The organism is Streptomyces sp. NPDC002817 (assembly GCF_053592055.1).
Genome location: NZ_JBSFUY010000007.1, coordinates 340,722 through 398,392 on the forward strand (window position 1 = coordinate 340,722; position 57,671 = coordinate 398,392).

Annotated in this window: 45 protein-coding genes and 1 pseudogene (2 of these 46 cut by a window edge); 26 read left to right on the forward strand and 20 right to left on the reverse strand. The window is 71.0% G+C overall.

What is annotated here, in order from left to right; translation table 11 throughout:
- The 4 genes from narH to ACWD3I_RS16950 form a co-directional block, all read right to left on the reverse strand.
- Positions 1-919, reverse strand: partial view of a nitrate reductase subunit beta gene (narH, locus tag ACWD3I_RS16935; RefSeq protein WP_365405029.1) — the 5' portion only. It extends 686 nt beyond the left edge of the window; the window shows 919 of its 1,605 coding nt (coding positions 1-919); its start codon is at positions 917-919; its stop codon lies beyond the left edge, outside the window.
- Positions 919-4,614, reverse strand: a complete 3,696-nt coding sequence (locus ACWD3I_RS16940) for a nitrate reductase subunit alpha (RefSeq protein WP_365405032.1) — start codon at positions 4,612-4,614, stop codon at positions 919-921. The genes narH and ACWD3I_RS16940 overlap by 1 nt, the downstream gene beginning before the upstream one ends.
- A gap of 84 nt (positions 4,615-4,698) precedes the next feature.
- Positions 4,699-5,520 carry an SAM-dependent methyltransferase gene (locus ACWD3I_RS16945; RefSeq protein WP_365405035.1) on the reverse strand — a complete coding sequence of 274 codons (822 nt, stop codon included), beginning with the start codon at positions 5,518-5,520 and terminating at the stop codon, positions 4,699-4,701.
- A gap of 101 nt (positions 5,521-5,621) precedes the next feature.
- Positions 5,622-6,485 carry a helix-turn-helix domain-containing protein gene (locus tag ACWD3I_RS16950; RefSeq protein ID WP_365405036.1) on the reverse strand — a complete coding sequence of 288 codons (864 nt, stop codon included), beginning with the start codon at positions 6,483-6,485 and terminating at the stop codon, positions 5,622-5,624.
- Positions 6,486-6,724: 239 nt separating this feature from the next.
- Between ACWD3I_RS16950 and ACWD3I_RS16955 the strand changes: the two genes are divergently transcribed.
- On the forward strand, positions 6,725-7,150 hold the full coding sequence (locus ACWD3I_RS16955; RefSeq protein WP_365405039.1) for a hypothetical protein: 426 nt from the start codon (positions 6,725-6,727) through the stop codon (positions 7,148-7,150).
- Here ACWD3I_RS16955 and ACWD3I_RS16960 read toward each other — a convergent pair.
- Positions 7,132-7,929, reverse strand: a complete 798-nt coding sequence (locus ACWD3I_RS16960; protein ID WP_365405042.1) for a helix-turn-helix domain-containing protein — start codon at positions 7,927-7,929, stop codon at positions 7,132-7,134. The genes ACWD3I_RS16955 and ACWD3I_RS16960 overlap by 19 nt on opposite strands.
- Before the next feature lie 118 nt (positions 7,930-8,047).
- On the opposite strand from ACWD3I_RS16960, the gene ACWD3I_RS16965 reads away from it, so the two are divergent.
- Positions 8,048-8,353, forward strand: a complete 306-nt coding sequence (locus tag ACWD3I_RS16965) for a 4a-hydroxytetrahydrobiopterin dehydratase (RefSeq protein ID WP_365405044.1) — start codon at positions 8,048-8,050, stop codon at positions 8,351-8,353.
- 1 nt (position 8,354) lies between these two features.
- The gene (locus ACWD3I_RS16970; RefSeq protein WP_365405047.1) at positions 8,355-9,098 is read left to right on the forward strand and encodes a class I SAM-dependent methyltransferase; all 744 of its coding nucleotides are present in this window, start codon (positions 8,355-8,357) and stop codon (positions 9,096-9,098) included.
- On the opposite strand, the gene ACWD3I_RS16975 is transcribed toward ACWD3I_RS16970, so the two are convergent.
- Positions 9,082-9,543: a hypothetical protein gene (locus tag ACWD3I_RS16975; protein ID WP_365405050.1), complete on the reverse strand. Its 462-nt coding sequence runs from the start codon at positions 9,541-9,543 to the stop codon at positions 9,082-9,084. The two genes, ACWD3I_RS16970 and ACWD3I_RS16975, sit on opposite strands and share 17 nt — an antisense overlap.
- The gene (locus ACWD3I_RS16980) at positions 9,540-10,019 is read right to left on the reverse strand and encodes a hypothetical protein (RefSeq protein WP_266820731.1); all 480 of its coding nucleotides are present in this window, start codon (positions 10,017-10,019) and stop codon (positions 9,540-9,542) included. Before ACWD3I_RS16980 ends, ACWD3I_RS16975 begins: the two co-directional genes overlap by 4 nt.
- A gap of 62 nt (positions 10,020-10,081) precedes the next feature.
- Here ACWD3I_RS16980 and ACWD3I_RS16985 point away from each other — a divergent pair, with 62 nt between their 5' ends.
- On the forward strand, positions 10,082-11,032 hold the full coding sequence (locus ACWD3I_RS16985) for a helix-turn-helix transcriptional regulator (RefSeq protein WP_365405054.1): 951 nt from the start codon (positions 10,082-10,084) through the stop codon (positions 11,030-11,032).
- Between the two features lie 58 nt (positions 11,033-11,090).
- On the forward strand, positions 11,091-12,974 hold the full coding sequence (locus ACWD3I_RS16990; protein WP_365405057.1) for a rhamnogalacturonan lyase: 1,884 nt from the start codon (positions 11,091-11,093) through the stop codon (positions 12,972-12,974).
- A 58-nt stretch (positions 12,975-13,032) separates the two neighbouring features.
- Here the strand turns inward: ACWD3I_RS16990 and ACWD3I_RS16995 are convergent, their stop codons facing one another.
- Positions 13,033-15,687: a cellulose binding domain-containing protein gene (locus ACWD3I_RS16995; protein ID WP_365405060.1), complete on the reverse strand. Its 2,655-nt coding sequence runs from the start codon at positions 15,685-15,687 to the stop codon at positions 13,033-13,035.
- 287 nt (positions 15,688-15,974) lie between these two features.
- Positions 15,975-18,890, reverse strand: coding sequence for a glycoside hydrolase family 48 protein (locus tag ACWD3I_RS17000; RefSeq protein ID WP_365405063.1), 2,916 nt, complete (start codon positions 18,888-18,890; stop codon positions 15,975-15,977).
- A 251-nt stretch (positions 18,891-19,141) separates the two neighbouring features.
- Between ACWD3I_RS17000 and ACWD3I_RS17005 the strand changes: the two are divergent.
- The 3 genes and pseudogenes from ACWD3I_RS17005 to ACWD3I_RS17015 all read left to right on the forward strand — a co-directional run.
- Positions 19,142-20,192 (forward strand): annotated as a pseudogene (locus ACWD3I_RS17005) (cellulose binding domain-containing protein); the annotation flags it as partial.
- A gap of 60 nt (positions 20,193-20,252) precedes the next feature.
- Positions 20,253-21,968 (forward strand): glycoside hydrolase family 6 protein, encoded by a 1,716-nt coding sequence (locus tag ACWD3I_RS17010; protein ID WP_365405066.1) that lies wholly within the window; start codon positions 20,253-20,255, stop codon positions 21,966-21,968.
- 621 nt (positions 21,969-22,589) lie between these two features.
- Positions 22,590-23,501 (forward strand): class I SAM-dependent methyltransferase, encoded by a 912-nt coding sequence (locus ACWD3I_RS17015; RefSeq protein WP_365406297.1) that lies wholly within the window; start codon positions 22,590-22,592, stop codon positions 23,499-23,501.
- A gap of 3 nt (positions 23,502-23,504) precedes the next feature.
- Here ACWD3I_RS17015 and ACWD3I_RS17020 read toward each other — a convergent pair whose 3' ends face one another.
- Positions 23,505-24,932, reverse strand: coding sequence for a glycosyltransferase family 39 protein (locus tag ACWD3I_RS17020; RefSeq protein ID WP_365406300.1), 1,428 nt, complete (start codon positions 24,930-24,932; stop codon positions 23,505-23,507).
- Positions 24,933-25,132: 200 nt separating this feature from the next.
- Here ACWD3I_RS17020 and ACWD3I_RS17025 point away from each other — a divergent pair, with 200 nt between their 5' ends.
- Together ACWD3I_RS17025 and ACWD3I_RS17030 are read left to right on the forward strand one after the other, a co-directional pair.
- Positions 25,133-28,687: an nSTAND1 domain-containing NTPase gene (locus tag ACWD3I_RS17025; protein ID WP_365406303.1), complete on the forward strand. Its 3,555-nt coding sequence runs from the start codon at positions 25,133-25,135 to the stop codon at positions 28,685-28,687.
- A gap of 61 nt (positions 28,688-28,748) precedes the next feature.
- Positions 28,749-29,450 (forward strand): SDR family oxidoreductase, encoded by a 702-nt coding sequence (locus ACWD3I_RS17030; protein ID WP_365406306.1) that lies wholly within the window; start codon positions 28,749-28,751, stop codon positions 29,448-29,450.
- Positions 29,451-29,497: 47 nt separating this feature from the next.
- On the opposite strand, the gene ACWD3I_RS17035 is transcribed toward ACWD3I_RS17030, so the two are convergent.
- Complete coding sequence (locus tag ACWD3I_RS17035; protein ID WP_365406309.1) at positions 29,498-30,202, reverse strand: calcium-binding protein; 705 nt, start codon at positions 30,200-30,202, stop codon at positions 29,498-29,500.
- Between the two features lie 143 nt (positions 30,203-30,345).
- On the opposite strand from ACWD3I_RS17035, the gene ACWD3I_RS17040 reads away from it, so the two are divergent.
- Positions 30,346-31,092: a helix-turn-helix transcriptional regulator gene (locus ACWD3I_RS17040; protein WP_365406312.1), complete on the forward strand. Its 747-nt coding sequence runs from the start codon at positions 30,346-30,348 to the stop codon at positions 31,090-31,092.
- Positions 31,093-31,141: 49 nt separating this feature from the next.
- On the opposite strand, the gene ACWD3I_RS17045 is transcribed toward ACWD3I_RS17040, so the two are convergent.
- From ACWD3I_RS17045 to ACWD3I_RS17055, 3 genes are all read right to left on the reverse strand, one after another.
- The gene (locus ACWD3I_RS17045; protein WP_323185120.1) at positions 31,142-31,978 is read right to left on the reverse strand and encodes an aldo/keto reductase; all 837 of its coding nucleotides are present in this window, start codon (positions 31,976-31,978) and stop codon (positions 31,142-31,144) included.
- 109 nt (positions 31,979-32,087) lie between these two features.
- Positions 32,088-33,914 carry an AMP-dependent synthetase/ligase gene (locus tag ACWD3I_RS17050; RefSeq protein WP_365406315.1) on the reverse strand — a complete coding sequence of 609 codons (1,827 nt, stop codon included), beginning with the start codon at positions 33,912-33,914 and terminating at the stop codon, positions 32,088-32,090.
- A 253-nt stretch (positions 33,915-34,167) separates the two neighbouring features.
- Entirely contained in the window at positions 34,168-35,667 is a 1,500-nt protein-coding gene (locus ACWD3I_RS17055) for an MFS transporter (protein ID WP_365406318.1), read from the reverse strand.
- A 109-nt stretch (positions 35,668-35,776) separates the two neighbouring features.
- Between ACWD3I_RS17055 and ACWD3I_RS17060 the strand changes: the two genes are divergently transcribed.
- Positions 35,777-36,760, forward strand: a complete 984-nt coding sequence (locus ACWD3I_RS17060) for an Lrp/AsnC family transcriptional regulator (protein WP_365406321.1) — start codon at positions 35,777-35,779, stop codon at positions 36,758-36,760.
- 28 nt (positions 36,761-36,788) lie between these two features.
- On the opposite strand, the gene ACWD3I_RS17065 is transcribed toward ACWD3I_RS17060, so the two are convergent.
- A complete protein-coding gene (locus ACWD3I_RS17065; RefSeq protein WP_266885964.1) occupies positions 36,789-37,652 on the reverse strand; it encodes a LysR substrate-binding domain-containing protein in 864 nt (287 codons plus the stop codon).
- Positions 37,653-37,814: 162 nt separating this feature from the next.
- Here ACWD3I_RS17065 and ACWD3I_RS17070 point away from each other — a divergent pair, with 162 nt between their 5' ends.
- Positions 37,815-38,858: a bile acid:sodium symporter family protein gene (locus tag ACWD3I_RS17070; RefSeq protein WP_365406404.1), complete on the forward strand. Its 1,044-nt coding sequence runs from the start codon at positions 37,815-37,817 to the stop codon at positions 38,856-38,858.
- Here ACWD3I_RS17070 and ACWD3I_RS17075 read toward each other — a convergent pair.
- On the reverse strand, positions 38,794-40,026 hold the full coding sequence (locus ACWD3I_RS17075; protein WP_365406324.1) for a DUF4185 domain-containing protein: 1,233 nt from the start codon (positions 40,024-40,026) through the stop codon (positions 38,794-38,796). The two genes, ACWD3I_RS17070 and ACWD3I_RS17075, sit on opposite strands and share 65 nt — an antisense overlap.
- A 211-nt stretch (positions 40,027-40,237) precedes the next feature.
- Here ACWD3I_RS17075 and ACWD3I_RS17080 point away from each other — a divergent pair, with 211 nt between their 5' ends.
- On the forward strand, positions 40,238-40,363 hold the full coding sequence (locus ACWD3I_RS17080) for a hypothetical protein (protein WP_451084112.1): 126 nt from the start codon (positions 40,238-40,240) through the stop codon (positions 40,361-40,363).
- A 19-nt stretch (positions 40,364-40,382) separates the two neighbouring features.
- Positions 40,383-40,910 carry an isochorismatase family protein gene (locus ACWD3I_RS17085; RefSeq protein ID WP_365406327.1) on the forward strand — a complete coding sequence of 176 codons (528 nt, stop codon included), beginning with the start codon at positions 40,383-40,385 and terminating at the stop codon, positions 40,908-40,910.
- 49 nt (positions 40,911-40,959) lie between these two features.
- On the opposite strand, the gene fdhD is transcribed toward ACWD3I_RS17085, so the two are convergent.
- Genes fdhD through ACWD3I_RS17105 form a run of 4 tightly spaced genes read right to left on the reverse strand, consistent with a single transcriptional unit; the run spans position 40,960 to position 46,421 of the window.
- Positions 40,960-41,808: a formate dehydrogenase accessory sulfurtransferase FdhD gene (gene fdhD, locus ACWD3I_RS17090; protein ID WP_365406330.1), complete on the reverse strand. Its 849-nt coding sequence runs from the start codon at positions 41,806-41,808 to the stop codon at positions 40,960-40,962.
- 7 nt (positions 41,809-41,815) lie between these two features.
- Positions 41,816-42,676 (reverse strand): 2Fe-2S iron-sulfur cluster-binding protein, encoded by an 861-nt coding sequence (locus ACWD3I_RS17095; RefSeq protein WP_365406333.1) that lies wholly within the window; start codon positions 42,674-42,676, stop codon positions 41,816-41,818.
- The gene (locus ACWD3I_RS17100; RefSeq protein WP_365406407.1) at positions 42,673-44,496 is read right to left on the reverse strand and encodes an NADH-ubiquinone oxidoreductase-F iron-sulfur binding region domain-containing protein; all 1,824 of its coding nucleotides are present in this window, start codon (positions 44,494-44,496) and stop codon (positions 42,673-42,675) included. Before ACWD3I_RS17100 ends, ACWD3I_RS17095 begins: the two co-directional genes overlap by 4 nt.
- Positions 44,497-44,501: 5 nt before the next feature.
- Complete coding sequence (locus tag ACWD3I_RS17105) at positions 44,502-46,421, reverse strand: molybdopterin oxidoreductase family protein (RefSeq protein ID WP_365406336.1); 1,920 nt, start codon at positions 46,419-46,421, stop codon at positions 44,502-44,504.
- A 297-nt stretch (positions 46,422-46,718) separates the two neighbouring features.
- Between ACWD3I_RS17105 and ACWD3I_RS17110 the strand changes: the two genes are divergently transcribed.
- From ACWD3I_RS17110 to ACWD3I_RS17160, 11 genes are all read left to right on the forward strand, one after another.
- A complete protein-coding gene (locus tag ACWD3I_RS17110) occupies positions 46,719-48,056 on the forward strand; it encodes an OFA family MFS transporter (protein WP_365406339.1) in 1,338 nt (445 codons plus the stop codon).
- The gene (locus tag ACWD3I_RS17115; protein ID WP_199924543.1) at positions 48,022-48,159 is read left to right on the forward strand and encodes an MFS transporter small subunit; all 138 of its coding nucleotides are present in this window, start codon (positions 48,022-48,024) and stop codon (positions 48,157-48,159) included. Before ACWD3I_RS17110 ends, ACWD3I_RS17115 begins: the two co-directional genes overlap by 35 nt.
- Before the next feature lie 149 nt (positions 48,160-48,308).
- A complete protein-coding gene (locus ACWD3I_RS17120) occupies positions 48,309-49,256 on the forward strand; it encodes a beta-ketoacyl-ACP synthase III (RefSeq protein WP_365406359.1) in 948 nt (315 codons plus the stop codon).
- A gap of 139 nt (positions 49,257-49,395) precedes the next feature.
- Positions 49,396-50,076 (forward strand): GntR family transcriptional regulator, encoded by a 681-nt coding sequence (locus tag ACWD3I_RS17125; RefSeq protein ID WP_365406362.1) that lies wholly within the window; start codon positions 49,396-49,398, stop codon positions 50,074-50,076.
- 213 nt (positions 50,077-50,289) lie between these two features.
- A complete protein-coding gene (locus ACWD3I_RS17130) occupies positions 50,290-51,471 on the forward strand; it encodes an ROK family protein (protein WP_451084113.1) in 1,182 nt (393 codons plus the stop codon).
- Between the two features lie 137 nt (positions 51,472-51,608).
- Positions 51,609-53,126: a sugar ABC transporter ATP-binding protein gene (locus ACWD3I_RS17135; protein ID WP_365410619.1), complete on the forward strand. Its 1,518-nt coding sequence runs from the start codon at positions 51,609-51,611 to the stop codon at positions 53,124-53,126.
- A complete protein-coding gene (locus ACWD3I_RS17140) occupies positions 53,123-54,142 on the forward strand; it encodes an ABC transporter permease (protein WP_365410622.1) in 1,020 nt (339 codons plus the stop codon). The genes ACWD3I_RS17135 and ACWD3I_RS17140 overlap by 4 nt, the downstream gene beginning before the upstream one ends.
- Positions 54,143-54,159: 17 nt before the next feature.
- Positions 54,160-55,197: a substrate-binding domain-containing protein gene (locus ACWD3I_RS17145; protein WP_266820687.1), complete on the forward strand. Its 1,038-nt coding sequence runs from the start codon at positions 54,160-54,162 to the stop codon at positions 55,195-55,197.
- A gap of 82 nt (positions 55,198-55,279) precedes the next feature.
- On the forward strand, positions 55,280-56,482 hold the full coding sequence (locus ACWD3I_RS17150) for a Gfo/Idh/MocA family protein (RefSeq protein WP_365410625.1): 1,203 nt from the start codon (positions 55,280-55,282) through the stop codon (positions 56,480-56,482).
- Positions 56,483-56,497: 15 nt separating this feature from the next.
- Positions 56,498-57,496: a sugar phosphate isomerase/epimerase family protein gene (locus tag ACWD3I_RS17155; protein WP_365410628.1), complete on the forward strand. Its 999-nt coding sequence runs from the start codon at positions 56,498-56,500 to the stop codon at positions 57,494-57,496.
- Between the two features lie 82 nt (positions 57,497-57,578).
- On the forward strand, positions 57,579-57,671 hold the 5' portion of the coding sequence (locus tag ACWD3I_RS17160; RefSeq protein ID WP_365410631.1) for a PQQ-dependent sugar dehydrogenase. It continues 2,421 nt past the right edge of the window; 93 of the gene's 2,514 nt are visible here — the first part of the coding sequence; the start codon lies at positions 57,579-57,581; the stop codon falls past the right edge of the window.

Here is a 57,671-nt window from a genome sequence, read left to right on the forward strand (position 1 = left end):
CGTCGGGGTCGAGGAACACGTCCAACTGGGCCTCGTACAGGCCCTTCTCGTCGGGAGTGGAGGCGGCGGCGGTCACCTTGTCGGCGTCGTAGAGGATCACGCCGAGGTAGCGGAGGCGGCCCACGCACGTCTCCGAGCAGACCGTCGGCAGACCGACCTCGACGCGCGGATAGCACATCGTGCACTTCTCGGCCTTGCCGGTGCGGTGGTTGAAGTAGACCTTCTTGTACGGGCATCCGGTCACACACATCCGCCAGCCCCGGCACTGGTCCTGGTCGACCAGGACGATGCCGTCCTCGGCCCGCTTGTACATCGCGCCCGAGGGGCACGAGGCGACGCAGGACGGGTTGAGGCAGTGCTCGCAGATGCGCGGCAGATAGAACATGAAGGTCTGCTCGAACTCGAACTTCACCTTGTCCGCGGCCTGTTGGCGGGTGCGTTCGACCATCGGGTCGAGGTCGCCGTAGGCGGGGGCGCCGGCGAGGTTGTCGTCCCAGTTCGAGGACCACTCGATCTTCATCGGCTTGCCGTCGATCTGCGACACCGGCCGGGCCACCGGGTAGTCGTCGCCGAGCGGGGCGTCCGTGAGGTTCTTGTAGTCGTACGTCCAGGGCTCGTAGTAGTCCTTGATCTCCGGCAGTTTCGGGTTGGAGAAGATGCCGAGGAGCTTGTGGAAGCGGCCGCCCGCCTTGAGCCTGAGCGCGCCGCGCTTGTTCAGCTCCCAGCCGCCGCGCCACTTCTCCTGGTCCTCGTAGCGGCGCGGATAGCCCTGGCCGGGCCGGGTCTCGACGTTGTTGAACCAGACGTACTCCATGCCCTGCCGGTTGGTCCACGCCTGCTTGCAGGTGACCGAGCAGGTGTGGCAGCCGATGCACTTGTCGAGGTTCATGACCATCGCCACTTGGGCCATTACGCGCATCAGTACTCGACCTCCTGGCTGCGGCGGCGGATGACCGTCACCTCGTCGCGCTGGTTGCCCGTCGGGCCCAGGTAGTTGAACGCCCAGCTCAACTGGGCGTAGCCGCCTACGAGATGGGACGGTTTGAGGATCAGACGGGTGAGCGAGTTGTGGATGCCGCCGCGCTTTCCGGTCGCCTCCGTCTTGGGGACGTTGACGGTGCGTTCCTGTGCGTGGTGCATGTAGACCGTGCCGGCCGGCATCCGGTGCGAGACGATCGCCCGGGCGACGACCACGCCGTTGCGGTTGACCGCCTCGATCCAGTCGTCGTCCTGCGCGCCGATGGCGTCCGCGTCCTGCGGGGACATCCAGATGGACTGTCCGCCGCGGGAGAGGGCGAGCATGAACAGGTTGTCCTGGTACTCGGAGTGGATGGACCACTTGTTGTGCGGGGTGAGGTAGCGGACCGTCACCTCCCGTTGGCCGTCCGGGCCGAGCTCGGGTTCGTTGAACAGCTTGTTCATGTCGAGCGGCGGCCGGTAGATCGGAAGCGCCTCGCCGAGCTCGTGGATCCAGTCGTGGTCGAGGAAGAAGTGCTGGCGCCCGGTGAGGGTGTGCCACGGCTTGAGGTGCTCGGTGTTCAGCGTGAAGGCTGTGTACCGTCGACCGCCGGCCTCGCTGCCGGACCACTCCGGCGAGGTGATCACCGGGACGGGCGCCGCCTGGGTGTCGGCGTACGTGATCCGCTTGCCCTCGTGCTCGGCGGCCAGGTGCGCCATCTCCTGGCCGGTGCGCTCCTCCAGGGTGTGGAAGCCCTGGGTGGCGAGACGTCCGTTGGTGGTGCCGGACAGGGTCAGGATCGTGTTGGCGGCCTTCACGGCCGTGTCCAGGGACGGGCGACCCGCGGCGGGGCCCTCGCGGACCACCCCGTTGAGCTCCCGGAGGTGGTCGACCTCCTCGTCCGGTCTGAGGGCGATGCCTTTGCAGGGCAGGCCCAGTTCCTCCACCAGCGGGCCGAGCGCCCGGAACTTCGCGCCGATCGCCGTGTAGTCCCGCTCGACGACCGTGAGGTTCGGCAGCGTCCTGCCGGGCACCGGATCGCACTCGCCGCGCTTCCAGTCCAGGACGACGCCGCCGGGCTGGGCCGTCTCGCCCGGGGTGTCGTGCTGCATCGGGGTGGCCACCAGGTCCTTGCGGACGCCGAGGTGCAGGACGGCCATCTCGCTCAGCCGGTCGGCCAGCACCTTGAAGGTGTCGAAGTCGGTGCGGGCCTGCCAGGGCGGGTCCACGGCCGGGGTGAAGGAGTGCACGTAGGGGTGCATGTCCGTGCTGGACAGATCGTGCTTCTCGTACCAGGTCGCGGCCGGCAGGACGACGTCCGAGAGCAGCGTGGAGGAGGTCTGCCGGAAGTCCAGCGACAGCAGCAGGTCGAGCTTGCCCTCGGGGGCCTCGTCCCGCCAGGTCACGTCCCGGGGCCGCTCGTCGGGTTCGGCCTCCTGGGCGCTGAGCGACGAGTGCGTGCCCAGCAGGTGCCTGGTGAAGTACTCGGCGCCCTTCGCCGACGAGCCGAGCAGGTTGGCCCGCCACAGTGTCAGCACGCGCGGCCAGTTCTCGGGGGCGTCCGGGTCCTCGCAGGCGAAGTTCAGTGTTCCCGCCCGGAGTTCGGCCACCGCCTTCGCCACCGGGTCGCCGAAGGCCTCGCCCAGGTCCAGCGGGTTGCGGTCGAAGGTCGGATACGACGGCATCCATCCCGAACGCGCCGACAGGGCCAGGCAGTCGGCGCCCGTCATGCCCTTGAACCGGCCCTCACCGAGCGGCGAGGCGAGCACGTCGGCGCTGAAGTGGTCGTAGCGCCACTGGTCGGTGTTGAGGAACCAGTAGGCCGTGCCGATCATCTGCCGCGGCGGCCGCGACCAGTCGGAGGCGGCGGCCAGCGTCGCCCAGCCGGTGACCGGGCGGCACTTCTCCTGGCCGACGTAGTGCGCCCAGCCGCCGCCGTTGCGGCCCTGGCAGCCGGTGAGCTGGAGCAGGGCGAGGAAGGAGCGGTAGATCGTCTCGGAGTGGAACCAGTGGTTGGTGCCGGCGCCCATCAGGATCATGCAGCGGCCCTTGGAGCGCTCGGCGGTCCGCGCGAACTCCCGGGCGATCTTGACGCACTTGGCGGCCGGGACGGAGGTGTGCACCTCCTGCCAGGCGGGGGTGCCGGGGGCCTCGGCGTCCTCGTAGGAGGCGGGCCAGGTACCGGGGAGGCCGGGACGCTGCACACCGTATTGCGCCAGCAGCAGATCGTAGACAGTCGTCACCAGGGGGCCGCTCGGCCCGCCCAGTCGCGTAGCCGGCACACCGCGCCGTACGACGTCACCGCGGCCCTGGCCGTGCTCGCCGCCCTCGGTGTCGAAGCGGGGGAGCAGCACCTCGACGCCCCGGGAGATCTTCTGCCCGTGCAGGGTCAACGTCGGTTCGATCGGGCCGAGTTCGAGGTTCCAGCGGCCCTTGCCGGACTCGGTCCAGCGGAAGCCCAGGGAGCCGTTGGGGACGACCGCGCGGCCGCTCGCCGCGTCCAGCACGACCGTCTTCCACTCCGCGCCCTCGCCCTCCTGACCGAGGTCGGTGGCGCGCAGGAACTTGGACGGGACGTAGCCGCCGTCCTTCTCGGTGAGCGTCACCAGGAAGGGCAGGTCGGTGAACTTCCGTACGTAGTCCGCGAAGAACGGTGTCTCGCGGTCGACGAAGAACTCCTTGAGGATCACGTGCCCCATGGCGAGGGCCAGCGCGCCGTCCGTGCCGGGGTGCGGGTGCAGCCACTCGTCGGCGAACTTGGCGTTGTCGGCGTAGTCCGGCGCGACCACGACCACCTTCTGGCCCCGGTAACGGGCCTCCGCCATCCAGTGCGCGTCGGGGGTGCGGGTCACCGGGACGTTCGAGCCCCACATCATCAGATACGCGGCGTCCCACCAGTCGCCCGACTCCGGGACGTCGGTCTGGTCGCCGAAGACCTGCGGGGAGGCCACGGGCAGGTCGGCGTACCAGTCGTAGAACGACAGCATCGGGGCGCCGATCAGGGAGTGGAACCGGGCGCCCGCCGCGTGCGACACCATCGACATCGCCGGGATGGGGGAGAAGCCGGCGATGCGGTCGGGGCCGTACGTCTTGATCGTGTGGACCTGTGCGGCCGCGACGATCTCCACCGCCTCGTCCCAGGTGGCGCGCACCAGGCCGCCCTTGCCGCGGGCCTGCTGGTAGCGGCGGCGGCGTTCGGGGTCGCCTTGGATGTCGGCCCAGGCGAGGACCGGGTCACCGAGTCGGCCGAGGGCCTCGCGGTACAGCTCCAGCAGGACACCGCGCACATACGGGTAGCGCACCCGGGTGGGGGAGTAGGTGTACCAGGAGAAGGCGGCGCCCCGGGGGCAGCCGCGAGGTTCGTACTCGGGGCGGTCGGGGCCGACGCTCGGGTAGTCGGTCTGCTGGGTCTCCCACGTGATGATGCCGTCCTTGACGTACACCTTCCAGCGGCACGAACCCGTGCAGTTGACACCGTGCGTGGAGTTCACGACCTTGTCGTGGCTCCACCGGTCCCGGTAGAAGGCGTCCGACTCGCGTCCACCCGTCAGCCCGATGCTGTGCAGGTCGGACGCGGGCGTGCCGGGCCGGAAGAACCTCCCGGCCCGCAGCAGCGCCGCACCCGGCTCCGAGGGCGGTGTCTGGGTGTCGGTCACATGCGCTCCCTTGCTTGCCCGTGCTTCTCGAAGCTAGGGCTGGGCAGGGGAGCGCACCCGTCGGCGGCACCCGTTCGGGTCAGGTCACGCCTTGCGGGCGACCCCCGCGTAGACCGGCACGATGCCCTCCGCCTGGGCGGCCACGTCCTCGGGGCCGGGGCGCCAGCCGGAGACCGGGATCACGCCGGGGCCGAGCAGCTCCAGACCGTCGAAGAAGCGCGAGAACTCGGCCAGGGAACGCGGGTGGAACGCTGTGCCGCCGGCGCGGAAGTGCTCCGTGGCCTTCGCGATGGCCTCCGGGCTGAGGTCGGGGGTGACCTGCGACAGGATGAGGAAGCTGCCCGACACGAGCTCGTCGACGTACCGCTTCAGCAGCCCGTACACGTCGTCGCCCTCGGGCTCCTCGCTCAGGTAGTGGGTCAGGGCCACCAGGGACAGCGCGACGGGCCGCGTGAAGTCCAGGGTCTCCGCGGCCAGCCGCAGGATGGTGTCGGGGTCCCGGACGTCGGCGTGCACATAGTTCGTGGCGCCCTCGGGGGCGCTGTGCAGCAGCGCCTGGGCGTGCCTGAGGACGATCGGGTCGTTGTCGGCGTACACGACCCTCGACTCCGGGGCGACCTCCTGGGCCACCTGGTGGAGGTTCGGCTCGGTGGGGATGCCGGTGCCGATGTCCAGGAACTGGCGGATCCCGGCCTCGGCGGCCGTCCGCACCGCCCGGTGCATGAACCTGCGGTTGGCGCGCGCCCCGCGCACCGCGGTGCCGTCCGTGGCGAGGATCCTGCGGGCCAGCGCCTCGTCCACCGGGTAGTTGTCCTTGCCGCCCAGCCACCAGTCGTACACCCGCGCCGGATGCGGCCGGCTGGTGTCGACGGTGGTGGGCGCGGCTTCGGATCCGGATCCGGTCATGCGGTGTCCTCTCCTCGGTGCGCGGTGCCTGACGGGGGTCTGCTCGGGAGTCGTCGGGGGTGGCGGGAAGGTTGCCGTGCGCGGCCCGAGTGATGCGTGGCTCAACAGGTCGCGCGGCGCTCCCGCAGGATCTTCTTGGTGCGTTCGGCCGACGCGGCGCGCGCCGTCATGTGGTCCAGGACCTCCAGATGCGCGGAGACCTCCGCGCGCGAGTCCAGGTACAGGGCGCCGGTCAGATACTCGGTGAACGCCATGTCGGGCAGTTCCGGCTCGGCGAAACGGAACAGCGAGAAGGGCGCGTACGTCCCCGGGTGCGGGCCCGCGGCGAACTCCGCTATCTGCAGGGTGACCCGGTCGCGCTCGGCGAACTCCAGGAGCCTGTCGAGCTGTTCCCGCATGATCTCGCCGCCCTGTCCGACCGGCCGGCACAGCACCGTCTCGTCCATGATCACCCACAGGTGGGGCGGATCGGGCTTCTCCAGAAGCTGCTGCCGGGTCATCCGCAGGGACACGTGCCGCTCGATCGTGTCGGAGCCCTGCTGCGCGATCGTGCCCGCCTCCATGACGGCGCGCGCGTACGCCTCGGTCTGCAACAGGCCGGGCACGAAGTGCGGTTCGTAGGAGCGGATGAGGCGGGCGGCACCCTCCAGGCTCACGTACAGGCTGAACCAGTCCGGCAGCACATCGTGGAACCGCTGCCACCAGCCCGGCTGGTTCGCCTCCTCGGCCAGCGCGACGAAGGCGTCCGTCTCCTCCTCCAGGACGCCGTACGTGGACAGCAGCAGCTGCACGTAGGGGATCTTCAGCGCGACCTCGGCCATCTCCATGCGCCGCACGGTCGCGGGTGCCACGCGGAGGACCTTCGCGGCCTCCTCGCGCTTGAGCCCGGCCGCCTCCCGCAACTCCTGGAGCCGTCTGCCGAGCACCACCTGACCCACTGTGGGCGCAGGCCGCCGCTCACTCACGCCACGCCTCCCCTACGCGCCGAAGTCTGCAGGGCAGTGTGCCATGTTCCGCTTCCGGTCTCACGGGGTCGTGGGTGAGGCGCTCGCCACGTGTGGCATTACTTCGGGGGTAATCGACGGTGCCGGCCGGTGGCGGGATCGTGGTGACACCGGGTTCCGGGCCGGCGCACTCCGGTCCGGAACCCGGGTCCCGTCTTCTCCCGGAGCCTCAACTCGACCCCGTCGGAGGGTGATTCGCCATGTCCGCCACCCAGCTGTCCGCTCTTGTCCGCACCGGCGACGCGCACACCGCGCTGCGGCGCCTCCTCGCCCTCGACGCGGCCGTGACCGGCGCGAACGCCCTCGCCTACCTGGCCCTCTCCGGGCCGCTGGGCCGCCTGCTGGGGGTCGACTCCACGCTGCTGCTCGCACTCGGGGCGTTCCTGGCGGTGTACGCCGCGGCCGTCGGCCTGCTGGCCGCCCGGGCCCGCCCGGCCGCGCTGCCGGTGCGGGCCGTCGTCGAGATCAACCTCGTCTGGACCGTGGTCAGTTGCCTCGCCCTGGTCCTGTGGCTGACTCCTTCGACGGCGGGCGCCGTGTGGACCGTCGTGCAGGCCTTGACCGTCGCAGGGTTCGCCGTCCTCCAGTACATGGCTCTGAAGGCCCGTCAGGACATCAGGGACTGAAGGTACTTGACCGTCGCCGGGTCGGCCGGGAGGAACGTCTCGATGGCCAGCTCGGCGACGGTCACGTCCATGGGGGTGTTGAAGGTGGAGATGGAGGAGATGAACGACAGCACCCGGCCCTCGTGCTCGATCAGCATCGGGAGCGCGAAGTACGGGGCCTCTTCCAGCGGTTCACCGGAACCGGTGTCCGGCACGGGATACGCCGCCACCTCCTCGTACAGCTCCCGCAGCGGCCGCGAGCGGTGCAGCGCGATCTGCCGCTCCATCTGCGCGAGCAGATGCCCGCGCCACTCACCGAGGTTGCGGATCCGAGGGGCCATGCCCTCGGGATGCAGCGTCAGCCGCATCGCGTTCAGCGGGGGCTCGAGCAGCGACTCCGGGATGCCGTCGAGCAGCATGAGGATGCCCCGGTTGGCCGCGAGCACGTTGTACATCGCGTCCAACACCAGCGCCGGATACGGCTCGTAGCCCTGGATCAGCCGCTCCATGCCCGCACGCACGGAGTCCAGCGCCGGGTCGTCCAGCGGGGTCTGCGAGTAGCGCGGGGCGTAACCCGCCGCCAGCAGCAGCGCGTTGCGCTCCCGCACGGGGACGTCCAGATGCTCGGCCAGCCGCAGCACCATCTCCTCGCTCGGCCGGGAACGGCCCGTCTCGATGAAGCTGATGTGCCGGGCGGAGGAGTCGGCCCGCAGCGCCAGCTCCAGCTGACTGACCCGGCGCTGCTCCCGCCAGGCCCGCAGCAGGGGGCCGACGCCCTTGTCGGCGGCAGTGGTGGTCATACGAGGACCGTAGACGACGAAGGGGCACACCGGGGAAGAGGGCCCTTGTGACCAGGGCTTCGGTGGGCTCCGTGTGGCACGCTGAAGGAGAACCCGCAGTCCAGGAAGGAGCAGCGTCATGCCCCTCGAACCGCTGTCGCAGAAGGAGATCGAGGACCGGCTCGCGGAACTGCCGGGCTGGTCGCTCGACGGGGACCGCCTCGCCCGTTCCTACGGTCTGCCCTCGCACTTCGCGGCCACGGCGATGGTCGTCCACATCGCCCAGGTCCAGGAGGAGCTCGACCACCACTCCGACCTCACGCTCGGCTACAACACGGTGTCCCTGACCGTGAACACGCACAGCGTGGGCGGCGCGGTGACCGAGAAGGACTTCGAGCTCGCGCAGAAGGTGGAGGCGCTCGCCCCCGGCCACGGAGCCCGGTGAGGTGCTGGACTACGACAAGGAGGCCGACGCCTACGACATCACCCGCGGCGGCGAACCTCGCGCCGCCGCGGCCGCCGGCGCCGTTCTGGGCCTCGTCCCCGAGGGCGCCCGCCGTCTGCTCGACGTGGCCTGCGGCACCGGGATCGTCACCCGGCGGCTCGCGGGGGCACGGCCCGCGCTGCGGGTGGCGGGCGCCGACCTGACGTACGGCATGGCGCGGATGGCCGCGGCCCGTCTGCCGGGGTCGATCGTCCTCGCGGACAGCCGCCGACTGCCCTTCCCCGACGGGGTGTTCGACGCGGTGACCAGTGTGTGGCTGCTGCATCTCGTCGACGACGCCGAGGACGTGCGCAGCATCGTCGCCGAGTGCGCCCGGGTGCTGCGGCCCGGCGGTGTGTACGTCACCACCGTCGACAAGGCCGCCGCGCACGACGTCGGCAGCGACATCGACGCCGTCCTCGCCCCGCGCCCCCGCCGGCCCGCCCCGGACGCCGAGCCCCGCGTCGAGACGCACGCCGCCGCGCAGGGTCTGGTCGACGCCGGGCGGGCCCGGTTCCCGGGCCGGGGGCAGGGCCGCAGCCCTCGCCGTACGGCCGCCGACCTGCGGCGCGGCTGGTTCACCCTGCTGCCGCCGGGCGACCCGCGCACCGACGCGCTCGCCGCCCGGCTGGAAGCCCTGCCGGACCAGGACCGGCCGCGCGCCGACCCGGTGTTCGCGCTGCGGGCCTTCAGGAAGCCCGGGTGAACTCCATGACCCAGTTGGTCAGCCAGGTGCCCCCGCCGTCGAGCGAGAAGGCCTGCTCCCAGCGGGCCCCGGTGTCGCAGACGCCGGACCAGACGAAGCGGACCCGCACGTCCTTGCCGTCGTGACGGTCGTCGCCGTGGAACGCGCCGCGATCGCCGTCGAACCGGCCGAAGACCGGCGGGAAGAGGGTGCCGCTGCGACTGGAGGCCCAGTTCAGCGACCACTGCCCGCTCTCCCGGTCGAACAGCCGCAGGGTCGCGCCCTTCGCGGCGAGATGCGGCATGTCGATCTCGTCGACGTTGGCGGCGCCGTCGAACAGCGGCCAGCAGCGGCTGGTCGCCGGGAACTCCTCCCAGGCGCTGTCCGGGTCGAGGAAGTCGGTGCGGCGGCGGTTGAGGACCTGCCACTCGCCGTGGAAGAAGTCGAAGTCGTGCGGGCTGCTCATGCGCGGTCCCCCGTGGTTCCTTCGGGCAGGGAGTCGGCCAAGTAGGCGGCCAGGTCCGGGACTTCGGGGGCCAGCAGGTGGCGCACCCAGGCGTCCCGTTCGTGCAGGATCGGCGGAAGTTCCCAGACGCAGCCGATCCACGGCAGGTCGGGCCTGATGAAGTGGGTGGGGTCGTGGTCGGGGCAGCCGAGCACGGGCTGGCCTGCGGAGGCGCCGCGGAAGTGCAGGACGTTGTCCCACACCCAGCTGTAGGCGTTGAGGTAGGCGCCGTCGTCGCCGCCCCGGTGCAGGACGACGAAGGTCGCGGGCGGAGTGCCGTCCGGCTCCGGCAGCAGCTCCGGGAGGATCTCGTACGCCGCCTTCTCCACGTCGGGCGCGATGCCCGCCGGGTCGGCGGTGACGTGGTAGCGCTTGATGTGCCGGCCCGCCACCTCGATGGGTGGGGGGACTGTGAGGAGTTTCTCGGTGAAGCTCATGCCGGGACGCTAGGACCGCTTCACTGACACCTTCTGTCAGTGAAGTCTGGGATTCTGTGGTGGTGAAGTCCAGTCGGCTCGTCTCGATCCTGCTCCTGCTCCAGACACGGGGCCGGATGACCGCCGCCCAGCTCGCCGAGGAGCTGGAGGTGTCGGTGCGGACGGTCTACCGGGACGTGGAGGCGCTGAGCGCGGCCGGGGTCCCGCTGTACGCCGACGCGGGCCACGCCGGCGGCTACCGGCTGCTCGACGGCTACCGCACCCGTCTGACCGGGCTCACCGCCGACGAGGCCGAGGCGCTGTTCCTCGCGGGCGTGCCCGGTCCGGCCGCCGAGCTGGGTCTGGGGTCGGTGCTGGCGGCGGCGCAGCTCAAGGTGCGGGCGGCGCTGCCGGTGGAGCTGAGGGCGCACGCCGACCGGATCAGCGGCCGCTTCCATCTGGACGCGCCCGGCTGGTACGCGGAGGCGGAGGAGACGCCGTATCTGCCGGCGGTCGCCGATGCGGTTTGGAAAAACCGTGTACTGAATATCGTATACCGGCGTTGGCGTGCGCCGACCGACGTGGAGCGTCGGCTGGAGCCGTACGGGCTGGTGCTGAAGGCGGGGCGCTGGTACGTCGTGGCCGGCCCGGGGCCGCGTACCTTCCGGGTCGACCAGATCCTCCGACTCGCTGTGGCGGAGGGCGAGTTCACACGCCCCGGCGACTTCGACCTGGCCGCGTACTGGGCGGCCTACCAGCGGGACTTCCACGAGCGGCTGTACCGGGGCGAGGCGGTGGTGCGGCTGGCGCCGGGCGTGACGCTCGCCAGGGCGGTCGACATCCGTGCCGACGAGGGCGGGGGGACTCTGGTCACGGTCCCCATCGAGTCCGTCGAGCACGCCCTCGGCGAGTTCCTGCGCATGGGCACGGACATCGAGGTCCTCCAGCCGCCCGAGCTGCGCGAGCGGCTCGCCCGCACGGCGGCGGAACTGGCCGAAATGTACGGCAACCCCAGCGCGCGCGGCGGCCACTGAGGAACGGAATCCGCACGTCCTCACGGACCCCCGTCCGTCCTCCCAGGAGGTACGTCTCGTGCAGCACCCGCACCCGCATCCGCCCCCGCGCCGCAGACGAAGGGCCGTCCTCTCCGCGCTGACCGCCGCTACGGCGCTGGTCGCCGCCGGCCTCACCCAGCTCGCCACCGGCACGGCCGAGGCCGCGACGGCCCGGCAGGTGGAGGCACTCGACCGCGGTGTCGTCAGCGTCCACACCGACGCCGGCAACCTGGTCAGCTGGCGCTGGCTCGGCACCGACCCGAACGACGTGTCGTTCAACGTCTACCGGGCCGGTACGAAGGTCAACTCGACGCCCGTCACCGGCTCCACCAACTACTTCCACTCCGGCGCCCCGTCCCAGGCCGACTACACGATCCGCGCGATCGTCGGCGGTGTGGAGCAGGCCGACTCGGTGCACGCGATCCAGTTCCGCACCGGCTACAAGGACGTGCCGATCAGCCCGCCCGCGGGCGGCACCACCCCCGACGGTGTCGCCTACACCTACGAGGCCAACGACGCCTCCGTCGCGGATCTCGACGGTGACGGGGCGTTGGACTTCGTGCTCAAGTGGCAGCCCACCAACGCCAAGGACAACTCCCAGTCCGGCTACACCGGCAACACCATCCTCGACGGCGTCAAGCTCGACGGCACCCGGCTGTGGCGCATCGACCTGGGCCGCAACATCCGCTCCGGCGCGCACTACACACAGTTCCAGGTCTACGACTACGACGGTGACCGCAAGGCCGAGGTCGCCGTGAAGACCGCGGACGGAACCGTCGACGGCACGGGCGCGGTGATCGGCAGTTCGTCGGCCGACTACCGCAACTCCAGCGGGTACGTCCTCTCCGGACCCGAGTACCTGACCATGTTCAACGGTCAGACCGGAAAGGCGATGCAGAGCGTCGACTACGTCCCGGCCCGCGGGACGGTGAGTTCGTGGGGAGACTCGTACGGCAACCGCGTCGACCGCTTCCTCGCGGGCACGGCGTATCTGGACGGCGCCCGGCCCTCGCTGATCATGGCGCGGGGCTACTACACCCGTTCGGTGCTCGCGGCCTGGGACTGGCGCAACGGAACGTTCACCCGCCGCTGGACCTTCGACACCAGCTCCTCCACCAACTCCGGCAAGGGGTACGACGGTCAGGGCTCGCACAGTCTGTCCGTCGGGGACGTCGACAACGACGGCAAGGACGAGATCGTCTACGGCGCGATGGCGGTGGACGACAACGGCAACGGACTGTGGACCACGAAGACCGGCCACGGCGACGCGCAGCATCTCGGCGACCTGGACCCGTCGACGTCCGGCCTGGAGTACTTCAAGGTCTCGGAGTCGACCTCCCAGCCCGCCGAGCTCTACATCAACCCCGCGACAGGCGCCGTCCGTTGGCGGCTGGCCGCCTGCTGCGACAACGGTCGTGGTGTCGCGGGTGACATCTACGCCGGCAACGACGGCGCCGAGGTCTGGTCCGCCTCCGACACCTCCATCCGCGACGAGGCCGGCGCGACGAAGGGCCGCGAACCGTCGTCGGTCAACTTCCTCTCCTGGTGGGACGGCGACACCACCCGCGAACTCCTCGACGGCACCCACATCGACAAGTACGGCACCTCCTCCGACACCCGACTGCTGACCGGCGCGAGCGTCCACTCCAACAACAGCACCAAGGCCACCCCGTCCCTGTCCGGCGACCTCTTCGGCGACTGGCGCGAGGAGGTCGTCTGGCCGACCTCCGACAACACGGCCCTGCGGATCTACTCCACGCCGTACGAGACCACCACGAAGATCACGACCCTGCTCCACGACACCATGTACCGCACGGGTCTGGCCTGGCAGAACACGGCCTACAACCAGCCCCCGCACCCGAGCTTCTACATCGGCAACGGCATGGCCACGGCACCACGGCCGACGGTCTACACCCCCTGACCGACACACGACGAGGCCCCGTCCGGGATCGGACGGGGCCTCCTCGTGTGCGGTTCGCTCAGAGGACCGTGCAGGACTGGTCACCCAGCTTGAACGCCGTCGGTTTCGTGTTCGTCCCCGACCAACTGCCCGTGAAACCGAAGCTCACCGAAGAGCCGGCCGCCACGTTGGCGTTCCAGGTGACGTTCTTGGCTGTCACCGCCGAACCCGACTGGGTGTACTCGGCGTTCCACAGCTGGCCGATCGTCTGGCCGCCCGGGAAGGTCCAGCCGAGCGACCAGCTGCTCCAGGCGCTGGAGCCGGTGTTGCTGAGCTGGACGTCCGCCTGGAAGCCGCCCGACCACTGGTTCGTGATCTTGTACGTCACCGCGCAGGCACCCGTGGGGGTCGGTGTGGGGTCGGTGCCGCCACCGCCGCCCGCGTCGGAGGAGTCGCCGTAGATGACGCCGCGGCCGTTCGTCGACACATAGACCCGCCCGTACACCCGCGGGTCACCGGTGATCGACGCCCCCGTCCAACCCCATTGGTGGGCATCGTCGTTGATACGTGTCCAGGTCGAACCCTGGTCCGTGGACCGGAAGATGCCGCGTACCCCGCCGATCTTCGCGCTGGTGTACAGGGTTTGGTACGACGCTCCCGTCGCCGCCTTGCCGAAGCCGATGGCGTCGGCCTGCTCGACGCCGGACAGCTTGGTGAAGGACGTACCGCCGTTCGTCGAGTGCCACAGACCGTACGCACCGTCCGTCGCACCGCCCGCCAGCCACACATCGCCCTTGGTGCCGGACAGCGCCTTGAAGCGGACGCTGTCGCCGCTCGGGAGCCCGGTGGCCGCCGAGGCCGTGAAGGTCGCGCCGCCGTCCGTACTGACGTAGAACTTCCCGGACTTGAAGCCGTAGAAGGTCTTCGCGTCGACCCGGTCGGACTCGACGATCGCGCCGGCCGGGATTCCGCTCGACGCCGCCCAGGACGAGCCGAAGCCCGTCGCGTACTGCACACCGGTGCCCTCCGGACTCCACACGAAGCGGCTGCCGTCCGAGGCCGCCGCGACGGTGCCGCCACCGCTGACCCCCGAAGGATCCGTCCCGCCGAACCAGTTGGCGCCGTTGTCCGTCGAGAACGCGATGTGCGGACCCGAGTCGAGGTTGCCGACCCGCACCACCGTGTTCGGGTTCGTCTCGGCGAAGTCCAGGCTGGTCGTCGTGGTGAAGTTCGGCTGGGTGTACATCATCGCCGGCACCTTGGTCAGGTCCGTGTGCCGGAAACCGCCGATGTCCCCCAGGGCGCTGAACAGCTGGGCGCCACCGGACGGGGGAGCGGCGAGGTCGTTGACCGCGGTCTCCTCAAGGCCCTGCACCATCGGCTTGACGGTGAACTGGCTCCCGGAGTCCCAGTTGGTCAGGTTCTCCGTGCCGTAGACCGTCGCGCCCGTCCCGTACATCATCCGGTTCGAGTCGAACGGGTCGATCTCCAGCGCCTCCGTCATCCAGCCGAGCTTCGGCGTCTGCTCGGGCGGGGAGGGGTTGGCGCCCCAGGTCAGCCACGGCGAGGACGACACGTCCATCGTGTAGCGGTTCGCGCGGTTGGGATACGACGTGTAGTCCCAGGCCTTCGTCCAGGTGGCGCCGCTGTCGGTGGAGCGGAAGATCTGGGTGTCGGGCCACCAGGAGCTGTAGGCCGTCGCCATCACCGTGCCCGGATCCTGTCGGTCGACGGTCAGCCCGCTGAAGCCGTAGTACGTGTCGGCCTCGGCGACCGGGCTGATGTCCGTCCACGTACCGGTCGCGGTCGCGTACCGCAGCAGGCGGCCCTTGCCGCCGTCGTACGGACCGCCCTTGTCGCTGTATGCGATGTACAGATAGCCGTTGACGGTATCCAGTACACCCTTGTGCGCGAGGTATCCCGTCGGCTGCCCGGCCAGCCGCGACCAGCTCGCGCCCCCGTCCGTCGAGCGGTACACCGAGTTCTGAAGGTCCGCGACCCCGACGTAGATCGTCTGCGTCGCGTTGCCCGACGTACCCGTCCGCTCGTCGAAGGTGACCCACGCGATGCCCTGGTTGTCACTGGCGTAGCCGGAGGTATCGCTCGGATCCTGCACGTAGTTGCCGACGTTGGGGAAGTTCGCGACCTGCGACCAGGTCGCGCCGGAGTCCGTCGACCGCCACAGGCCCTTGCCGCTGGGCGCGCCCAGGTACAGCACGCTGTTCTTGTTCGGGTCGATCGCCAGCCGCTCGCCCATGCCGCGCCCCGGCATGTTGCCGCCCAGCTTGAACGGCAGGTCGGTCCTCTGCCAGCTGGCGCCCCGGTCCGAGGAGCGCAGGATCGCCCCGTTCCCCGGGTCCCAGCTGTTGGTGTACGTGCCGACCGCCGCGTACACCCGGTCCGGGTTCACGGAGTCGGAGGCCAGGCTCGCCACCCCCGTGTGCCCCCAGTCGTCCCAGCCGACCGAGTCCAGCAGTGGCGTCCAGGTCTTGCTCGACTCCACCCAGCGGTAGGCGCCGCCGATGTCGGTGCGGGCGTAGGCCAGGTTCTTCTCGCTGCGGTTGAAGACGATGCCGGGGACGAATCCGCCGCCGTCGATCCGGGCGTTCTTCCAGGTGTAGGTGTCGGCGGCGATGGCCGTTCTCGTGCTGTCGGCGGCCAGTGCGGGCGGGGTGCCCGCGAGCAGGCCGGCCGCGAGCGCCAGCACGGCGGTGAGGATGCGTGTTCTTCGCACGGGGGTCCTTTCCGGGGACGTGGGGGAGGAGGGGAAGGTGCGAATAGCAAGCGCTTGCTACGTGATCCGAGAGGTGCCGGGCGACCCCCAGTGCGGGAGGGGGCCGCCCGGCGAGTCGGCCTCACCGTCAGGTGGCGAGACCTCGTACGCGGAGCTTTCAGGCGGTTCCACGGGTCAGGGGGTGAGCTGCCGTGCCCCTGTTTTTCAGGGGCACGGGGAACTGCGCGACCAGCCACAACGGACCCGCAGTTTTCGAGCGGCCCAACCCGCGGAGCGCCCGGCGGGGGCTATTCGAGAAGCTCCGCGTACGAACCCATGGCCAGGGCGATGTCCGCCTGGGCCCAGAACCGGTGATACGTGAACGACGGAGCCGCACCGCCCGCCAGATACGCCTCGATCTTCGACCAGGCCGGGTCGTCCTCGTAGAAGGACCGGAGGGAGTCGAAGGTCGACGACGAGTTGATGGCGTCGCCGTTCGGCATCGTCCCGGTCCAGCCGGACGGGATGTACACCCCGTCGTCGAACCGGTTGTAGTCGGCGCGGGTCTCCGGAACGGCGATGCCCAGGGCGTCCTGGTGGTTGTCCCACATGCCGTCGAGGAGCGCCTTCGCCGTGGTGGCGGCAGCGGTGTCACCGGAGCGGTCCGCGTAGTACGTCAGGGTCTTGGCGTACGCGGCGGCCACACCGACGTCGTTGGTGTAGTCGGCGACGGTGACGTGAAGTCCGCTGTTGGAGCCGGGACTTGAGGCGTTCCAGGTGTCGGGCTGGCCCGACCACTGGAGGGTCGACGGGATCTGGTAGGTGCCGTCGGGGTTGATGGTGGTGTGGTCCAGCGCCCAGTCCACCCACTTGTCGAGGACGGTCTTCGCGGCCGCGTTCCCCGTCTGCTGGTAGTACTCGGCCACCCGCTCCATCGACCACGCCTGGAAGCCGAACCACTGGTTGGACGGCGGGTCGTGGTAGACGGGCTGCTGGTCGTAGTACATGCCGTAGAACGTGGACTTGCCGGCCGGCGGGGTCGCGTAACGGCCTGCCCAGCTGTTGGTCGCACCGCCCGCGATGGCGCCCTCGTTGGACTGGAGCCAGCGGTAGAACTCGATCTGCCGGGTCAGCGAGGTGCCCCAGTCGGCGGCACCTGTGCTCGACTTGGGCTTCAGGTCGGCGTAGGCGCTCAGCGCGTACGCGGCCATCGGGTTCTGGTAGCCGCCGTGCGTGTGGCTGGAGCCGATGCGCCAGGCCCAGCCCGCCGAGGTGTCGGTGGCGCCGCCCCAGGCGTAGTACCAGGACATCAGGTACATCGAGGCGTCCTTGCCGGTCCCGGCCGCACATGTGGTCGGGCCGACGCAGTTGCCCACCTTCTTGAAGTACTTGTCGTACATCGAGTAGCGCAGGTAGTCGCCCATCTTCGCGGCCTTGGCCACGGTCGTGGAGATCTCGCCGCCCTTGCCCTGCGCGTCGGCCCACTTGTCGGCCCAGTACGCGGCCTGCACCGCACGCGCGTCGGCGTCCGGGGCGTTGGTGAACTTCCACTGCTTGGCGTACGAGGCGTCACCGGTGAAGAGGTCCAAGTACCCGTTCTTGCCACCGTACTTGAAGGCGTCACAGGTCGGCTGCGGCACCGTCTCCCACACCGACTCCTGCGCACCGCGCTGGAAGGTGTTGATGTACGACGGGCCGGTGTCCGTCGGACCCGCCTCGCACTTGCCGGGCGAGTTGCCGTAGCCGTAGACGTTGTCGACGTCCTGCAACCAGTGCATACCGTAGACATCGTCCGTGCCGTAAGCGCTCTTCAGTTCACCGGCGATCGGATCCGAACCCACCGACACCCCGGTGTCCAGCTTCGCCGGATACTCGTTGGGCGTGTCCAGCTCGGGCGCGTAGGTCGCCGGCTTCGAGGCGTTGTAGAAGGAGTTGGTGGGCTGGTCGGCGTGCGTGGGGATCATGTACTTCTCCATGATGTCCCAGGCACCGTTGAACTTGGTCCAGTCGCCGGTCACCTTGCCGTACATGGCCTGCAGCCAGAGCAGATAGCTGTACGCCTCCGACGTGGTCTCGTGGCCGTGGTCCGGCGCCTCGACGATCAGCGTCTCCACCGAGTGATAGGGGATGCCCTCGGGTGAGAAGTAGCCGTTCGCCGGGTTGGTGATCTTGCCGTACAACTCCAGGAAACGGGCGTCGTACTCGCCCGCCGCCTCGATCTGTGTGACCGTCACCGACGACTTGGCGTGCCCGGTGGCCGTCGACTCGAAGGTCGCGGCTCCCGTGCCGGAGGAGTCGGCCGTGATGGTCACGTTCTGGGCGGTGTTCCAGTTCGACGGGGTGAAGGTCAGGGAAGCCCCGCCGGTCACGGACAGGCCCGAGTTGCCGGTGGTGCGCGCGGTCGTCACCGTCACGTTCGCGGACGGCTGCGTCGACAGCTTCACCCCGAACGTGCCCGTCTCGCCCTGCTGCACGGCGAGTTGGGTCGCCGAGGCCACGATGGCGGGGCCCGAGACGACCGTGATGCCGACCGGTGTGGACTCCGCCGACGCGCCCAGGCTGTCGTACGCCTTCGCCAGCAGCGAATGACTGCCCACGGTCAAACTTGAGGCCGAGAGCGAGTACGGCGAGGTCGTGTCGGTGCCGAGCAGTGTGGTGTTGTCGTAGAACTCCACCTTGCTGATCGTGGCGCCGTCGGCGGCCGCGGCGGTCGCCGCGAGCGGGACGGCGTTGCCCTGCGTGTAGACGGCGCCCGCCGCCGGGCTGGTCAGTACGGTGATCGGCGGCTGGTGCGCGCCGGTGCAGGTGGTGCCGTTGATCGCGAAGGACGTCGGGGCGGCGTTGGTGCCGCTGTAGGTGAACTGCGCGCCGGTGGAGACCGCGGCGCCGGCCGCGATGTTCGCGTTGTAGGTCGCGTTGTTCACCGTGACCGTCTGACCGGACTGGGACCAGGTGCCGTTCCAGCCGTTCGACAGCTTCTGGTTGCCGGCGTAGGCGTACGTCAGGGTCCAGCCACTGATGGCGTCCGTACCGCGGTTCGTGATCGTCACGTCCGTGGTGAAGCCGGAGCCCCAGTCATTCGTCTTGTAGTCGACGCTGCACTGAACTGCCGCTGCCTGTGCGGGAGTTGAAGCCACACTCAGCATGGCGAACGGCAGAGCCAGGGCGGCCGCGACAGCCGTCCATAAGCGCCGGACAGTCCGGCGTCTCCTTCTCGGTGCCATGTGCTGGTTCCTCCTTGCGGCTCGGAGAAGTCAAGGCTTGAACCAGTGGGAGCGCTCCCATAGTGGGGATGAGGGTGAGAGGGGTCAAGATGCTTGAAGAGTCGAAAAGATTCGATGGATGTGGTTGAGGAAAAGTCAAGTGACTCCTCTGTTCTTTGCCGTCACTTGGCGCTAACTTCGGTGACACCAGTGGGAGCGGTTCCATCAGTCGACGCGTCTGTCACGACGCGCTGATCTGCAAGGAGTCGCTCATGCGACACCCCCCGCGTTCAGTACTTTTAGCCGTCGCCGGCGCCGTGCCCCTCCCCGGGTCCGTGTCGGTGCCGGTCGTCACGGCGTCGGGAGCCACCCCCGCGTGCACGGTGGAGCACTCCGTCACCAGCCAGTGGGACACCGGCTTCCAGGGTGCCGTGACGGTCACCGACGACACCGCCGCCGTGAACAGTCGGAGTCTCACCTTCGACTTCGCGGGGGGACAGGAGCTGGGCCAGGGCTGGAGCGCCGAGTGGTCCCAGTCCGGTACCACGGTGACGACGGCCGACCGGAGCTGCAACGGCATGCTCGCCACCGGCGCGGGCGTCGGCGCCGGCTTCCTCGGCTTCTGGTCGGGGAGCAACCCGTCACGACCTCGTTCAAGCTCGACGGCACGACCTGCAACGTCGACGCGGACCCCTCGCCCGCGTCGACACCCGCACCGACGCCGTCAAGGACCTGGTGGCGAGGTGAAGGCGAACGGCATGTCGCCGATGCTCGAACCGCACTGGACCCACGGCCAGTACACGGGCAACTCGGCGAACCGCTCCGACGTGCACGCCGGCTGCCAGAAGCCGATGCCCGACATGCAGTACACCCCGTCCTTCCGGACGTCGGTGGCCAACACCTTCAAGGACGACCCGACCGTCGTCCTCGACCTGTTCAACGAGCCCTGTCCGGACCGCGCCACCGCCACGACCACCCAGGCGTGGCAGTGCCGGCGGGACGGCGGCACCTGCTCCGGCGACCTGATCCTCGCCGGCGGGATCGCGTACTCGAACGATCCCGACCGCCGGCTGCCGGAACTTCCAGCTCGCCCCGGTGGCGGCCCAAGTGCCGCCGGCCGCCGGGGAGATCGGCGAGAACACCTGCGGTCACTCCTTCGTCGACCAGGTCATGAAGTGGTTCGACGACCGTGGCCCGTCCTACCCGGGCTGGACCTGGAACACATGGAGCTGCACCCCGGGTCCCGCTCTCGACTCCAGTGACGACGGTACGCCGACGGCGTACGGCATCGGGCTGCGCGACCACCTGCGCTCGCTCGACGGACAACCGCTCTCGCACCACCGAAATCCGAGAACCTCGCGACGGAGAAGGAAACCCGCACTCATGAGTCGTACCAGAACTGCGCTGCTCGCAGCCATGGCCCTGGTCGCCGGGGCCTCCGGGACGGCACTCGCCGTCAATCCGGCGGACGTCGGCGCGGCCGCCATCCCCTGCACCGTGGACTACAAGATCCAGAACCAGTGGGGCACCGGCTTCACCGCCGCCGTGACGATCACCAACAACGGTGCCGCCAAGAGCAGTTGGGCGGTCAAGTGGGCGTACGCCGGCAACCAGCAGGTCACCAACGGCTGGAACGCCAAGATCACCCAGAGCGGCACAGCCGTCACCGCCGCCAACGAGTCCTACAACGGCACACTCGCCACCGGCGGTTCGGCCAGCTTCGGTTTCCAGGGCACCTACAGCGGCACCAACGCGATCCCGGCCACCTTCACCCTCGACGGGGTGACCTGCAACGTCGACGACGGCGGCAGCGGCCCGACGAACCCGCCGGACCCCGGGGGCGGCACCCGGGTCGACAACCCGTACACCGGCGCCAAGGTGTACGTGAACCCGGAGTGGTCCGCGAAGGCCGCCGCCGAGCCGGGCGGCAGCCGTATCTCCAACCAGCCCACCGGTGTGTGGCTCGACCGGACTGCCGCCATCAACGGCGTGAACGGCGGCATGGGCCTGCGCGACCACCTCGACGCGGCGCTCACCCAGAAGGGCTCCGGCGAACTGGTCGTCCAGCTCGTCATCTACAACCTGCCCGGCCGTGACTGCGCCGCCCTCGCCTCCAACGGCGAGCTCGGCCCGACGGAGATCGACAGGTACAAGACGCAGTACATCGACCCGATCGCCGCGATCCTCGCCGACTCCAAGTACGCCGGGCTGCGGATCGTCACCACCATCGAGATCGACTCGCTGCCCAACCTCGTCACCAACACGGGCAGCCGTCCCACCGCGACCCCGCAGTGCGACGTGATGAAGGCCAACGGCAACTACCAGAAGGGCGTCGGCTACGCCCTGAACAAGCTCGGCGACGCGCCCAACGTCTACAACTACATCGACGCCGGACACCACGGCTGGATCGGCTGGGACGACAACTTCGCCGCCAGCGCCGCCGTGATGAAGGAGGCCGCGACCTCCGAGGGTGCCACCGTCAACGATGTGCACGGCTTCATCGCCAACACGGCCAACTACAGCGCCCTGAAGGAGAACAACTACACCATCAACGACTCGGTGGCGGGCAAGTCCGTCCGCGAGTCCAAGTGGGTCGACTGGAACCGGTACGTGGACGAGCTGTCGTTCGCCCAGGGGTTCCGCAACCAACTGGTCACCACCGGCTTCAACTCCGGTATCGGCATGCTGATCGACACCTCCCGCAACGGCTGGGGCGGCACCGCCCGGCCCGCCGGACCGGGAGCGACGACGGACGTCGACACCTACGTCAACGGCGGCCGCTACGACCGTCGTATCCACATCGGCAACTGGTGCAACCAGTCCGGAGCCGGACTCGGTGAACGTCCGCAGGCCAGCCCCGCGACCGGGATCGACGCCTACGTGTGGATCAAGCCCCCGGGTGAGTCCGACGGTTCGAGCTCTGCCATCCCCAACGACGAGGGCAAGGGCTTCGACCGGATGTGCGACCCGACCTACACGGGCAACCCGCGCAACGGCAACAACCTGTCCGGCGCCCTGCCGAACGCGCCGCTGTCCGGGCACTGGTTCTCGGCACAGTTCCAGCAGCTGATGACCAACGCGTACCCGCCGCTGTCGTAACACCGTGAATGCGGCTGCGGGACCGTTGTGGCCGGTCGCGCAGTTCCCCGCGCCCCTTCGGGGGCGCGGGGTTCCGCCGGGTCCTACAGTCCTCCCGTGCCGGGCCCCGGCGGATCGCGAACTCCACCGCCGAGTAGTCGGCGTCCGCCCGTTCCAACTCATGGGGTACCGCCGACATCGACGGCGGCTGCGCCATGAAGCGGGGGCGGGTGCCGTGACCGGCGCCCTCCGGGACGCGGCTCGGGACCCTCCGTGCCGTCTTTGTGCGCCGTCCGGTTCCTCCTCGTGCGCGAACCGCAGCGGGAAGCTGCCCCGCGAGGAGCGCGACTGCCGGCGGTCCTCGCCAGAACGGCACGTCGAACGCCTCATGCGGCACAGGGGAGTTGACCGCCGCGAACGGACCCTGCGCCATGTCGGCCACCCGCACCACCGGGTCCTGCCAGGTCGCCGGGCTCTCGGGGCAGCACCCCGTCTCCGCCACAGCGGCCGCGCGCATCCGGCCACCCTGGGCTCGCGGACGGAGGAGACGCACCCCATTTTTTTGCCGTCCCGGCAACAGTGGTGGCCTCCCCACGGTGCGTCGGCGCACGCTGGCCGCACCCGGACGAGAGGCTGACCCCCATGGCGCACGACCACCACGACCACCACGGTCACACCCACGACCAGCACGGCGGCCACCACCACGACCACACCGACATCGACTGGGCCGAGATGGCCCCGATGCTGGAGGAGCAGGCCGAGCTGTACATGCCGATGTACGAGCGGGCGATGGCCTGGCTCGCCAAGCGGCAGACCGAGCCCGGGCTGGTCGTCGACGCGGGCAGCGGACCCGGTGTCGCCTCCTGTCTGCTCGCCGAGAACTTCCCCGGCGCCCGGATCGTCGCCGTCGACGGCTCCGAGCCGCTGCTCGAGCGGGCCCGCGACCGGGCGGGCCGGCTCGGCGTCGCGGACCGGTTCGGCACCCTCGCCGGCGAACTGCCCGGCGTACTGGAGGAGTTGGAGTACCCGGCCGACCTGATCTGGGCCAGCTGGAGCCTGCACCACCTCGGCGACCAGCGGGCCGCCCTCGCCTCGTTCGCCGACCGGCTCGCGCCCGGCGGCACGCTGGCCCTGCTGGAGGGCGGTCTGCCCACCCGGTACCTGCCGCGGGACATCGGCATCGGCCGCCCCGGACTCCAGGCCCGGATCGACGCGCTGCACGAGGACTGGTTCGGCGAGATGCGGGCCGGGCTGCCCGGCACCGTCGACGTGATCGAGGACTGGCCGGCGCTGCTGGCCTCCGTGGGCCTCAAGCACACCGGCACCCGCAGCTTCCTGCTCGACCTGCCCGCCCCGACCACGGACCGGGCCCGCCATGTCGCCGTCAACACCCTGACCCGGATGCGCGAGGTCCTCGGCGACCGCCTCGACGCCGAGGACCGCGCCACCCTCGACCGGCTCGTCGACCCCGACGACAAGGCGAGCATCCACCATCGGCCGGACGTCTTCGTCCTGGCGGCACGCACGGTGCACACGGCCGCCCGCGGCGTCTGAAGTTCAGCAGCGGCCCGGCCGGGCGTAGACGCTGATCTCCGCGCCCTGCACCCGGCGGGTGCCGCACTGCACGAAGTGCTCCGCGAGCACCCGTCGCTTGGCCTGCTCCTGGGCGGTCTGGTCGAGTGGCTGACCCACTGGGTCTCTCACCACGACGAGGCGCACCGCCGCCGGCGTCCGGGCCCGGATCTCGGCGGCGGGCAGCTCCGTGCCGTACAGCGTGTGCGAGTCGACCGGCCCTCGGTCCAGTGCCAGGTCCCGCAGCCCGCGCACGGACCCGGGGTCCACCAGCGACCACACGCGGCGCCGCGACGGCATGTAGAGCACGCCGTCACCGTCGCGCCCGGCCGCGCGCACGGCCTCCGCCACGGCGGTGACGTCGTCGGCACGGCTCTGCGGGGTCCGCAGACTCAGGCCGGCGGGCAGCAGTACGAGGACGGCGGCACCGGCGGCCAGTACCGCGACCGCCCGGATCCGGCCCCGCGCCCGCAGCAACCGGTCGAGGGCGGCGCCCGCCAGCAAGGCGGCGCCGGCGTGACCGTAGAGCACATACCGGTCCACGAAGAGCGGCTTGAACGGGGTGGAGAGCAGCAGCAGGAACGCGGGCAGCACCAGCAGGGCCAGCGCGAAGCCGGTCAGCGGGCCGCGCCGGGCCGGCGGCTCACGCCGCAGCGGCACCGCGCAGACCAGCCCGAGCACGGTCACCCCGGCGAAGCCCGCAAGGTCGCCGCCCACGCCACCGATCCACGCGACCTGTGCCGACTGGCCCATGCTCACCACGGCCAGCGGGGTGAGGCAGCCGCAGACCACGGCCGCCACCCGCAGGCCGGTGCGGCGGGCGGACCGGGGCAGGGCGACGAGGTGCGCGACCACGGCGAGTACGGCGAACTCGTGCAGCAGACACGCGGCCACCATCACCGCGCCGTAGCCGGCCCACACCCGACGCGAGCGTGTCTCGACCGCCCGCACCAGCAGATACGACGCCCAGACGACCAGCGCGCACACGAGTGCATACGATCGCCCTTCCTGTGCATACCGCTGCACCGGGGGCAGCAGCGCGAACACGACCCCGGCGAGCAGCCCCGCCCGCGGCCGCGCCAGCCTGCGCCCCAGCAGTGCCAGCGTCCCGCTCGCCACGGCGGTCGCCAGGACCGACGGCAGCCGCAGCACCAGCAGCGGGTCGGCGTCGCCGAACACCCCGAACAGGCCGTGCAGCAGCAGGTAGTACAGGCCGTGCACGGCGTCCGCCTGGCCCAGCGTCGCCCACAGGTCGGGCAGCGAGCGGTGCGCCATGTCGTACGACACCGCCTCGTCCCGCCACATGCTGCCGCCGCGCCGGACGCCCCACAGACCGAGGGCGAGGGAGAGGACGGCGGGCGGGAGCGCCGTCGCGTACGCACGCGGTCGCGGGCCGACGGGGGCATCCGGCAACCGTGCGGGCCGCAGAAGAGGTCTGGATGAGTGTGTGGTGGCGATGGCCGGCTCCGTGGCTCCGAGGCGGATGACGTGTGGTCGTGCACCACGAGTCCAGAGGCCGAGGGATTGATGGGCAGCCCGGGTCGGGAACGCCAATCAATCCGTCCGAAGCGGTTGTCGGCGCGTGGGACGGCCGCGAACTTGGGGGGACGTGCATGGGGCGCCGTGAGAAACCGCTGGATCCGGGGCTCGGCGCGGTGCAGCGATTCGCCTACGCACTGCGCAAGTTGCGCGACGAGGCGGGCACGCCGACGTACCGCTCGATGGCACGGCAGGTGGGCTACTCGGGGCCTACGCTGTCCGCCGCGGCGGCCGGGGAACGGCTGCCGACACTGCCGGTGGTGCGGGCGTACGTCGTCGCGTGCGGCGGCGACCCCGAGGAGTGGGCGGGGCGGTGGAGGGAGGCCGTCGCCGAGGAGGGCGACGCGCGCGTCGCCGACGGCTCGGACGACGATCCCGGCCCGTATCCGGGGCTGGCCCGCTTCGGCACGGGCGACGAGGAGCACTTCCACGGACGCGGCGAACTGATCGACGGGCTGGTCCGGTTGACCGGACGGGCCAGGATCACCGCGGTGGTGGGGGCGTCGGGGAGCGGCAAGTCGTCCTTGTTGCGGGCCGGGTTGATACCGGCGCTGCGGGGGAGTGCGGACTCGGCGGGGGCGGTGGGCGCGTGGGGCGGTGCGGCTCCGGCGGGGCCGGCCGAGGCGGCGGGTGCGCGGGTGCGCGACGCTGCTGACACCGGCACCGGCACCGGCACCGGCACCGGCACCGCGGGCCGCGCGTGGTGGCGGCCCGCCGTCATCCGGCTTCTCACGCCCGGCCCCCACCCCGCCCGTACCCACGGAGTCCTCTTCACGCCGCACTCCGGTCCCGGCGACACCCTGCTCGTCGTCGACCAGTTCGAGGAGGTCTTCACGCTCTGCGCCGACCCGGCCGAACGCGCCCGCTTTCTCCGGCAGTTGCTCACCGCGGCCGACCCGGCGGCGCGGCTGCGGGTCGTGATCGCGGTACGGGCCGACTTCTACGGCCGCTGCGCCGAACATGGCCCGCTCGCCGAGGCGTTGCGCGACTCCACCCTGCTCGTCGGTCCGATGACACCGGCCCAACTGCGGGAGGCCGTGGTCCGGCCGGCCGCGGCACGCCGGATCGTGGCCGAACGCGCTCTGACCGCCCGGATCGTCGCGGACGTCGCCGGTGAACCCGGCGGGCTGCCGCTGATGGCACACGCGCTGCGCGAGGTCTGGCGCCGCCGCACCGGCAAGACGCTCACCCTCGCCGCGTACGAGGCGGTCGGCGGCGTCCAGGGTGCCGTCGCGCACACCGCGGAGTCGGTCTACACCGCCTGCACACCGGCCGAGGCGCTGGTCGTCCGGGCGCTGCTGCTGCGGCTGGTGAACCCCGGCGACGGCACCGAGGACACCCGGCGGCCCCTCGACCGTACGGAGCTCGACGCCGACGCCACCACCACCCGCGTACTCGAACGGCTCGTCGGGGCCCGTCTGCTGACCGTCGACGGCGACACGGTCGAACTCGCCCACGAGGCACTGATCACCGCCTGGCCCCGGCTGCACGCCTGGGTGGACGAGGACCGCGACCGGTTGCGCCTGCACCGCGGACTGACCGAGGCGGCCCGCACCTGGGCCGAGTTGGGGCGGGACGCGGGCGCGCTGTACCGGGGGGTGCGGCTGACGGAGGCGCGGGAGGTCTTCGGGGACGGGGGCGACGGGGCGGTGAGGCCGGTCCCACCCGACCGCGGCGTTCCGACCGATGGCGAACGTGGGCCACGGCAGCGCGAGTTGAGCCGCCTCGAACGTGACTTCCTCGCCGTGAGCGTCGCCGCCCACGAGCAGAGCCGCCGGGCCGGCACCCGGGCGGCGCGCAGGCTGCGGGCGCTCACCGGCGGGCTCGCCGTGCTGCTGTGTCTGACCGTGGTCGCCGGTGCCACCGCCTGGCGGCAGAGCGATGTCAGCGCGCGGCAGCGCGACGAGGCCGAGGCCCGCAGGGCGGCCGCACTGTCCGACACCCTGCGCTCCGCCGAACCGCGCACCGCGATGCGCCTCGCCCTCGCCGCGTGGCGCACCGCCGACCTCCCGGAGACCCGGGAGGCCCTGCGCACCGCCGCCGCACAGAGCGAGCAGGACGTGTTCACCCAGCCCGAGGAGGGCGGCCGCGCCCTCAACGCGCCCGCCTGGCTCGACGGGAACGGGCGGATCCTCACCACGGTCGTGCACGACAAGGTCGTCCAGTGGGACGTACGGACCCATCGGCGCATCCGTTCCGTCGAGCGGCCCGGGCTGTCGGAGAACGTGCGTCAGGTCAGCGCCGACGGCAGGTTCGTCGCCTACCAGGGCCCCGGTCGCGAGGACGTGCTGATCGGCGGGCTGGTGGACGGGAGCACACGCCGGCTGGCGGTCGGTGAGCGGCCCGACATGGAGGTCGCGTTCGGGGGCAGCGGGCGGACGGTACTCGTCCGGTGGAGGGTGCCGGGTGCCGACGACGGGCGCGCGACGCTCGAACTGTGGGACCTGCGGCGACAGCGGGTCGTGATGCGCTACGAGCGCGGCAGCGACGACGGGGCGATGCCCGTACTGAGCCGCGACGACCGGCACCTCGCCTGGTGCGACCAGGACGGCGCGCGCCTGCGCGTCCTCGACGTCACCGCTGAACGCCTCGTCACCGCACGGGCGCCCGCGGCGACCCAACGGGCCGTGTGCCAGGGCGAACTCACCTTCACCGCCGATCAGCGGGCCGTGGCCGCCGGCACCCCCGACGGGGTCGTGACCTGGGACTTCCGGGCGGGCCGTGAGCGGCCCCTGCTGCCGCTCGACGGAGGCGCGCTCATCGTGGAGTTCGCCGGCGACTACGCCCTGACCTGGGGTGTGGGCACCGTCGCGGTATGGCGTACGGACCTTCCGGCGCCGGCGGGCGACCTGCCGCGCGAGCCGCTGCTGACGTACCCCGTGCAGAGCTCGGCCCTCGGCGACTTCCGACTGGATCCCGCCGAGGGCGTGCTGCGCTATCGCGAGGGCGGACGCACGAGCGTCGTGCGCACCCTCTCCCTGCACGGGCTGACGGGCCGCGGCTGGCGGGCCGCGGCGGCGCCCGACGAGACCGGGCGTGTCACCGTCGCCGGTGAGGAGACCGTCGCCGTCGACCCCGCGGGCCGCACGGCACTCACCTACGAGGGAACGCTCGTCGATGTGTCAACGGGCGAGCGGCGCAAGGGAGTCAAGGGGGTCCAGGGAGAGGACGTCCTGACCAGGGCCGCCTTCAGCGCGGACGGCCGCTACCTGGCCGCCGCCGACGCGCAGGGCCGGCTCACCCTCTGGGACGCCCGCAGTTGGCGCCGCCTCGCCGTTCTGCGGGGGTCCGGATCGACCGTGTCCCCGGCGGCCCTCGCCTTCTCCGCCGACGGGTCACTGCTCGCGGGCAGCGCGCCCGACGGGGTGGTGCAGGTGTGGGAGACGCGCACGCCCACCGTTCCCGCGGCCAGGCTGCGGGCCGGGGACAGTCCTGTACGCGGCCTCCGATTCACCGCGGACGGCGGCCGGTTGCACATCACGACCTCGCATCTCGCGGACCGCGTCGCCGCGTCGGCACCCCGGCGGGCGGCGGACCAGGTGTGCGCGCGGGCCGAGGGCGGTCTGACCGCCACCGAGTGGCGCCGCTACTTCCCGTCCGCCGACTACCGCGCCACCTGCGGCACTTGACTTCGAGAACGCTTCAAGTGATCTACTCCCCGGCATCCGTAGGACACCACAGGGGGTAACCATGACCGACTCTCCGGTCGCACTGATCACCGGCGGCGGCAGCGGTATCGGCGCCGCGGTCGCCCGGCAACTGCTCGCGGCGGGCCACCGGGTGGCCGTCACCGGGCGCGGCGAGGAGCGGCTGCACGGCTTCGCCGGGGAGCTCGGCAACCCGGAGGAACTGCTGACGCTCGTCGGCAACGCGGCCGACTACGACAGTGTGCGGTCGGCGGTCGACCGTACGCTCAAGGAATTCGGTCGACTGGACACAGTCGTCGCCAACGCCGGCTTCGCCACCCACGACTCCGTCGCCGAGGGCGACCCCGCCGGCTGGACCGAGATGGTGCTGACCAACGTTCTTGGCCCGGCGCTGCTCATCCGCGCCTCCATCGACGCCCTCAAGGAGACGCGCGGCCGGATCGTGCTGGTCGGGAGCGTCGCCGGGTTCGTGCCCGGTCCGGGCAACATCTACGGGGCGACGAAGTGGGCGGTGACCGGGCTCGCCGAGAACACCCGGCGCCAGGTCACCGAGTGGGGCGTCGGCGTCACCCACATCGCGCCGGGCCGGGTGGAGACCCCCTTCTGGGACAGCTACGGCAGCCTCCCGCCCGGCCATCTCCTCACCGCCGACCAGATCGCCGACTCGGTGGTGTGGGCCATCCGGCAGCCCGAGGGGGTCGACGTCAACACGGTGGTCGTACGGCCGATCGGCCAGCCCAACTGACGTGTGTGAGGGGCGTCCCCGCCGGGCGAGGACGCCCCTCGTGACGCCTAGCCGAACACCTTGATCTCGCAGCCGGACACGTCGTCGATCGGGTCGACGTAGCAGCGGTCGAAGCCGGAGTGGCCGCGCACGCGGTCCTTCTCGTTGTCCCGGGCCTCGATGGTGTCGTCTCCCGAGTTGCCCTGGAGCCTGTCCTTCCCGGCGCCGCCGTTGAGTGCGTCCCGTCCGAGGCCGCCGTCGAGGGTGTCCGGCCCGGCGCCGCCGTCGAGCGCGTCGTTGCCCGCGGTGCCCCTGAGTGTGTCCGGACCGAGGCCGCCGAACAGCCGGTCGTTGCCCCAGTTCAGGGTGAAGTTGACTCCGTCGCCGCCGTCGACGGTGTCCTTGCCGTCGAACCCCCGCAGCTCGTCGGCGCCCGCATACCCCCTGATGACGTCCTCGCCCTCATTGCCGGCGACCCGGTCGTTGCCACTACCCGCGAGCAGGGTGTCGTTGCCCCCGCCCCCGCAGACCACGTCCGCGCCCGCGCCGGAGTCGATCCTGTCGTTCCCGCCCAGCCCGTGCACGACATCCTTGGTCGCACCGGTGTTGAGGGTGTCCGGCCCGCTGCCGCCCCACACCGTGGCGAGGGGGCCGAAGCAGGGCGGCGGTGAGGCTGCCGCCGCGTCCGTCTGTGCGGCGACGATCATGCCGCCGGCGAGGGCGACCGCCGCGCAGGCCGCGGTGAACGCCCCTGTCCGTGTTCGTGTCTCCATTGCTGAACCCCGTTTCTGGTTCGGATACCTGGAGACCACGGTGAACTCAGCACGCCCCGGCCACCATTCGCCATTTGACGAATCCCCGGGGCCCTCGCCCGCAGAGGCGTACCGTCGAAGGAGTCCGGCGACAGGAGGCGGACATGAGCCGTCACTCGGTCACCACACGGGACCTGCGGGCGATGTTCGACGTCCTCGACGAGGCACGGCACGACGACGGAGACGAGTTCCCGCCCCGCAGCCTCCTGCGCGGGCTGGGCCGGCTGATCCCGTGCGACGTGGCCGGGTTCGACGAGGTCGACATCCCCACCCGTGGGCATCTGCACCTCCAGGAGGAGATGTACGCGGGCGACTACGGCGATCCGAACGTCGAGGCCTACTGGCGCTGGCGGCACCAGCATCCGCACTGCCGGCTGGCCGAACAGAGCTGCGGCCGTCTCCCGGTCACCCAGAACCTGGACTACCAGTCCGCACGGGAGATACGGGATCAGGCCTTCTACACCGAGTATCTGAAGCCCGTCGTCAACACGCTCTTCGTGATGCTGCCCAGCGCACCCGGCCGTATCCGCTCGTACAACTTCTCCCGGGAGACCTCACGCCGCTTCAGCGAACGCGACCGTCTCGTACTGGAGTTGCTGCGCCCGCACCTGTACGCGGTCTACCGGGAGGCCGCGCTGCGGCGGCAGGCGCCGGTGCGGCTCACCGTCCGTGAACTCGACGTCATGCGGGCCGTCGCGGACGGGCTGGGCACCGACGCGATCGCCCGGCAGTTCGTCGTCGCCCCCAGCACCGTCCGCAAGCACCTGGAGAACACCTTCCGCAAGCTCGGCGTCTCCAGCCGTACCGCCGCGGTCGCGCGGCTGTTCCCGGAGCCGGAGGCGGGGACATGACGAAGGCCCGGGCGGCGCATCACCGCCCGGGCCCCGAAACGCCGTACCGTCAGGCCGCGTTGAACGTCGACGGGTCCGGGCCCAGCCGCCGGTCCTCGTTCAGCGCGCTGATCGCCGCGAGGTCCTCGGTGTCCAGGCTGAAGTCGAAGACCTCGATGTTCTCCTTGATCCGGGACGGGGTCACGGACTTGGGGATCACGACGAGGCCCAGCTGAAGGTGCCAGCGCAGGACGACCTGCGCCGGGGTGCGCCCGTGCTTCTGCGCGATGGCCACGATCGCCGGGACCTCCAGGAGGCCCTTGCCCGAGCCGAGCGGGGACCAGGCCTCGGTGGCGATGCCCTGCTCCGCGTGGTACTCGCGGGCCGCGCGCTGCTGGAGGTGCGGGTGCAGCTCGATCTGGTCGACGGCCGGGATGACGGACGTCTCGGCGATCAGCCGCTCGAGGTGCGCGGGCTCGAAGTTGGACACACCGATGGCGCGGATCCGGCCGTCGGCGTGCAGCTTCTCGAACGCCTTGTACGTGTCGACGTACAAGTCCCGCTCGGGGGTGGGCCAGTGGATCAGGTACAGATCCACGAACTCCAGGCCGAGCTTCTCCAGTGAGGTGTCGAAGGCGCGCAGGGTGGCGTCGTACCCCTGGTCGCTGTTCCAGAGCTTGGTGGTGACGAAAATGTCCTCGCGCGGGAGACCGGCGGCGGCGATCGCCTTGCCGGTGCCCTCTTCGTTGCCGTAGATCGCCGCTGTGTCGATGCTGCGGTACCCGGCCTCCAGAGCGGTGCTGACCGCCTGCTCGGCCTCGTCGTCCGGCACCTGCCAGACTCCGAACCCCAGCTGGGGCATCTCCACGCCGTTGTTGAGGATGATCGGGGGGACCTTGCTGCTCACGAGCTCTTGATCCTTACGGTTGCCGACAGGTGGTACTCCCATCGTCAACGATCAGCCGCCCCGATGCATTCCTGACTGCGGAATCCGACAGAATCCGCCGGAAACAAGCTCAGGCCCGGTACAGGGCCTCGACCTCGCCGGCGTACGTCGTCTCGATCGCCTTGCGCTTCAGCTTCAGCGACGGCGTCAGCAGCCCGTGCTCCTCGGTGAACGGCTGCGCCAGGATGCGGAACGTACGGATCGACTCGGCCTGCGAGACCAGCGTGTTGGCGGCGACCACGGCCCGTCTGACCTCCGCCTCCAGGTCCGCGTCCCGCACCAGCTCGGCCGCCGTCAGCTGGGGTTTGCCGCGCATCGCCAGCCAGTGTTCGACGGCCTCCTGGTCGAGGGTGACCAGCGCGGCGACGTACGGGCGGTCGTTGCCCACGACGATGCACTGGGCGACCAGCGGATGGTCCCGGACGCGTTCCTCCAGCAGCCCGGGCGCCACGCTCTTGCCGCCCGAGGTGACCAGGATCTCCTTCTTGCGGCCGGTGATCGTGAGGAAGCCGTCCTCGTCCAGGGAGCCCAGGTCGCCGGTGGCGAGCCAGCCGTCGTGCAGGGTCTCGTCGGTGGCCTTCTGGTTGTTGAGGTAGCACTGGAACATGTTGGGGCCGTGCAGCCAGATCTCGCTGTCGTCCGCGATGTGCACGGTGACGCCCGGGATGGGCTGGCCGACCGTGCCGTAGCGGGTGCGCCCGGGCGGGTTGGCGGTCGCCGCCGCCGTCGACTCGGTCAGGCCGTAGCCCTCGTAGATCTGCACACCCGCGCCCGCGAAGAACAGGCCGAGCCGGCGGTCCATCGCCGAGCCGCCCGACATCGCGTTGCGGATCCGGCCGCCCATGGCGGCCCGTACCTTGGCGTAGACGAGCTTGTCGAAGAGCTGGTGCTGCACGCGCAGACCCGCCGAAGGACCGGGCCCGGTGCCCCAGGCCTTGGCCTCGACGGCTTCCGCGTACTTCACCGCGATCTCGACGGCCTTCTCGAAGGGCCCGGCCTTGCCCTCCTTCTCGGCCTTGCGGCGGGCGGCGTTGAAGACCTTCTCGAAGATGTAGGGCACGGCGAGGATGAACGTCGGCCTGAACGCGGCCAGGTCCGGCAGCAGCGCGGCGGCGTTGAGCTGCGGCTGGTGGCCGAAGCGGACCCCGCGGCTGATCGCGGCGACCTCCACCATCCGCCCGAAGACGTGCGCGAGCGGCAGGAACAGCAGGGTCGCCGCCTCGTCGCCCTTCTTGGAGTGGAACACCGGCTCCCAGCGCTCGGCGACCGTGTCCGCCTCCCACATGAAGCTGCCGTGGGTGATGACACAGCCCTTGGGGCGGCCCGTGGTGCCCGAGGTGTAGATGATCGTGGCGACCGAGTCCGGGGTGACCGCCTGCCGGTGCCGGTGCACCACGTCGTCGTCGAGGGCGGCGCCCGCGTCGTACAGCTCGTGCACGGCGTCGGCGTCCAGCTGCCACAGCTGGTGCAGCTGCGGCAGCCGGTCGATGACGGTGGCGATCGTCATCGCGTGGTCCTCGTGCTCCACGACCGCGGCCGTGCACTCGGCGTCGTAGAGCATCCAGAAACACTGCTCGGCCGAGGAGGTGGGGTAGATCGGCACCACCTGGGCGCCGATCGTCCACAGGGCGTAGTCGAAGAGGGTCCACTCGTAGCGGGTGCGGGACATGATGGCGACCCGGTCGCCGAACCGGATGCCCTGGGAGAGCAGCCCCTTGGCGAGGGCGAGGACCTCGTCCCGGAACTCCGCGGAGGTGACGTCACGCCACTGGTCCTGCTCGTCCTTGCGGCCGAGCGCGATGTGCAGGGGGTCCTCCTGGGCACGCCGGAAGACGACGTCGGCCAGTCCTCCCACGGGGGCCGGCAACGCCAACGGAGGGTTGGTGAACTCGCGCAAACCCCGCTCCCCGCTCCTTGGTCCCCGTTCCTGGTGACGCTCCGCACAGCGCCGTGAAAGCTACCCCACCCGGCGATGGGACGGGAGGGGGCGCGAATCCGAGCCATGTTCAGGTACGCACTGGTCAGCGCCGGAAAATGCGCTCACATGGGGAAGGGTCGGACAGAAAACTGACGGTTGAGTAAGTTTCGGTCCCGTAATCTCCACCGAATCTGTACGACCCGACTACGGCTCACGGCGACTCGCGGAATGATCAGTTCCGCTGCGCTGCCGTCTCCTCTGTCAGCGTCTTCGCGGCCGAATCCGTCACACCCGCTTCGCCGGCACCCGGCGTCCGGACCAGGGCGAGGACCAGCACCCCGCCGACCGTCGCCAGCGCACCCGCGGTCACCGCCGCCGTGTTGAGCCCCGAGGCGAACGCGGCCCGCAGCACCTGCTCCGGGAAGAGCCCCCGCAGGGCCCCGGCACCGCCGCCCGCCAGCGTGTGCGCCGCCTCGTGCGGCAGCGTGTCCCGCATCCGGGAGGTCAGCGCCGTACCGAAACCCGCGATCCCGAGCGCGTACCCGAGCTGCCGGAACGTGTTCACCGCGCCGCCGGCCATCCCCGCCCGCTCCGGCGGTACGGCGGCCAGCGCGGCCCCCGCGATGGCGGGCGCCACCAGCCCCGTACCGAAGCCCACCAGCAGCAGTCCCGGCACCAGAGCCGCCGCACCCGACCCCGCGTCCAGGACCGCCATGCAGAACTGCCCCGCACCGATCAGCAGCAGCCCGCCCCCGACGGTGATCCGGACCGGCACCCCGTGCAGCAGCCGGCCGCCGGCCGCGGACACCACGAACGCGGCCAGCGACATCCACAGGAACACCAGCCCGCCGCGCACCGGACTCATCCCCAGCACGGTCTGCAACCAGATCGAGGTGTACACCATCACCCCGAACGCCGCCGCGTTGTAGGCGAGCGCCCCCGCCATCACCCCACAGAACGCGGGCCGCAGGAACAGCCGCAGATCGAGCAGCGGATCGGCCACCCGCCGCTCCACCACGACGAAGCAGACCAGCGCGAGCGCCGCGAGCCCGAAGGAGGCGAGGGTGCCGGCCGCGGTCCAGCCGTGCGAGCCCGCCCGCACCGCCCCGTACGTCACCCCGCCCGCGAACGCCGCGAACGTCACCGTGCCGGCCCAGTCCACCCGGCGCCCGCGCGCCGCCCGCGACTTCGGTACGAGCCGCAGCGTCAGCCACACCGCGGCCACGCTCACCGGCAGATTGACGTAGAAGATCCACCGCCAGCCCGGCCCGTCGGTCAGCAGCCCGCCGAGCACCGGCCCCACCGCGGCCGCCCCGCCGCTCACCGCACCCCACACACCGAGCGCCACCGACCGCCGTCGCCCCTGGTAGACCGAGCCCAGCAGCGGCAGCGTCGTCGCGAACATCGCCGCCGCGCCCACCCCCTGCAGCCCCCGTGCCGCGACCAGCGTCCCCGGCCCGGAGGCGAGGCCGCACATCAGCGACGCCACCGCGAACAGCACGACACCCGCCAGATGGACCCGCCGATGCCCGAGCACATCGGCCGCGGCCCCGATCCCGAGCAGCAGCGCGGCCAGCGCCAGCGCGTACCCGTCCATCACCCACTGCAGATCGCTCAGCGACGCGTCCAGCGCACGCGCCATGTCCGGCAGCGCGACGATCGCGATCGTCACATCCAGCAACAACATGAACGTGCCCAGGCACACCGCGGTGAGCGGCCCCCATGTACGCATGTCCTCAACTCCTCGTCCGTGGGCTGCGTAGCGCTTCGTACGATGACTCCGCTGCGGACGATCCCACTGGTGATGGCTGTTCGAGCGCCGGAACTCGACAGGAGAAGGCATGTTGACGCTGGAATCCACCGTTCTGGACGCCCTCGACCTCCAATTGCTCTCGGCGCTCGAGGTCAACGGCCGTGCCTCCTTCAGCCGTCTCGGCGCGGTGCTCGGGGCCTCCGACCAGACGATCGCCCGCCGCTACCGCAAGCTGTGCGCCGAGGCGGGACTGCGGGTCCTCGCACTCCGCGACCCCCACGTCCTCGGCGAGGACCAGTGGTTCCTGCGGTTCCGCTGCGCGCCCGACAGCGCACCGGCCATCTCCGACGCGCTCGCCAAGCGGCCGGACACGGCCTGGATCGGACTGGCCTCCGGGGGCACCGAGATCGTCTGCATGACCCGGCCGCGCGGCCCCGGCGACCACGACGAACTGCTCCTCGGCAAGCTGCCCCGCACCCCGAGCGTCGTGGACATCCGCGCCCACCAGCTGCTCCATCGCTTCTACGGCGGCCCGGCCGGCTGGTCGAGGAAGTTCGGAGCGCTCGACGACGAGCAGATCGCCGCCCTGCGCCCGCACCCGGAACCCGGGTCAGGACCCGCCCGTATCGAGCCGGACGACGAACCCCTGCTCGCCGTCCTGCGGCGCGACGGGCGGGCGTCGTATCCGGAACTCCAGCGCGCCACCGGTCGCTCCGAGTCGGCCGTCAAGCGCCGCCTCGCCGCGCTGCTCGCCTCCGGGGCCGTCTACATCGACATCGAGTACCACTCCGAGGCGCTCGGCTACCCCCGGGCCGCGTCCCTGTGGATCACCGCCGCACCCGGCGCCCTCACCTCCGTCGGCCGGGCCCTCGCCGGCCACGACGAGGTCGCCTTCGCCAGCGCCACCGCCGGCCCCTCCAACCTCGTCGTGACCGCGGTCGTCAGGGACACGGCGGGGCTGTACGCCTACCTCAGCGGGCCACTGGGCCGGCTGGAGGGGGTCCAGCACGTGGAGGCGACGCCGTTCCTGCGGAGGGTGAAGCAGCTGACGTACGAGGCACCCGGCCGCTGACGCCGGTGCGGCCGGTCGACGGGGGCGCTCACCGCCGGTGCAGCCGGTCCCCGCCCGTCAGGATCGCCGCCGCGAGCGCGTCCGCCGCGCCCTGGGCCGCCGTACGTCTGCGGCCGTGGACCAGGACGAAATCGACCCGGCCGAGTTCGGGCAGGCCCGCGCGGTCCGGCATGCGGACCAGGCCCGGCGGGACGAGGCCGCGGGAGTGGGCCATCACGCCGAGGCCGGCGCGGGCCGCGGCGATGAGGCCGTTGAGGCTGCCGCTGGTGCAGACGATGCGCCACTCGCGGCCCTGACGCTCCAGAGCCTCCAGGGCGAGGGCGCGGGTGATGCCCGGCGGGGGATAGACGATCAGCGGAACCGGGCGGTCCGCCTCGAGGCGGAGCCGTTCCGCGCCGATCCACACCAGCTTGTCGTGCCAGACGAGTTCACCGCGCGGATCCTCCGGCCGCCGCTTCGCCAGCACCAGATCCAGCTTCCCGGCCTCCAACTGCTCGTGCAGGGTGCCCGAGAGCTCCACGGTCAGCTCCAGGTCCACCTCGGGATGGTCGTAGCGGAAGCCCTCCAGGATCTCCGGCAGCCGGGTCAGCACGAAATCCTCCGACGCACCGAAGCGCAACCGGCCGCGGAGCCGGGTACCCGTGAAAAATGCCGACGCCTGCTCGTGCACGTCCAGGATCCGGCGCGCGAAGCCGAGCATCGCCTCGCCGTCCTCCGTCAGCTCCACGGAGTGGGTGTCCCGGGTGAACAACTGCCGCCCCGCGGCATCCTCCAGACGCCGTACGTGCTGGCTGACCGTCGACTGGCGCAGCCCGAGCCGCCGGGCCGCCTGCGTGAAGCTCAGCGTCTGCGCCACCGCCAGGAACGTGCGCAGCTGGGACGGGTCGTACATGACCCGGAGCTTATCGCGGAACGTGATGACAGTCAGTGCCGTATGCCGGATTCCCGATCGCGGGCCGGAGGAGGACGATGCAGGGGGGCCCTGCGGCCCCGGTTCCGCCGACAGACACAAGCTAGATGGAGCACCGTGAAACGCCTGCGTTGGCCGAGTTGGATGCCGATCGACCCGTACATCCTGCTGCTCCTGGGAACGGTGGGCCTCGCCGCCCTCATCCCGGCGCGCGGGACGGGCGCGGACGTCGCCTCCGGGGCCTCCACCGCCGCGATCGCCTTCCTCTTCTTCCTCTACGGCGCCCGTCTCTCCACCCGTGAGGCGATGGACGGGGTCAAGCACTGGCGGCTCCACGTCACGGTCCTGGCCTGCACCTTCCTCGTCTTCCCGCTGCTGGGCATGGCCACCCGCGGTCTCGTCCCGGTGCTGCTGACCCAACCGCTCTACCAGGGGCTGCTCTTCCTCACCCTGGTCCCCTCGACCATCCAGTCGTCGATCGCCTTCACCTCCATGGCCCGCGGCAACGTGCCCGCGGCGATCTGCGCCGGCTCGTTCTCCTCGCTGGTCGGCATCCTCATCACCCCGCTGCTGGCGGCCGCCCTGCTCGGCAGCAGCGCCGGCGGGTTCTCCGCCGACTCGCTCGTCCAGATCGTGCTCCAGCTGCTGGTGCCGTTCGTCGCCGGGCAGCTGCTGCGCCGCTGGATCGGCGGCTTCATCACCCGCCACAAGAAGGTCCTCGGCCTGGTCGACCGCGGCTCGATCCTCCTCGTCGTCTACACCGCGTTCAGCGAGGGCATGGTCCAGGGCATCTGGCACCAGGTCAGCCCGATGAGGCTGGCCGGACTCCTCGTGGTCGAGGCCGTGCTGCTCGCCGTGATGCTGGCGCTGACCTGGTACGGCGCCAAGGCGCTCCGTTTCGGTCGCGAGGACCGCATCGCGATCCAGTTCGCGGGCTCGAAGAAGTCCCTCGCCTCCGGACTGCCCATGGCGAGCGTGCTGTTCGGCGCGCACGCGTCGCTGGCGGTCCTGCCGCTGATGCTCTTCCACCAGATGCAGCTGATGGTGTGCGCGGTGATCGCCAAGCGCCGCTCCCACGACCCGCGCCCGGAGGAGCGGACGGGCGAGGGGCCGGGGGCCGAGGTCACTTCTGCGGCTTCAGCGTCAGCGTCACGAACCGCGGTCGGTACAGGGACACGTTCCGGTTGAGCTGTGCCGCGGCGGCGGCCGGTTCCAGCCAGTTCACGTCGTAGCTGAGCACCAGCCGTCCGCCGCCGCTCAGTTCCGGGTGGACCTGCGGGTTGTACGCCGCTACCTCGCCGTCCGGCAGCGCGGCACCGAAGTCCTTCGTCGGCCCGTGCCACGGCCCGGTGGCGGAGCAGGCCCAGTACGAGGTGATGGTGGTCAGCCCCGCGGTGCCCGCCGCCATGGTGAACAGGACGTACGTGCCGTCCTTGCGCACCACGGAGAAGGCGCTGCCCACCCCGGTGCGCTTGTGCTCGTTGCCGAGCACCGGGGCCGGGTGGGCGCCGGACGCCCACGTGGAGCCGTTCCAGTACTGCCAGGCCGCGGGCTCCCCGAGTCTGCCCTCCGGGACCCGGGCCACATACGCCGACGAGACCGGCCGGGACGCCGCCTGGCCGTCGTCGCCGCCGAAGACGTAACTCCAGCCGTCCTCCTCGATCAGCGTCGTCCCGAACAGGACACGCCGGGAGGCGTCCGGTACCAGCTGCTGGTCGAACACCTTGGTGATGGACTCGACCCGCAGATCGGGCAGCGAGAGCGTGGCCACCTCGGTGGCGGTGGGCGTCCCGTAGATCCACGGCGCCGCTCCCGCCGTCCGCACCCACAGCAGCACCCGCACGACCTGCTCGTCCGAGCCGGGCTCCCGCGGCTCGACCCGCGCCGCGACCGGCCACCGCCACTGGTTGGGTGCCGGGTCGGGGAAGAGCGGGGCCGGCAGGGTGGTCTCCAGGCGGCCCTCGCGCATCAGCACCGCCGAGTTGCGGACCAGCGGGGCGGTGGTGTCCCGCCAGGCGAAGGACTCGCCGACCGGGTTGGGCGGGGCGTACACCTGGCCGAGATAGGTGTCCGAGAACAGCCACAGCACCCGGCCGTCCGGCAGTCGCACCGAGTGGGTGCCGTCACCGCCGGTCCAGTCGTCGGCGCGGGTGGCGTCGTCGCCGTAGCGGGCGAACTCGCCGGTGAGCCGGTTGTCCGCCGACCACGCGCCGACGGTGTGCGGTACACAGTCGCCCGCATCCTGTCGATCGTCGTCCTGGGGCAGGGCCGTGAGCAGCACGGCCCCGAGAACCAGGGCCAGCAACAGGCCGAGCCCCGTTCCCGTCCGCTGTCGTGCTCGTACGTCGTCGGGCACCCACGGGACGTTAGTGGCTCATGCTCGTCCGGTCCATGGGCGGCCGGAGGACCGTGTCGCCGAACGGGGCGGCGCCCGTGGCCGGTTCCCGTCGCCGACACCTCACGAGGAGCGAGCGTTCACCCGTCGCCGGGGCAGTGCGGGGACGATCGGCAGGACGGCGGCGGGAACCCGGAGGCGTGATCAAGGGCGCAGCACGACCTTTCCGAGGTTGCTCCGCGACGCGAGCGCCTCATACGCCCGCGCGGCCGACGACGAGCTGCTCGCCCCGCTCTCCGCCGCCGAACGCGAGCGTTTCATGGGTCTGTTGATCCGGATTTCCGGTACGGAGGGCTGACGGCGGATAACGTTCCGTCATGACCGCACCCATCACCCTCGATCCGGCGCGCAGCGCCCTCGTCCTCGTCGATCTGATGGACCGGATCGTCGCGCTGCCCCTGGAGCCCCGCAAGGGCACCGAAGTCCTCGCCGTCTCCGAGGAGTTGGCGACCGCCTTCCGTGCGGCGGGCGCCCCTGTCGTCCTCATCCGCGTCGAACGCCCCGGGATCGCCGAACAGCCCCCCGGCAGCGGGCTGGTGGCCGGCCTCGCCCAGGAGGGCGACGTCGAGATCGTGAAGCGGACGATCGGCGGCTTCCAGGGCACCGGCCTCGACGACCGCCTCCGTGAACTCGGCGTCACCACCGTCGTGTTCGGCGGCATCGCCACCAACCTCGGCGTGGAGTCCACCGCCCGCGCCGCCGGCGACCTCGGCTACGACCTCGTCTTCGTCGAGGACGCCATGGCCGCGTTCACGGCGGCCGAGCACGAGGCGTCCGTACGGCTGGACTTCCCGCGGCTGGGGTCGGTGGTGCGGGCGGCGGAGCTGACCTTCGCCCGGGGGTGATCCTCGGGGCGGGGCCCCGGGGCTCACCGGGGTGCCGTGAGGGGCGCGGTCAGCCCTGAGCGGCCGTGGCCTCCAGGGCGATGCGGTCCTCTCCCGCGTACACGTTCATGGACGAGCCGCGCAGGAAGCCGACGAGGGTGAGACCGGTCTCGACAGCGAGGTCGACGGCGAGGGACGAGGGCGCGGAGACGGCGGCCAGGACGGGGATGCCGGCCATGACCGCCTTCTGGGCGAGCTCGAAGGAGGCCCGGCCGGAGACGAGCAGGACGACACGGGACAGGGGCAGGTCGTCGTTCTGGAGAGCGCGGCCGACCAGCTTGTCGACGGCGTTGTGCCGGCCGACGTCCTCGCGTATGTCGAGGAGTTCGCCGTCCTCGGTGAAGAGGGCGGCGGCGTGCAGACCCCCGGTCCGGTCGAAGACCCGCTGGGCCGCGCGCAGCCGGTCGGGGAGGCGCGCGAGCAGTTCGGGTTCGAGACGGACCGGGGGAGTGTCGGAGATGGGCCAGCGGGCCGTCGTGCGGACCGCGTCGAGACTCGCCTTGCCGCACAGGCCGCAGGACGAGGTGGTGTACACGTTGCGCTCGAGGGTGATGTCGGGGATCACCACACCGGGGGCGGTCCGCACGTCCACCACGTTGTAGGTGTTCGAACCGTCCACGGTCGCACCCGCGCAGTAGACGATGTTCTGCAGATCGGATCCGCTCGCCAGTACACCCTCGCTGACCAGGAAACCGGCCGCCAGGGCGAAGTCGTCGCCGGGTGTGCGCATGGTGATCGCGAGCGGCTTGCCGTTCAGCCGGATCTCCAGCGGTTCCTCGGCGACCAGTGTGTCCGGGCGGGACGAGATCGCCCCGTCCCGGATGCGGATCACCTTGCGTCGTTCCGTGACTCGTCCCATGTCCTGATCAGCCCCGGTTCTGTACGTGCTGGTAGCCGAAACGGCCCTTGATGCAGAGGTTGCCCCGGGTCACCGGGTCGTCGTGCGGCGCGGTGACCTTCACGATGTCATTGTCCTGCACGTGGAGGGTCAGGCCGCAGCCCACCCCGCAGTGCCCACAGACCGTGCTCGTCCTGTTCTGTGCTGATTCATCCCAAGTGCCCGCCGCGCGTCCGTCGAACTCCGACCTGGACGACAGGGCCCCCGTCGGGCACACGTCGAGACAGTTCCCGCAGTGCACGCACGCCGAGTCGGTGAGCGGGGCGTCGTGCTCCACGGTGACACGGGTATCGGATCCGCGGCCGGAGACGGCGATGGCGAAAGTGCTCTGCCCCTGGTCGCCGCAGACGTCCACACACCGGCGGCACAGAATGCACTTGCCGGGGTCGCGCACCATCAGGTCGTCGTCGAGCCTCGGTTCCGCGGCGACCCGGGACGCGTCCGGGCCGAAACGGTCCGGCTCGGCCCCGTACTCCTCGATCCACCCGGCGATACCCGGTGTCATCGAAAGGTCGACCGAGGAGGCGAGCAGCTCCAGGACGGTCCGGCGGCTGTGCCGTACGCGCTCGGTGTCCGTCCGCACCTCCATCCCGGGCTCGGCCCGGCGGGAGCAGGCCGGGACGAGGGCGGGCGAGCCCTCGACCTCGACGACACAGAGGCGGCAGGTGCTCCTCGGGGCGAGAGCGGCGCCGTGGCAGAGGACGGGGACGTCCGTGCCCGCCGCCCGGCAGGCGTCGAGGAGCGTCGCGCCCTCGGGGGCCCTGGTCTCCTCGCCGTCGAGGGTGAACGCGAGCATCCGGCGCGGAATCCCCAGCGCTGTCACGGTCACGTGCAGACCCCCAGCCGGTCGACGGCCGACTCCACGGCGTTCCCCGCGGACCGCCCGACACCGCACAGCGAGGCGTCCCGCATCGCCCGGCCGACATCCCTGAGCAGGGCGAGATCGTCCGCCGCGGCCGGTCCGGTCCGCTCCGTGATCCGGCGCAGCGCCTCCTCCTGCCGCACGGTCCCGATCCGGCACGGCACACAGCTCCCGCACGACTCGGCGCGGAAGAACTCCGCGATGCGCAACACCAGTTGCGGCAACGGCACGGTGTCGTCGAAGGCCATGACGACACCCGATCCGCGTGCGGTGCCGGCCTCCCGTGTGCCGTCGAAGGCGAGCGGGGCGTCGAGGTCGTCAGGGCGTACGAAGCCACCGGCCGCCCCGCCGAGCAGCACCGCGCGCAGGCCCTCCCGCACGCCCGCCAGGGCGAGGACCTCGCCCGGCGTGGTGTCGAACGGCAGCTCGTACACCCCCGGCCGGTCCACGCTGCCCGACACACAGAACAGCTTCGTCCCGGCGGAGCGGCCCGCGCCGACCGCCGCGTACGCCGGTGCTTCCCGGGTCAGGACGGGCAGTACGTTGATCAGCGTCTCGACGTCCTCCACGACTGTCGGTCCGCCGAACAGGCCCTTCTCCGCCGGGTGGGGCGGCGTGGCGCGCGGCTCGGCCCGGGACCCCTCGATGGCGTTGAACAGGGCGGTGTCCTCGCCGCAGACGTAGGCGCCCGCACCTCGCCGGATCTCGATGTCGAAGGCGTGGCCCCGGCCGAGGATGTCGTCGCCGAGCAGACCACGGGCGCGTCCACGGTCGACGGCACATTGCATACGGTGTATCGCCCGCGGGTATGCGTCGCGCAGGTAGAGGTATCCGGTATGCGCACCGATCGCATACGCCGCGATCGTCATCGCCTCCACCAGCGCGTACGGGTCTCCCTCCATGATCACCCGGCTGCTGAAGGCGCCCGGCCCGGACTCGTCGGCGTTGCACACCAGATGGTGCGGGCGGTCGGGCCGCGACGCCACGTCCAGCCAGCTGCGGCCGACGGGGAAGGCGGCGCCGCGCCCGACCGGGCCGCAGTCGGTGAGCTCGCGGAGGACTCCGGCGGGGCCGAGCTCGTAGGCCCGGCGCAGCGCGGCACAGCCGCCATGGGCGCGGTAGTCGTCCGGCGACGACGGGTCGACGACACCGACGCGTCGCAGGAGTGTCAGCGACGACGCGTCCCCGGCCTGCGGCACCGCGTTGGCGGCCGATGGTTCCTCGGGCGCCGAGTCGGGGGAGACCGCGGCGAGCACGGCCGCGGGCACCGTCGCCGGCGCCGACACCGCCGTACGCGCCGGATCGCCCGCCCTGACCACGAGCGCCGCCGGAGCCCGCTCGCACAGGCCCGGACAGGAGCCGCGCTCGACACTCACCCCGCTGTCCGGGCCCAGCCGCGCCTCGATCCCGGCACACAGCTCCGCCGCCCCGGCCGCCGCGCACACCAGGTCCGTGCACACGCGGAGCACGGTCGCGGGCCGAGGCCGCACCGAGAAGCGGTCGTAGAAGCCGGCGACGCCGTACGCCTCAGCCGGCGGTACCGTCAGCCGTCGGCACAGATAGGCGAGGCCGCCCTCGCTGATCCAGCCGACGCGGTCGTTCAGCGCATGCAACCCGGGCAGCAGCAGATCGCGGCGGGCCCGGGCCGTCCGCCCGCCGCGGGACCACCGCAGGTCCGCCGCGGAGCGCTCCCCTCCCTCCCAGAAGGAGGAGGCAGGCCCCAACAGCCCGTCGACGGCCGCGCGTTCGTCGTCCGTCGGCTCGCTGTCGCCGAAGTGCAGGTCCACTCGCGTCACCCCACGTACGTCACGACGGGCAGCTTGTCGATCCGGATCGCCGTCGCCCTGAACTCCGCCGTCCCCGCGATCGGGCAAGCGGCCCCGGCCGTCGGCCGGTCGGTGTCCACCCCGTCCGGGAGGCGCAGCGTCATGAAGGCGAGCCCCGGCCGCAGGGCGGTGTCGATCCACACCGGCGCGAGGACCGATCCGCGCCGCGAGGAGATCCGCACCTGCTCACCGACCACGACCCCGTAGCGCTCGGCGTCCTCCGGACACAGCTCGACGCACTCGCCACGCCGCAGAGCCGAGGCGAAACTCCCGCCCCGCACCACGATGTCGCGGGAGTCGAGCCGCCGTCCTGTCGTCAGCCGGACCGGGTACCGCTCGTCCGTGAGGTCGATCGGGGGATCGTGCCGCACGATGCCGAACGGCGCGAGCCTGCCCCGCCCGGCCGGATCCGTCTCCCACAACCTGCCGTGCAGACACGGCGGTTCGATGCCGTCGATGTCGGGACACGGCCACTGGATGCCGTGGTGGCGCTCCAGGCGCTCGTACGTCATCCCGTGGTGGTCCGGGGACAGCGACCGCACCTCGTTCCAGACGGCCTCGGCGTCGGCGTACTTCCACTCGTGGCCGAGACGCCGCGCCAGCTCGCACAGGATGCCGACGTCGTCACGGGCCTCACCGGGCGGGTCGACCGCCTTGCGCACCCGCTGAACTCGACGCTCACCATTGGTGGTCGTGCCCTCGCTCTCCATCCGGCCGGCGGTCCCGGGCAGCACCACGTCGGCCAGTTCCGCGGTCTCGGTGAGGAAGACGTCCTGTACGACGAGGAAGTCGAGCGCCTTCAACCGCCGGACGGGCCGCGCACCGTCCGGCAGCGACCGGGCCGGGTTCGCGCCGAGGCAGTGGACGGCCCGCAGGGTGCCGGACTCCATCTCCTCGAACATCTCCGTCACGTTCAGCCCGTAGTGCGGCGGGACGGCGGCGCCCCAGGCCGACTCGAACCTCAGCCGGGCGTCCCGGTCGAGGATGTCCTGGAAGCCGGGGAGGCGGTGGGGGACGGCGCCCATGTCGATGCCGCCCTGCACGTTGTCCTGGCCGGAGAGGGGCTGCAGGCCGGAGCCGCGGCGGCCGATGTGGCCGGTCAGCAGGGACAGGTCGATCAGGGCGCGGACGTTGTCGGTGCCGTTGTGGTGCTCGGTGACGCCGAGGCTCCAGCACAGCTGGGCGCGGTCGGCGCGGGCGTAGGCGTGCGCCAACTCCCGTATGGCGGAGGCCGGTACGCCCGTCACCTTCTGCGCGAGAGACGGCGTCCACGGTTCGACCAGTGCCCGGTACTCCTCGAAGCCGCTTGTCGCGCGCCCGATGAAGGCCTCGTTGGCGAGGCCCGCGTGGATGATCTCCCGGCCGATCGCGTGCGCCAGCGGAATGTCGGTACCCACGTTGAGGCCGAGCCAGCCGTCCGCCCACCGAGCGGTGGACGTCCGCCGCGGATCGACCGCGTACATCCGGGCACCGCCGCGGATCCCCTTCAGGACGTGCTGGAAGAAGACGGGGTGCGCCGGGCGGGCGTCGGAGCCCCACAGCACGATGACGTCGGTGTGCTCGAGCTCCTCGTACGACGAGGTGCCGCCACCCGAACCGAACACGGCCGACAGTCCCGCGACGCTCGGGGCGTGGCAGGCGCGGTCGCAGGAATCGATGTTGTTGGTGCCCATGACGACCCGGGCGAACTTCTGCGCCACGTAGTGCGTCTCGTTGGTCGCCCGGGCGCAGGAGAGCAGGCCGAACGCGTCCCGGTTGCGCCGCAGGCCCCGGGCCGCACGGTCCAGCGCTTCTTTCCAACTCGCCCTGCGCAAGGGCTCGTCGCGTGTGTCCCTGACCAGCGGGTGGGTGAGGCGGGGGTACGTCTTCGCCGGGTGTTCCGTCATGCGGCGGTCCGGTGGGCGAGGGGGTCGCCGATGGCGCCGGCGCCGGGGGCTGCGACTTTCACTGGGTGGCGCTCCGTTCGGTCGAGGGTGTACCGCGGAGTGGATGCACGATGTCGAATGTCGTCGACCCCATATTGTCTACAGTATGGTTGGGGTGCCGACAAGAGTACGCACAGTGGTGGGTACGACACGGAAACCGGCCGGTCCGACCGTTCGGCGCGTGCTGCATACCGTTCATCGCATACCTTCGACGCGCCGCCTTCTCAACTCCTCTGGTTCTCCCTACCGTCCGGGATCATGAGTCCCCCCGTCGCCCCCGCCGGCTGGAGCCGTTGGCTCGTTCCCCCAGCCGCGCTCTCGGTCCATCTCTCCATCGGTCAGGCGTACGCCTGGTCCGTGTTCAAGCCGCCCCTGGAATCAGCGCTCGGCCTCAGCGGTACGCAGAGCGCGCTCCCCTTCCAGCTGGGCATCGTCATGCTCGGTCTGTCGGCCGCGTTCGGCGGCACGCTCGTCGAACGCAACGGACCGCGCTGGGCGATGACCGTCGCCCTGATCTGCTTCTCGTCCGGGTTCCTGCTCTCCGCGCTCGGCGCGTACACCGAGCAGTACTGGCTGATCGTCTTCGGCTACGGCTTCGTCGGCGGCATCGGCCTCGGCATCGGCTACATCTCGCCCGTGTCGACACTGATCAAGTGGTTCCCGGACCGGCCGGGCATGGCCACCGGCATCGCCATCATGGGCTTCGGGGGCGGTGCGCTGATCGCCTCGCCCTGGTCGGCGCAGATGCTGGAGTCGTTCGGCTCCGACAGCTCCGGGATCGCGGCGGCGTTCCTCGTACACGGTCTGTCGTACGCGGTCTTCATGACGCTGGGCGTGCTGCTCGTGCGGGTGCCGCGCACGGAGAAGCCCATCGGCGACAGCGGGCCGAGCATTCTCGCGGGGCCGCAGGTCTCCGCCCGCAGCGCCGTGCGCACCCCGCAGTTCTGGTGTCTGTGGGTCGTGCTCTGCATGAACGTCACCGCGGGCATCGGGATCCTGGAGAAGGCCGCCCCGATGATCACGGACTTCTTCGGGAACACCTCGACGCCGGTGTCGGTGTCGGCCGCGGCCGGTTTCGTCGCGCTGCTGTCGGCGGCCAACATGGCGGGCCGTATCGGCTGGTCGTCCACCTCGGACCTGATCGGCCGCAAGAACATCTACCGCCTCTATCTGGGCGCGGGCGCGCTGATGTACCTGTTCATCGCGCTGGTCGGCGACTCGTCCAAGCCGGTGTTCATCCTGTGCGCCCTGGTGATCCTCTCCTTCTACGGCGGCGGCTTCGCCACGATCCCCGCCTATCTGAAGGACCTCTTCGGGACCTACCAGGTCGGCGCGATCCACGGCCGGCTGCTCACCGCCTGGTCCACGGCCGGTGTCCTCGGACCACTGATCGTGAACTGGATCGCCGACCGGCAGGAGGAGGCCGGCAAGGACGGCTCCTCCCTCTACACCATGTCCCTCTTCATCATGATCGGGCTGCTCGCGATCGGGTTCGTCGCCAACGAGCTGGTCCGGCCCGTCCACGTCCGTCACCACATCCCCGCACCGAGGGAGGCCGCCGATGTCGCAGAACGACAGCAGTCAGAGTCCGCCTGACCGGCGTCCGCTGATCGCCTTCGCCTGGCTGTGGGTGGGGGCACCGCTCGCCTATGGCCTGTACGAACTCGTACAGAAGGCGACGCAGCTGTTCACCAAGTGAGCGTCTCGGAAGTGTTCGGGCGTCCGAGGGCCTGACAGAAGCCGACAACCTCGGCGCCGGTTTCCTGTCGCCTTGGCTGCCGTCGTACCCGCGAGTCACTGATCAGACTGGAGGATCCCGCTACCCAAGGCAACGAGGGGGACCACCCAATGAACGGCTCGCGCATCGCCGCCGTCGGCCACTACCAGCCCGCCAAGGTACTCACCAACGAGGACCTGGCGGGCCTGGTCGACACCAGTGACGAGTGGATCAGGAGCCGGGTGGGCATCCGCACACGTCACATCGCGGGACCCGACGAGCCCGTCGACGAGCTCGCCTCGCACGCCGCCGCCAAGGCGCTCGCCGCCGCCGGTCTCGCGCCCGGCGACATCGACCTGGTCCTGGTCGCCACGTCCACCGCCGTGGACCGCTCCCCGAACATGGCCGCCCGGGTCGCCGCCCGGCTCGGCATCCCCTCGCCGGCCGCGATGGACGTCAACGTGGTGTGCGCGGGCTTCACGCACGCGCTGGCCACCGCCGACCACACCATCCGGGCGGGCGCCGCGACCCGGGCGCTGGTCATCGGCGCCGACAAGATGTCCGACGTGGCCGACTGGACCGACCGCACGACCTGTGTGCTCGTCGGCGACGGGGCGGGGGCCGCCGTCGTGGAGGCCTGCGGTCCGGGCGACGAGGCCGGTATCGGGCCCGTGCTGTGGGGTTCGGTGCCCGAGATGGGGAACGCGGTGCGCATCGAGGGGCAGCCCGCGCGGTTCGCGCAGGAGGGGCAGAGCGTGTACCGCTGGGCGACCACCCAGCTGCCGCCCCTCGCCCGCAAGGCCTGCGAGCGGGCGGGGCTCACGCCCGAGGAGCTCGCCGGGGTCGTGCTGCACCAGGCCAACCTGCGGATCATCGAGCCGCTCGCCGAGCGGATCGGCGCCGTCAACGCCGTCGTCGCACGGGATGTCGCCGAATCGGGTAACACCTCCGCGGCCAGCATCCCGCTCGCCTTCTCCAAGCTCGTCGAGCAGGGCGCCCTCTCCACCGGGGACCCGGTGCTGCTCTTCGGCTTCGGCGGGAACCTGTCGTACGCGGGACAGGTCGTCCGCTGCCCGTGACCTGCCGGTACGAAGGGGTGTGACGCGGTCGACTCCGTGACGGACTGGCTACGGTGCGCCGTAGGCTGTAGACGAAAGACAATTCATGCCGACTTTCGGACTGCAGTCGTCTCGCGCTGCCCAGGAGGGGGACCGACCGATGTTGTCGACACCAGGACTGCCGCAGGGTGCGGTGCCCAAACTGGAACGCCCCGGCCCGCTGCGCGACCGTGTCTACGAGGCGCTGCTCGAACTCATCACCACCCGTGCCCTGCAACCCGGCCAGCATCTGGTCGAGAGCGAGCTCGCCGGCCACCTCGGCGTCTCGCGCCAGCCCGTACGCGAGGCGTTGCAGCGGTTGAACACGGAGGGGTGGGTCGATCTGCGGCCCGCGCAGGGCGCGTTCGTGCACGAGCCCACCGAGGAGGAGGCCGACCAACTCCTCACCGTCCGTACGCTGCTGGAGGCCGAAGCCGCCCGGCTCGCCGCGGCCAACGCGTCCAAGGCCGGCATCGAGGCTCTGCGCGACATCCAGGAGCAGGGCATGCGGGCCGTCGCCGCGGACGACGTGGACGCCGCGGTCCTGCTCAACGCCCGTTTCCACGCGAAGGTCATGGAGCTGGCCGGCAACGCCGTCCTCGCCGAGCTGGCCGCGCAGGTCGACCGGCGCGTCCGCTGGTACTACGCGCCGATCGCCCGGCAGCGCGGACAGCAGTCCTGGGTCGAACACCGGGAGCTGATCGGCGCGATCATGGACCGTGACGAGACGCGCGCCACGCAGCTCATGCGCGAACACACGGAACACACGCGCCGTTCGTACCACGCCCAGGCCAAGTCCTGAGTCCTGTCGCCCCTTGAGTGGACGCGTCCGACCCCGCCGAGCCGACGCGTCCGATGATCCATTGTGCTCGACTCCCTCCTTTGTCCTGCGAGTGGAGAAAGTCGGCACCAATTCATGCACGGCTTCTTCCCAGGTAGGGCAGCCGCTGCTACGTTCCCCTCGAAAGCACGACGGCAGGCGGCCGAGTGAGGCGGGGAGGGGCTCGTGAGACGGATGACGGCACGACCCGCGAATTCTCATCAGGCCCGGCTGCTCAAGCTGTTGCGTGACGGGGGTCCCAACTCCCGTGCCCAGCTCGGCGATCAGGTCGACCTGTCGCGGTCCAAACTGGCCGTGGAGGTGGACCGGCTGCTGGAGACGGGCCTGGTCGTGGCCGACGGACTCGCCGCCTCGCGCGGCGGCCGCCGCTCCCACAACATCCGGCTCGCCCCCAATCTGCGTTTTCTCGGCGTGGACATCGGCGCGACCTCGATCGATGTCGCCGTCACCAACGCCGAGCTGGAGATCCTGGGGCACCTCAACCAACCGATGGACGTCCGTGAGGGCCCGGTCGCGGTCTTCGAGCAAGTCCTGTCCATGGCGGCGAAGTTGAAGGCGACGGGGCTTGCGGAGGGTTTCGACGGTGCCGGTATCGGGGTGCCGGGGCCGGTCCGTTTTCCCGAGGGTGTTCCGGTGGCTCCGCCGATCATGCCGGGCTGGGACGGTTTCCCGGTCCGGGAGGCGCTCAGTCAGGAGCTGGGCTGCCCGGTCATGGTCGACAACGATGTGAACCTGATGGCGATGGGGGAGCAGCACGCGGGCGTCGCGCGTTCCGTGGGTGACTTCCTCTGCGTCAAGATCGGCACCGGTATCGGGTGCGGCATCGTCGTCGGCGGTGAGGTCCATCGCGGTGCGACGGGCAGCGCGGGCGACATCGGGCACATCCAGGCCGTGCCCGACGGCCGCCCCTGCGCCTGCGGCAACCGGGGCTGCCTGGAAGCCCACTTCAGCGGGGCGGCCCTCGCCCGGGACGCCGTCGACGCGGCCCGGCAGGGACACTCCGCCGAACTCGCCGCCCGGCTGGAGGCCAACGGCACCCTGACCGCCATGGACGTCGCGGCCGCGGCCGCCGCCGGCGACGCCACCGCCCTCGACCTCATCCGGGAGGGCGGCAACCGCACCGGCCAGGTCATCGCCGGCCTGGTCAGCTTCTTCAACCCCGGCCTGGTGGTGATCGGCGGCGGGGTGACCGGTCTCGGCCACACCCTGCTCGCCGCGATCCGCACCCAGGTCTACCGCCAGTCGTTGCCTCTCGCGACCGGCAACCTGCCCATCGTTCTGGGGGAGTTGGGCCCCACCGCCGGAGTCATCGGCGCGGCCCGACTGATCAGCGACCACCTGTTCTCACCCGCGTAAGACCGAACAGGCCTGCGTGAGCCCGACGAGGCCCGCGCAAGTCCGCGCAAGCCACTGGTCCGGCACAGCTCACCAGCACCGCCCGCTGCCTCGCCCTGCCCTGAAACGGCCCGCACGCCAGCCGAGGGGAACCACACATGGCACCAGAACCACCGCTCCTCAGCATGTCCGGCATCACCAAGTCGTTCCCCGGAGTCCGGGCCCTCGACGGCGTCGACCTCGACGTCCAGGCCGGTGAGGTGCACTGTCTGCTCGGCCAGAACGGGGCCGGCAAGTCCACCCTCATCAAGGTCCTGGCCGGCGCCCACCAGCCCGACGACGGCACCATCACCTGGCGCGGCGAAACGGTCACCCTGCGCTCGCCGATCGCCGCCATGCGCCTCGGCATCGCCACCATCTACCAGGAACTCGACCTGGTGGAACACCTGTCGGTCGCCGAGAACGTCCACCTCGGCCACGAACCGACGGCGGCCGGATTCGTCGTACGGGGCAAGGCGGCCCGCGCGTCGACCGGCCTGCTGCTCAAGCGACTCGGGCACCCCGAGATCGACCCGGCCCGTCTGGTCGGCGAGTTGTCGGCGGCCCAGCAGCAGATCGTCTCCATGGCGCGGGCACTCTCCCACGACGTACGGCTCATCGTGATGGACGAACCGTCCGCCGCCCTCGACCCGGACGAGGTCGACAACCTCTTCCGGATCGTCGGCGACCTCACCGCGGACGGCGTCGCCGTCGTCTACATCTCCCACCGTCTGGAGGAGATCCGGCGGATCGGCGACCGGGTCACCGTGCTGAAGGACGGACGGGCCGTCGCGGGCGGGCTGCCCGCCAAGTCGACCCCGACCCGTGAGGTCGTGGCGCTGATGACGGGACGGAACGTGGAGTACGTCTTTCCCGACCGGCCCGTGTCGCCTCCCACGGGCACACCGGTCCTGGAGGTCCGAGGCCTCGGCCGGGAGGGCGAGTTCGAGCCCTTCGACCTCACCCTGCACCCCGGCGAGATCGTCGGACTGGCCGGGCTCGTCGGATCCGGCAGATCCGAAATACTGGAGACTGTATACGGTGCACGGAAGCCGACCTCCGGACAGGTCCTGGTCGACGGCCGACCGCTCAAGTCCGGCAGCGTCCGCGCCGCCGTCCGCGCCGGACTCGGCCTCGCCCCCGAGGAGCGCAAGGCGCAGGCCCTGCTGATGCTGGAGTCCGTCACCCGCAACGTCTCGGTCTCCACCATGTCCCGTTTCTCACGCGGCGGCTGGATCGACCGCGGCGCCGAACTCGGCGCGGCGCGGGCGGCCACCCGCGAGCTGTCCCTGCGGCCCGACAACCCGTCCGCTCCGGTCCGCACCCTGTCCGGCGGCAACCAGCAGAAGGCCGTCCTCGCCCGCTGGCTCCTGCGCGGCTGCCGGGTGCTGCTCCTCGACGAGCCGACCCGCGGCGTCGATGTCGGTGCCCGCAGTGAACTGTATGCAGTCGTCCGTCGACTGGCCGACGACGGCCTCGCCGTTCTGCTCGTCTCCAGCGAGGTGCCCGAAGTGCTCGGCCTCGCCGACCGCGTCCTCGTACTGCGCGAGGGCCGTGTCGTGCACACGGCCCCTGCCCGCGAGCTCGACGAATCCCGCGTACTGGACCTCGTCATGGAAGGAAGCCCGGCGTCATGACGCAGCATGTCTCCCCGCCCCGGGACGGCACCGGAAAGACCGCCCCCGTGACCCGACCACCCGTCTGGCGGGGGTTGTCGGCCCGAGTCGACCTCCGTACCCTCTCCCTGCTCGGGGTCCTCGCCGCACTGATCGTGGTCGGCGGGATCACCAAGCCGGACGAGTTCCTCGACACCCGCAACCTCCAACTCGTGCTCACCCAGGGCTCGGTCATCGGCGTCGTCACGGTCGGCATGACCTTCGTGATCATGTCGGGCGGCATCGACCTGTCCGTCGGCGCGATCGTCGCGCTCGCCTCCGTGTGGGCGACCACGGTAGCCACCCAGGAGTACGGCTTCGGCGGCATCCTCCTCACCGCGGTCCTCGTGGGCCTCGGCTGCGGCCTGGTCAACGGACTGCTCATCGCGTACGGCGGGATGGTCCCCTTCATCGCGACGCTCGCCATGCTCGCCTCGGCGCGCGGCCTCGCCCTGCAGATCACCGACGGCAAGACACAGATCGTCACCGTCGACAGCGTCCTGGACCTCGGGCTGCGCGACGCGTACGTCCTCGGGATCCCGCCGCTCGTCATGGTCTTCGCCGTCGTCACGATCATCGGCTGGCTGGTCCTCAACCGCACCACCTTCGGCCGCCGCACCGTCGCGGTCGGCGGCAACGCGGAGGCCGCCCGCCTCGCCGGCATCGACGTCCGCCGCCAACGCCTCTACCTCTACCTGCTGTCCGGGCTGTGCTGCGGCATCGCCGCCTTCCTGCTGATCGTGCTCGCCGGCTCGGGCCAGAACACCAACGGCAACCTCTACGAGCTCGACGCGATCGCCGCCGCGATCATCGGCGGCACCCTGCTCAGCGGCGGCCGCGGCACCATCACCGGCTCCGTCCTCGGTGTCCTGATCTTCACCACGATCACCAACATCTTCGCCCTGAACAACCTGCAGAGCGACGTCCAGCAGATCGCCAAGGGCGCGATCATCGTCGCCGCCGTGCTGGTCCAGCGCCGTACCGCAAGCACGACCTGAGGAAAGGGTTCACCGCCATGCCAGAGCTCACCAGCCGCAGAGGACTGCTCTTCGGTACCGCCGCCATAGGAGCCGGTGCCCTCCTCGTGGGTTGCACGAGTAACGAGTCGGACGACGAACCGGCCGCGAACGACCAGCCGGCCGCCGACGACAAGCCCGGCAAGCAGGTCACCATCGGCTTCGCCGGACCGCAGGCCGACCACGGCTGGCTCAACGCCATCAACGACAACGCCAAGAGCCGCGCCAAGAAATACTCCGACGTCACCCTGGAGATCACCGAGGGCTCCAACGACACGGCCGCGCAGATCGGCCAGATCGAGACGCTGATCAACAAGAAGGTCGACGTCCTGGTGGTGCTGCCCGCCGACGGCAAGGCGCTCACCCAGGTCGGACTGCAGGCGATGCGCGCGGGCATCCCGGTCGTCAACCTCGACCGGATCTTCAACACCCCGCAGGCGTACCGCTGCTGGATCGGCGGCGACAACTACGGCATGGGCCTCAACGCCGGTCACTACATCGGCGAGAAGCTCAAGGGGAAGTCGGACGCCCGTGTCATCGAACTGGCCGGCCTGGACAACCTGGAGCTGACCCAGCAGCGCACCAAGGGCTTCGACGACGCCCTGAAGAACTACCCCAACATCAAGAAGGTGGCACGGCAGGCCGCCGAGTTCACCGTGGAGTCCGGGCAGGCGAAGATGGCCCAACTCCTCCAGGCCCAGTCGAAGTTCGACGCCCTGTGGAACCACGACGACGACCAGGGGGTCGGCGCGCTGCGGGCCATCGAGCAGGCCGGGCGGGACGACTTCCTGATGGTCGGCGGCGCCGGAGCCCTCTCCGCGTTCCAGGCCATCAAGAAGGACGACGGCGTCCTCAAGGCGACCGTCCTCTACCCGCCGACCATGGCCGCGTCCGCGATCGACCTCGCCCGCGCCCTCGGCCAGAGCAAGGGCATCGGCGGCCTCGCCGAGTTCGAGATCCCGGCCTCGCTCACGCTCTACTCGGCCGTCGTCGACAAGACCAACATCGACCAGTACATGTCCACCGGCTTCAAGTGAGGCGTCCCGCCCGACGAGCCGAGAGGTCCGCCGGGCGGGAGGCACCCCCCACCGCGCCACGACGACGAGGAGGACATTCCGCATGGCACAGCCGCAGCAGTCAGAAGGGGCCGAGAAGCCGCCCCTGAGGGTGGGCATGGTCGGCTACGCCTTCATGGGCGCCGCCCACTCCCAGGGCTGGCGCACCGTGGGCCGCGTCTTCGACCTGCCCAGGCAGCCGGTGCTGTCCGTGATCTGCGGGCGCGACCCGGCAGCCGTGCGGTCCGCGGCCGACCGGCACGGCTGGGCGGCGGCCGAGACCGACTGGCGTGCGCTGATCGCCCGGGACGACGTCGACCTCGTCGACATCTGCACCCCCGGCGACAGCCACGCCGAGATCGCCGTCGCCGCGCTCGCCGCGGGCAAGCACGTGCTGTGCGAGAAGCCGCTCGCCAACACGGTCGAGGAGGCCTCGGCGATGGCGGACGCGGCCGAAGAGGCGTACGGGCGCGGGCAGTTGGCGATGGTCGGCTTCAACTACCGTCGGGTGCCCGCCACCGCGCACGCCCGGAACATGGTCGCCGAGGGCCGTCTCGGGCAGCTACGGCACGTGCGGGTGACGTACCTTCAGGACTGGCTGGTCGACCGGGAGTTCCCCCTCACCTGGCGGCTGCGCAAGGAACACGCCGGCTCGGGCTCGCTCGGCGACCTCGGGGCGCACATCGTCGACCTCGCCCAGTACCTGGCGGGGGAGCGGCTCGCGGGGGTCTCCGCCCTCACGGAGACCTTCGTCCGGGAACGGCCCCTGCCCGTCGGCGCCACCAGCGGGCTGTCCGCGGTGACGTCCGCCGGCACCGGCCAGGTCACCGTCGACGACGCCGCCCTGTTCACCGGCCGCTTCACCTCCGGCGCCCTCGCCTCCTTCGAGGCGACCCGGTACGCCACCGGCCGCAAGAACGCCCTGCGCATCGAACTCAACGGCGAGCGCGGATCGTTGGCCTTCGACCTGGAGCGCCTCAACGAACTCTCGTACCACGACGGCACCGAGCCCGCCGCGCACGCCGGCTTCCGCCGCATCCTCGTCACCGAACCCGACCACCCCTACCTGGACGCCTGGTGGCCGCCGGGCCACGGCCTCGGCTACGAGCACAGCTTCGTCCACCAGGCCCGCGACCTCGTCCACGCCGTCGCCGAGGGCCGCCGCCCCGAACCCTCCTTCACCGACGGTCTCCAGGTCCAGCGCGTTCTCGCGGCGGTCGAGGAGAGCGCCGAGAAGAACTCCGTCTACACGCTCATAGCCGTCTGAGGAGGCGGAAGCGACATGCCGCGCACATTCACGCTGTTCACCGGCCAGTGGGCCGACCTTCCCCTCGAAGAGGTCTGCCGTCTGGCCCGCGACTTCGGCTACGACGGTCTCGAACTCGCCTGCTGGGGCGACCACTTCGAGGTCGACAAGGTCCTGGCCGACCCCACGTACGTCACCTCGCGCCACCAACTCCTGGAGAAGTACGGCCTGAAGTGCTGGGCCGTCTCCAACCACCTGGTCGGCCAGGCCGTCTGCGACGCCATCATCGACGAACGCCACCAGGCCATCCTGCCGAGCGAGGTGTGGGGCGACGGCGACCCGGAAGGGGTCCGGCGGCGCGCGGCGGACCGTATGAAGGACACCGCGCGGGCCGCGGCCGCCTTCGGCGTCGACACCGTCATCGGCTTCACCGGCTCCGCCATCTGGCACCTGGTCGCCATGTTCCCGCCCGCCCCCGAGTCGATGATCGAGCGCGGCTACGAGGACTTCGCGACCCGCTGGAACCCCATCCTCGACGTCTTCGACGAGCAGGGTGTGCGGTTCGCGCACGAGGTCCACCCCAGCGAGATCGCCTACGACTACTGGACGACCGTCCGCACCCTGGACGCGGTCGACCGCCGGCCGGCGTTCGGCCTCAACTTCGACCCCAGCCACTTCGTCTGGCAGGACCTCGACCCCGTCGGCTTCCTGTGGGACTTCCGCGACCGCATCTACCACGTGGACTGCAAGGAGGCCCGCAAGCGCCTCGACGGACGCAACGGCCGCCTCGGCTCCCACCTGCCCTGGGGCGATCCGCGCCGCGGCTGGGACTTCGTGTCCGCCGGACACGGCGACGTCCCCTGGGAGGACGTGTTCCGGATGCTGCGCTCCATCGACTACCAGGGCCCCATCTCGGTCGAGTGGGAGGACGCCGGCATGGACCGGCTCCAGGGCGCACCCGAGGCACTGAAGAGCCTCAAGGCATACGACTTCGAGCCGCCGTCGGCCTCCTTCGACGCGGCGTTCGGCAACTGACTGTCCGTCAACTCGCCGGGATGACGGCGCATCCCGGCGTACCGCACCCGCCCGTACAACCGGCCCCGTTCTGGAGGCATCCGTGCACGGGAAAGACGGCACCACCCACACCGACAGAATCGAGTCCCACAGACGACGCCCGACCTTTCGCAAGGCGGTGGCGCTGGTGAGCGGC

Excerpts from the sequence above, each read along its gene's own strand:
- ACWD3I_RS16945 (WP_365405035.1), bottom strand. The coding sequence starts at position 5,520 with ATGACCGGATCCGGATCCGAAGCCGCGCCCACCACCGTCGACACCAGC.
- ACWD3I_RS16955 (WP_365405039.1), top strand. The coding sequence starts at position 6,725 with ATGTCCGCCACCCAGCTGTCCGCTCTTGTCCGCACCGGCGACGCGCAC.
- ACWD3I_RS16960 (WP_365405042.1), bottom strand. The coding sequence starts at position 7,929 with ATGACCACCACTGCCGCCGACAAGGGCGTCGGCCCCCTGCTGCGGGCC.
- ACWD3I_RS16965 (WP_365405044.1), top strand. The coding sequence starts at position 8,048 with ATGCCCCTCGAACCGCTGTCGCAGAAGGAGATCGAGGACCGGCTCGCG.
- ACWD3I_RS16975 (WP_365405050.1), bottom strand. The coding sequence starts at position 9,543 with ATGAGCAGCCCGCACGACTTCGACTTCTTCCACGGCGAGTGGCAGGTC.
- ACWD3I_RS16980 (WP_266820731.1), bottom strand. The coding sequence starts at position 10,019 with ATGAGCTTCACCGAGAAACTCCTCACAGTCCCCCCACCCATCGAGGTG.
- ACWD3I_RS17000 (WP_365405063.1), bottom strand. The coding sequence starts at position 18,890 with ATGGCACCGAGAAGGAGACGCCGGACTGTCCGGCGCTTATGGACGGCT.
- ACWD3I_RS17010 (WP_365405066.1), top strand. The coding sequence starts at position 20,253 with ATGAGTCGTACCAGAACTGCGCTGCTCGCAGCCATGGCCCTGGTCGCC.
- ACWD3I_RS17015 (WP_365406297.1), top strand. The coding sequence starts at position 22,590 with ATGGCGCACGACCACCACGACCACCACGGTCACACCCACGACCAGCAC.
- ACWD3I_RS17025 (WP_365406303.1), top strand. The coding sequence starts at position 25,133 with ATGGGGCGCCGTGAGAAACCGCTGGATCCGGGGCTCGGCGCGGTGCAG.
- ACWD3I_RS17030 (WP_365406306.1), top strand. The coding sequence starts at position 28,749 with ATGACCGACTCTCCGGTCGCACTGATCACCGGCGGCGGCAGCGGTATC.
- ACWD3I_RS17035 (WP_365406309.1), bottom strand. The coding sequence starts at position 30,202 with ATGGAGACACGAACACGGACAGGGGCGTTCACCGCGGCCTGCGCGGCG.
- ACWD3I_RS17040 (WP_365406312.1), top strand. The coding sequence starts at position 30,346 with ATGAGCCGTCACTCGGTCACCACACGGGACCTGCGGGCGATGTTCGAC.
- ACWD3I_RS17055 (WP_365406318.1), bottom strand. The coding sequence starts at position 35,667 with ATGCGTACATGGGGGCCGCTCACCGCGGTGTGCCTGGGCACGTTCATG.
- ACWD3I_RS17060 (WP_365406321.1), top strand. The coding sequence starts at position 35,777 with ATGTTGACGCTGGAATCCACCGTTCTGGACGCCCTCGACCTCCAATTG.
- ACWD3I_RS17065 (WP_266885964.1), bottom strand. The coding sequence starts at position 37,652 with ATGTACGACCCGTCCCAGCTGCGCACGTTCCTGGCGGTGGCGCAGACG.
- ACWD3I_RS17070 (WP_365406404.1), top strand. The coding sequence starts at position 37,815 with ATGCCGATCGACCCGTACATCCTGCTGCTCCTGGGAACGGTGGGCCTC.
- ACWD3I_RS17085 (WP_365406327.1), top strand. The coding sequence starts at position 40,383 with ATGACCGCACCCATCACCCTCGATCCGGCGCGCAGCGCCCTCGTCCTC.
- fdhD (WP_365406330.1), bottom strand. The coding sequence starts at position 41,808 with ATGGGACGAGTCACGGAACGACGCAAGGTGATCCGCATCCGGGACGGG.
- ACWD3I_RS17105 (WP_365406336.1), bottom strand. The coding sequence starts at position 46,421 with ATGACGGAACACCCGGCGAAGACGTACCCCCGCCTCACCCACCCGCTG.
- ACWD3I_RS17110 (WP_365406339.1), top strand. The coding sequence starts at position 46,719 with ATGAGTCCCCCCGTCGCCCCCGCCGGCTGGAGCCGTTGGCTCGTTCCC.
- ACWD3I_RS17115 (WP_199924543.1), top strand. The coding sequence starts at position 48,022 with ATGTCGCAGAACGACAGCAGTCAGAGTCCGCCTGACCGGCGTCCGCTG.
- ACWD3I_RS17120 (WP_365406359.1), top strand. The coding sequence starts at position 48,309 with ATGAACGGCTCGCGCATCGCCGCCGTCGGCCACTACCAGCCCGCCAAG.
- ACWD3I_RS17125 (WP_365406362.1), top strand. The coding sequence starts at position 49,396 with ATGTTGTCGACACCAGGACTGCCGCAGGGTGCGGTGCCCAAACTGGAA.
- ACWD3I_RS17130 (WP_451084113.1), top strand. The coding sequence starts at position 50,290 with ATGACGGCACGACCCGCGAATTCTCATCAGGCCCGGCTGCTCAAGCTG.
- ACWD3I_RS17135 (WP_365410619.1), top strand. The coding sequence starts at position 51,609 with ATGGCACCAGAACCACCGCTCCTCAGCATGTCCGGCATCACCAAGTCG.
- ACWD3I_RS17140 (WP_365410622.1), top strand. The coding sequence starts at position 53,123 with ATGACGCAGCATGTCTCCCCGCCCCGGGACGGCACCGGAAAGACCGCC.
- ACWD3I_RS17145 (WP_266820687.1), top strand. The coding sequence starts at position 54,160 with ATGCCAGAGCTCACCAGCCGCAGAGGACTGCTCTTCGGTACCGCCGCC.
- ACWD3I_RS17150 (WP_365410625.1), top strand. The coding sequence starts at position 55,280 with ATGGCACAGCCGCAGCAGTCAGAAGGGGCCGAGAAGCCGCCCCTGAGG.
- ACWD3I_RS17155 (WP_365410628.1), top strand. The coding sequence starts at position 56,498 with ATGCCGCGCACATTCACGCTGTTCACCGGCCAGTGGGCCGACCTTCCC.